This window comes from Agrobacterium sp. DKPNP3, assembly GCF_052686535.1.
The window spans coordinates 1-52,021 of sequence record NZ_JBQYSN010000026.1 but is presented as its reverse complement, the minus strand read 5'-3'; the positions used below and the strand labels follow the sequence as shown (position 1 = coordinate 52,021).

Genomic DNA, 52,021 nt, shown 5'->3' with positions numbered 1-52,021 from the left:
GATTTCGCCGCCTTGATCATGCGGAAAAAGAACGTCCGATCCGCGGCATAATCAGCGATACTCCATGGGATTTGAGCGATATCGAAGCCCGCCGCGCCTATACCGAGAATCGTTTGATCTCTCGAGGCTATCCAGGCCGTCAGCGCCTGCTCCCGAACCGTCTGAGCCAGAGACGACCCCGCGAGAACAAGGACGTCGATGAAGACCGCGGCAAGGCCATTGGACATCCGGACATCCGGACATCCGGTAAATCTGGTCTCGCTTCATAAGTCATACGATTTGCCATGAGGGTGGATGCCCGACGATTTACGGCGAAAATGGGTGTGAGACAGAAAAGAAAGACGCACGGCCTTGGCTTAAGACTTGGTTCTACCGCGAGGCGGAAACCGAGGGAAGCCTTTCCGAAAAGATGTTCAACACTCGCCCGATCTTCAATCCGGTTGATCCGAAGACTTCCTATCAGCCGGCGAAACCCGCATAAAAAAGGAGGCGGTCAAAGACCGCCCCCCCTTAATTGAAGCATCTTTATCCTGGTCCGGTCCGGTCCGATCAGGCGGGCCGCTCCTCCCCCGCATTCGGTCTCCACGTAATCAACTTCTTCTCTGCCACATCGAGAATGAGGTCGATGATGAGAACGAAGACCGCGAGGATGATGATGCCGGCGAAGACGCCGACGGCATCGAAGTTGCCTTCCGAGCGGGCAATCAGGTAGCCGAGGCCGGCGGATGCGCCGAGATATTCACCGATGATCGCGCCAACCACCGCAAAGCCGACGGATGTGCGAAGCGATGACAGGATCCAGCTGGCCGCTGCCGGGAAATAGACGTGGCGCAGCAGATCCGAGCGCTTGGCACCCAGAATACGCGTATTCGAAAGCACGACCGGGTTCACTTCGCGCACACCCTGCATGGCGTTGAAGAAGGTGACGAAGAAAACCAGCGTGACGGCAAGGGCAACTTTCGACCAAAGGCCAAGCCCGAGCCAGAGCACGAAGATCGGGGCTAGAACGACACGGGGAATAGCGTTCACGGCCTTGATGAACGGATCAAGCACACGGGCGACGAAGGGGCTGAGGCCGAGCCAGACGCCAGCACCGACGCCGAGACCGGTGCCGATGACATAGCCAAGCACCGTCTCGCTGAGCGTGATGCCGACGTGTTTATAAAACCCTGTGTCGGCGACCCAGGCGATGACCTGTTTGACGATATCATAGGGCGCCGGGAAGAAGAAGCGATCGATGGCGCCTGACGAAACACCGAGCTGCCATCCGCCCAAGAGAACGACCAGGAGAACAACCTGGATGATACGAACATTAACGGCTTGCATAGCTTTTCTCCACTTCGCCACGCAGGGACGCCCAGATATCGCGGTAGAGCGTCATGAATTTAGGATCGAGTTTGATTTCGGCGACGTTGCGGGGCCGTTCGAGATCGACGGGGAAACTCTCGATAACGCGGCTCTTCGGGCCGGCGGCGAGGACGACGACGCGATCGCCGAGAGCAATTGCCTCTTCCAGATCGTGGGTGATCATCACCACCGCGCGCCGGTCTTCCTGCCAGAGCCGCAGCAATTCGTTCTGCATCAGGTGGCGCGTGTGAATGTCCAGGGCCGAGAAGGGCTCATCCATGAGGATAACCTTTGGCTCGGTGATCAGCGCCTGCGCCATCTGCACGCGTTTGCGCTGGCCGCCTGAGAGCTGGTGCGGGAAACGGTCGCCAAAACCTTTCAGTCCAACCTTTTCGAGCCAGGCCGTTACCTTGGCGCGACGTTCCTCTTCGGCGACGCCCCGGAATAGCAGCCCCAGTTCCACGTTCTGATATGCCGTCTTCCAGGGAAGAAGGGCATCCTGCTGGAACAGGTAGCCGATATTATTCTGCACGCCCTGAACGGCGGCGCCATCGATAGAAACCTTGCCCTGTGCGGGCTTCAGCAGGCCGGCGATGGCGTTGAGGATGGTGGATTTTCCGCAACCCGTTGGACCGACGATGGAGAGAAACTCCCCATCGCCAACCTTGAGATTGACATTCTGGACGGCAACGAAGGCACCAAATGCCATCGTCACGTCATCGATTGCGACCATTGGCTGGGGTTTGAGTTCCGGCACGGGCTCTAGCTTTCTCGCTGGCGAAGACATCGCAGATCCTCAGTTTCCGCCCTTCGAAGCCGCGGCCTCGACGAACTTGTTGGTGTAGGTGGTGTTGAGATCGATGGTCGCCTTGGCAACCGCGTCGTTGAAGCTTTTCAGAACCGCAAGCGGCGTTTCGAGGTCGGCAGGCTCGAACTTTCCGTCTTCGGAGAAGATCGCTTTCGCCGCTTCGACGGCCTTGATGTAGGTCTGCTTGTCGCCGGACACGAAATCATCGGGGAGCTTCGCGACGATTTCTTCCGCCGAATGCTGCTTCATCCAGTGCAGCGCGCGAACCGTCGCGTTGGTGACCTTTTGGATCACCTCGGGATTGGCATCGATATATTCTTGTGTCGCGTAGAGGACCGACGTTGGATAGATGCCGCCATAGACGTCCTTCGCGCCCTGATCGCTGCGGGCATCGATGAGGATCTTGCCAAGTCCGCGCTCCACAACGATGGTCGCGGCAGGGTCGTAGTTGACGAGCAGATCAATCTTGCCCTGCTGCAGTGCCGCCACGGCCGCAGCGCCCGAGCCGACACCGATGATGGAGATATCGTTGTCGCTGAGATTGTGCTGCTTCATGTAGTAGCGAATGAAGAAGTCCGACGAAGAACCGGGCGAAGTGATGCCCACTTTCTTGCCCTTGATCGTTTCAGGCTTGGCCGGGTCGAAATCGGTGTCGTTCTTACCGGCGAGAACCAGACCGGAATTGCGCGCCAGCTGCACGAAGCCAACAACGTGCTTGTTCTGCGACTGCATCTGGATCGTATGGTCATAGAACCCGACGGCGACGTCGGTGGAGCCGGCCACGAGTGCCTGAAGCACCTTGGAGCCGCCCTGGGCGAAGTTCTCGGTGGTGACATCCAGCCCCTCTTCCTTGTAGAAGCCGAGGCTCGCCGCCACCGGGAAAGGCAGGTTATTGAGGTTATAGGAACCTACGCTCATCCTGACGGATTCGGCATTGGCAGATGCTGCCAGCGCACAGAGCGCTGCTGTTGCAAGCAAAAATTTACGCATGAGGGTCTCCTCCCTGTTTCATGTTTTGTCTCAATATGGCTGTATTTAAGCTGCGTCTTCAATTGCAGCGATGGGTTTGGCAAAGGCAAAGCCTTCAAAAAGTCTGCGGGCGGTTCTGACGAGGCCAGCCGTTATTGTGCCATTGCGCATTTCCAGCTGAACATCGAGCCGGCCGGCCGGATGTTCGATACGGACGAGTGCGGGCACGGACAGTCCTCCAGCCACATCATAGGCAACAGACCCTGGCGTCACCGCGGCGGTCGCGATGCCGACAGCGCCTGTCGTCGCAAGCGCGGGATGGCAATCATTCGGCATGAAATATCGGACCGAAAGCGTGCCGCCTTTGCGCGCAGGCGCGATCAGCACCGGCTTTGGAATCACCATGTCCGTCACGTCGCCCATGCCCATCAGCTTACCGGCTTCGACACGAATGCGGCTCATCCGCTCGATAAGATCGCGGTTGTCGGTAAGTGCCTGTGGTTGCTCATAACCGGTGACGCCAAGATCGGCGGCGCGCATAAGCACCATCGGAATGGCGCAATCGATTGCCGTCACCGCCACGCCGTCGATCATGTCGACAGCATTGCCCGTCGGCAGCAACTTACCGGTTTTCGCACCGGCAGCATCCATGAAGGTCAGCGCGATCGGCGCGGCAAGCCCCGGTACGCCATCGATCGAAGCGTCACCGAGATAAATCACCTCGCGGCCGCGCGTCGGGACTTTCGCCTCGATCAGCTTACCGGTGTTCACGTTGTGAATGCGCACCAGCGTGTCGTTGCCCTTGGCCTCGACAAGTCCCGCCTCGATTGCGAAGGGGCCGACAGCTGCCAGCATGTTTCCGCAATTTGGCGAGTAATCGACATATTGCCGATCGGTGCGAACCTGCGCAAAAAGATAATCAATATCGGCGCCTTTGACCGTGGAGGGACCGATGATGGCCACTTTCGACGTTACCGGATTTCCACCGCCAATGCCGTCGATCTGCAGGGGGTGGCCTGAACCCATGATGGAGAGCAGGGCCGCGTCCCGTTGAGCTTGATCACGGGGCAGATCGGAAGCGAGAAAGAACGGTCCACGCGATGTTCCGCCGCGCATCAGCACACAGGGTATCTTGAGCAGATCGTTCATAAGGGTAGCCTCAGTATTGCGTTAGGCGGATCAATGCGCCGAGTTGTTGCAATATGGGGAAAGAAGTGTAATCTGTTAAATGCAATGTTCGGAGGTATTATTGCAAAATGAGCATTAATTGCGAAATTCTCGATTTACGGGCTTTTCAAGCGGTGGTTGAGCTCGAAAGCTTTCACCGGGCGGCCGACGCCTTGCATATTTCGCAGCCGGCGCTGACGCGCCGCATTCAAAAACTTGAGCAGGCAATCGGGGCACCGCTTCTGGAACGTACGACCCGACATGTAGCCCCCACTGCCATGGGACAGGAAGTCATGCCGCTCGTTCGGCGTATGCTCGAGGAATTTGACGGATCGCTTTTTGCGATGAAGGATGGTGCGCAACGGCGCGGCCTTATCACCATGGCCTGCGTTCCTACGGCCGCCTTCTATTTTTTGCCAACGGTTATCAAGACGTTCAGCCAGCAATATCCGCATATCAGGCTGCGGATCAGAGACTTGACGGCGAATGAGGGCCTTCAGGCGGTCGCAAGAGGCGAGGTGGAATTTGGCATCAACCTGATGGGCAACTCCGACCCGGAGCTATCATTCGAACCGCTGATCGATGATCCTTTCGTCCTTGCGATGCGGAAAGATCATCCGTTGGCGGCTTTTGAGACCATTGAGTGGAGCCAACTCGAGCCTCACCCGCTGGTCGTCGTCGACCGCTCCAGCGGCAACAGGACGCTGCTCGACGGAGCCCTTGCGAGACACAATCTAAAGCTGAACTGGTTCTACGAAGTCACGCACCTGAACACGTCGCTCGGGCTCGTCGAAGCCGGGCTCGGGATTTCGGTCCTGCCGCGACTGGCAACGCCACAGGACGATCACCCTTTTTTGATCACGCGACCGATCGTCAACCCAGTAGTCTCGCGCACGATCGGTATCGTCCAAAGACGAAGCGGTGCCCTTTCGCCCGCCGCCGAAAAATTCGTAACGATGCTGCTGGAAACCTGGAAAACGCAGTGATGAGCAGATATCCGGACGGAAACCATACTAATCTGACTGGGCACCGACGCCCGATACCGCCGCGACCGACGCCTTGATCGCCGATGCATGTGCCGGTGTCCCCGCCCTGGAGAAAAACACGATATCGGCAGGCGGCAAAGCCGGCAGCCCCTAACTCCCCGTCCCTATCAGGCAAAACACGGACGCTGATATCGCCGAGAGGGCGACGCCGCTCCCGTTAAAATTCCGTCATGAACCGCCGAACAGCTTCCGGCGGTAAACGCATCGCTGCTCTCTCGTTCAACGAACTATAGCTTGGCGATCAAGGTGATGGACAGCAGCAATTCGGTGGGAAGACGCTGGACGACGCAAATGTGAAGCTCTTGCCTCAACTTCAGTAGCTCTGAAACGGCTAAGAACGGGATGACCCAAGGCTAGCTCAACCGCGTTAGTCGCCTCAAAATGCCTAACGATGACTTTCAATTTCCTCGCCTCAGTCATAAGCAACAAATTGTGACACAAAGACGAAATTCCCCTTGTCAGCCCCGCCATTGATGTTTATGAGGAGCGCGCAACGCAAGCGTTCGCGCATGCGGAGAGGTGGCAGAGTGGTCGAATGCACCGCACTCGAAATGCGGCATACCTGCAAGGGTATCGTGGGTTCGAATCCCACCCTCTCCGCCATAATGCACTGATCCATTATTAAAATGTTAGAATTTTTGGGCGACGGGCGTTGATGCCGTCCAAAGGCAGTATCAACCTTCAGTCCATCGCACGTTCGGCATTCAACTGCCTGACAAAATAGCAAAGTCCCGAGTCGTATTACGGAAAAAGAACGACTAATAAGAAAATAAATCTCCAATTTGACGAAGGAAAGCAATTGGATTTGGATTAGTCTGCCGGGGTTCTTGGGTTCGAATGTCATCAAGAGATCGTAGAGGCCGGCCCGAGAGCCTACGACGGCTCAATGATCGCCGTCGGCCATGACCGTGTCTTTCCGGAGGGGTCGGTATCAGCCGGCAGTTTGATCTGCGCGAACAAAGCCGGACATGAGAATGGCCGCGCTTTTTCAAACGCGGCCGTCTGTGAAATCAACGGTTGAAACGCTCTATCGCGAGAGAGACTTTGCAGCCTCATCTATGACGTTGGCGACCTTCTCCGGCTGAGAGGCGAAAACGGCGTGGCTTGCAGCAATCTGTTTATCGGCGCCATGACCCGAGCTGCTGCAAAGCGGCAGTTGCGTCTTCCCGCGGACACCACCGTCGATGCAGAAGTGGATCTCGGAACGACAGAGGGCGAATTCTTCCTTCAGGCCCGTCTGGAAGTCAGCCTGCCGGGCATGGACCGGGAAACCGCGCGAGCTATCATCCATGACCCACGTCAGATCTGCTCCTTTTCGAAGGCGACGCGGGGGAATATCAATGTCGAACTCCGCGTGATCTAGGAGCATCGACATGCGGTTTCTCTTCGTTCTGCTCACGAGCGCGTCGCTATTTGCAGCCCCATGCGTTTATGACCCGACATCGAGTGAATCTTCGGCTCTCGCCGGGCTTGTCGGCGTGATGACCAAGGGCTGAACGATAGTAAGGGACGGTCTGCTGGCCGTTCCACCTCACTCTTGCATGGCTCTTATAGCGAGCGGTTGGAAGCGCTTGTCGGCAGAGACGTTTTGGTCGCTCAATTATTGAAGGATCGGAGTCGCTGGCGCCTATCCGCGTAGCTATTGATCGCCGTGTTAATTTGCAGTGTCCCGTCGAACCCGCTTGATGATTATCGACGCCTTCGAACTCAAGTTCCTGCAACCGCAGGCCCCGGCGTCTCTACCGCGGGTTCTAAATTTTATTGACTGACCTGTCCATAATTGATGGATCGCTTGCATGGCAAGACCGAGAGAATTCGACCGCGATGCGGCACTCGAAAAAGCGTTGAGGGTGTTCTGGGCGAAAGGTTTCGCGGCGACGTCCACGGATGATCTGCGAGAAGCGATGGGAATAGGCCGCCAGAGTCTCTACGGCGCGTTTGGCGACAAGCGAAAGCTATATCTTGAGGCGCTGGATGCGTACCAGCAGAGAACGACCTCCGCACATCTCAAGCGGCTGTCCGCCGGTAACCCGATAGAAGGAATCAAGAACTTGCTGTCAGGTCTTGTCGCCGAAGAAGATGAAGAGCGAGCGCTTGGATGCATGGGCGTTGGATCGGTTGGCGAGTTTGGCGTGACGGATGCCGAGCTCAATGAACGCAGAAATGTCTTTGGCGAGCTGCTTTCCCGAGAAATCACGGCGAGAATTCGGGAAGGGCAGCAACAGGGAAGTATAGCCCCGAAACTCGATCCAGGCGAGGCCGCAGCATTCGTGCTGATGACGATGAACGGTCTCCAAGTTGCAGCACGCGGCGGAGCATCGAGCACGCACCTCAAAGCGATGGCCCGCTTCGCGACGGAGCGGCTCAAGAACTAAAAGCCTGCCCCACAGGGCGGGATTTTGCTTTTCTAATTATGGACTAATCTGTCAAAAATGGAGATAAACATGACGATAAATTAACGAAAGACCGCACTTGTATTCGGCGGCGCGCGCGGCATTGGCGCGGCGTCTGTACGTAGGTTAGCCAAGGACGGCTTCGACGTTGCGTTCACCTACGTGTCGCGAGCCGACAGTGCCTCCGAGCTGGCTTCGTCGATCCAGGCGCCAGGACGCAAGGTCATCGCAATTCAAGCTGACAGTGCTAATCCCGACGCGATCAGCGAGGCCGTCCGCACCGCGGTGGATGAACTCGGCCCACTTGATGTCGTCGTTGTGAACGCCGGCATCCTGCGCATCAATACGGTGGACGCGGCTGCTCTCGAAGAACTCGACCTCATGATCGACGTCAACATCCGCGGTGTCTTCCTTGCGATCCAAGCCGCGGTTGCACAGATGAAGGATGGCGGCCGAGTGGTCACGATCGGTTCCAATACGGCTGAGAGAACTGGCTTTCAGGGCAGCAGCGTCTATCAGTTCACGAAGGCCGCGGTCGCGGCCATGGTAAAGGGACTGGCGCTCGATCTCGCTCCGAGACGGATCACCGTCAACAACGTTCAGCCCGGACCGACGAATACGGATATGAACACCGGGTCGATCGAATTTCTCACCGACCGCAGTCCGTTGAAAAGAGTCGCCGATCCCGCAGAGATCGCCGAACTTGTGTCATATCTCGCCGGTCCGGGATCTTCCTACATGACCGGGTCAAGCCTGACGATCGATGGAGGATGGGTGCTTTAATCCTTCTCATGTGGACGAGTTCGACACGCATTTTTTTAACGCAGCCGTCATCGTTTGGCGGTTGCAGGGCAAGCCATCGGCAAAAGCGGCGGTGCACCCGATGAAGCCCGATCCGGCGCTTTGGCCCCCGGCCGACTTCGACGCCGATGGCTTTCGCCCACTCTGTGCGTGGTATTTGAACGACGCGGCCAATATCGCCTATGCCCGCCGCGCGCCGAGCGGCGGTCAGATCTTGAAGCCCGTGATGTTGTTGAATGGCGAGTACGACCAGATCAACACCATCAATGGCAATCGCTATGGCGACCCGATGTGCGCGGCCTACACGGACCTGACGATTGTAAACCTGCTTGGAGCACATTGGCTGCCGCTGGAGCGCAAGCGGGAACTTGTCCAGGCAATGCGAACGTGGCCGCAGGACAAGAACCTGTCTGCAACGCGACCGTGAGTTTGGACACGTGAATTTGCCAGAGCATCCAAATCACGGCCACTGATATCGCCGAAGCTGTTTGCTGAATTGTCAGGCGTGGCGCTCATGGTCCGGGGCTTACCTACCTAAGAAAGAGGGATCCTCGCAGGGGACCGCGTCACAGGATTGACGCTTCTAAGGAGAACCTAACTCGGCGGACTGCTTAACGGCGTAAACCTAAAACACCGAGGAATCTGTGCAAAGATGTCGTTCACGATCATCAATTGCGTCACGCCAGGATTTTGCAATGTTGCGCCAATAAGAACAAGGTAGGGCAAACGGTTCATGGCAGAAATTGGCAGAATCCAATCCCCTCACCGAAGGCGATGCGAGGTTTGATCGTTGAGAGTATTAATTGTCGAAGACGAAACAGAATTCGCAAATGCCTTGCGGGTTGCGCTTGAGCGAGAGCGCTTCGTTGTCGATCAGGCGGACTGCATCTCGATGGCGCAGGAGGCAGCCATGTCCGGATCCTATGATCTTGTCTTGCTTGATCGTACTCTCCCGGACGGGGATGGGTTGTCGCTCCTGCCAGTACTGCGGGAAACCCACCCCGGCCTTCCGGTGATCGTGTTAAGCGCACGCGGCGAGGTGACAGACCGCATTGCCGGCCTCGACAACGGCGCTGATGATTATCTTATCAAGCCGTTCGATGTAGACGAGATGTTTGCCCGCATTCGCGCGGTTCGAAGGCGTCCCGCGGATCTTGCGAGCGAGGAAATCCATGTCGGAGCGCTTGTTTTCGACGTCACGAACGATGAGGCCAGCGTCGGGGGTGTGAGGCTGGATCTTACCCGCCGGGAGTTGCGCGTTTTAGCTTCGCTCGTAAGACGTCGTGGTAGAACGGTATTGAGAGAGGCCTTGGAACAGGCCGTTTTCGGTTTCGACGACGAGGTGCAGTCGAATACGCTGGACTCCCACATCTCCCGTCTCCGCCGCAAGCTCGCTGAAGCGAACGCGGGGATCGAAATCCATGCGATCAAGGGTGTCGGCTACCTGTTGAAGGATCTGACATGAAGCGAGGTCAGCCGTCGCTAAAGCGCCCCCTGATCGTCAAGCCGCTGATCTTCCAGCTTGCGACACTGCTCATCGCTTGCACATTCTTCATGGCTCTGGCGCTTCGCATGGACAGCGGCGGGCTCTATACCGACGAGGCGATCACCCCGGTGATCGCGCGCGCAATCGTCCGGGATCAGGGTGGTGGGCTCTCGATCCGCGAAACAGCCGAGCTCGCCGAGCTTCGTGATAAATCTCCCGACCTCTGGTTCGTTGCCGAGGACGATGTCGGCGGGAACGTGACGTTCGGCGACATCCCTTCGCAATATTCATCGCTTCTGGGCCAATTGAAGGATCTGTCCTATGCGCATCTGCGCGATCGCAATCCCCCGTATCGATTGTCAGCAGTCATCCGGCGCGAGATCGCTCCGGCAGGAACGCTGACGATCCTGGGACATGGCAAGCTGACAGGCGTCAGTCTTATCGTTCTGCTCGCGTCGAATGTCATTGTCATTCCCATCTTCCTCGCACTCGCGCTGATCTCGCTGTTCGTGACGCCCTGGATCGTGCGGCAAGCACTTGCAGGCGTATCCAGGATCGCCAGGGAAGCTGAGCAGATCGATGCAAACCGGCGTGGGCGACGCCTGAGCGAGGAGCACGTGCCGAGTGAGATCGCGCCATTGGTGCGCGCGGTGAATGACGCCCTTCGACGGCTTGACGAGGGCTATGAACGGCAGCGGCGTTTCATCGCCTCCGCCGCGCACGAATTGCGCACGCCCATCGCCATCCTGCGCTTGAAAATTGATACGGCGACCGAGTCAGCGACACGCAAGCTAAGCGCCGATGTGGCACGCCTGAGCAATCTTGCCGAGCAAATGCTTGACATACAGCGCTTGGATGCCGAACGGGCCGACGAACGCGTCGATCTAGGAGATCTCGCCCGTCGCGTCGCCGCGGATCTGGCACCGCTATTTATTGCCTCGGTGCGCACGATAGAGGTGCAGATCGAAGGCGCGTCAGTGCTTCGTGGTGACGCGGGTGCGATCGAGCGGGTAATGACGAACCTTGTCCAGAACGCGATCGAGCACGGCGGGCACCATGTCATTTTGCGCGTGACAGGTTCCGGCTTCGAGGTTCAGGACGACGGTCCGGGCATACCCCCTGAGGAGCGCGATCGCGTCTTCGAACCCTTCCACCGCCTGAGACCACGGTCGACGGGAAGCGGCCTCGGCCTGAACCTGGTGCAGCAAATCATTGAGCGACACGATGGCAGAGTTTCGATCCTGAGCGCGCCCGGCGGCGGAACCATTATGCGTGCCGAATTCGGCTTGCAGTGACACATTTTCAACGCTGCATACCAGACGTTATGGAGAACCTATGGACGAGAAGACTTGCACCTTGCCAACGCCCGAGCAACGGGAATTTCTCGAAATCCGCGAAGCTGCAGAGCAAACGATGCTGGAGACCGTTTTCAAAGCAATCGATGAGGCGGCGGCCGAAGTTTCGAAAAGACTCGAACAGTCGGGTCTTCAATTCGAGCCAACCAGCAAAGACTATTTCCTGTTCACGGTTCAGCAAGTTGCCTTCATCCGCCTCTGCGGCGGGGATCCGCGTACGATGCAAGGCGGTGATCCGGAGCTGGGGCAACGGATCGTCAACAATGGCCAGCATATCATCGACCACTACTGGCGAAGCGGCAAGGACTAGAGTCCTCAGCCGGTTGCGGACACTTTAACACTGGCAGATTTGCATGTCTTTGCGCTGACATGAGCTTCTCTGGCGCGTCTAATTCCTCCTGCCCACCCCAACGATCCTGGATTTAGAGGTTTCGGAATTGGATCATTTAGCGCGCGACAGCCACGCTCGGCCGCCAGTGCGGCTGATCGCTGCAGGATCGTACGGTGGGAAGCTTTCCAGCAAGCATTTTATTTCCCGGTCCCATGTTCTCGCAATCTTGCCCTGTTTTTCTACCGCCGTCGCCAATGACGGCGCCGAAAGGAGACCAAGGACATGATAAGACACAGCCCGAGCAGTCGGCATAGAGCTATCTTGATCGCACTCGCCACGCTTCTGAGCGCTGGGATCACGGACACCGCATCCGCTATCGATTGGGGACGCGAAGCGCACCGGGAGGATAGTAGAACCTGCGAAAGTTTCGGCGCGGTTCACGGCAGGGAATACACAAGATGTATGATTGAACAGCAGCGCCGCCGCGACGATGCCTTACTCAATGCTTCCGAGCAGCAGCGCAACAACGCCGAAGCTGCGCGCAACAATGTGGAGACCGTCCGCAGGATGCGCTGCAACCGTGAAGCAGAGCGGGCGCGCCAACGCGGGGAGCGGCCACAATGGTGCCGTTGATCTCCCGGCGACGCTTCGGCAAAGCAATCTGCGCGCTCGCTGTTATGGCGGGCACGCAGAGAACTGGTTCGGCGGCAGAAGACAAGGCGAGCGTTCCTTCGCCGCATCCTGATGCCAAACCGATCGTTTATCCCCAGACAAAGCGCGATACGGTCGTCGAGACGCAGTTCGGTGTGTCGGTGCCTGATCCTTATCGGTGGCTCGAGGGCGAGCCTCGCACCGACGCGGATGTCGCTTCCTGGATCGACACGCAGCGGCGCTTCACGACGCAGCATCTTTCCCACCTTCCTGCACGCGACGTGTTCCGCCGTTCGCTCGTCTCGACCTTTGACTATGAACGCGTCGGCATCCCGCAGAGGAGCGGGGGCCGCTATTTCTTTACGCGGAGAGCCGGGGGCCAGAACCAGCCCCTGCTGGTCATGCGTGATGCTGCCGGCCAAGAGCGCATTCTGCTTGATCCCGCGACATGGTCGACGGATGGCACCGTCGCGTTCGCGGAATGGAGAGCATCGCGGGACGGGAAACGCGTAGCTTATGCCGTTCAGGACGGTGGCAGCGACTGGCGCACCATCCGCGTCCTCGATGTGGCAACCGGCAAGGAGACGAGCGACGTTGTGCAATGGGCTCGCATGACGCAGATCGCATGGGCAAATGACGGATCGGGATTTTATTACTCGCGATACCCGGAGCCAAAGCCCGAAGTTTCGGACACCACCGGCCTTATCAACCATGCGATCTACTTCCATCGGATCGGTACGCCCCAGGCGGACGATACGCTGTTCTTCGCAACGCCGTCGAAACCCGCGAGGGTCAATTCCGCTGGGCTCACCCCCGACGGCCGTTACATGATCATCTATTCGACCGACGACCTGGTCCATGCAGATGTCTCGGTGGTCGACCTGGACCAGAGGGACCAATCACCTCGGACTTTGATTGAAAATTCGCCTGATCGGTGGTCTGTCATCGGCAATGTCGGGACAAAACTTCTGCTGAAGGCCACCAAGGGACCAGAGAGATCGAAGATCGTCAGCGTTGATCTCGCCAGTTCGGAGCCCGTCTTCATCGACGTCGTGCCCGAGCAGGACGCGCACTTGACCGGCGCATACATCGTTGGAGATCGCATACTGGCGATCTATTTCGTCGATGTAAAATTCGAGGTGCGTCGGCTCCGGCTCGATGGAAGTCCCGACGGTGTTGTGAAACTGCCCGGCATGGGTAGCGTGCACGCTGTTTCTGGCGAACCGGGCAATCGAGAAGCCTTCATCCTCTATGGGAGCTTCAACCAGGCCGAGACCGTCTACAAATACGACGTCGAGACCGGACAGCTGGTTGCCTGGGTAGAGCCCGCGATCGGCGCGGATCTGGCGTCGGTCACTGTCGAACAGCGCTTCTTCCATTCAAAGGATGGCACGCGCGTGCCGATGTTCATCGCGCGCCGGAAGGACACGGTCGGCCCGGTCCCGAACCTTCTGACCGGCTACGGCGCATTTGGGCTCATGATGCCACCGGCTTATTCCGCGATGCTGACGCCATGGATATTGCAGGGCGGCGCGGTCGCTTTCCCCAACATACGTGGCGGCGGCGAATACGGCACGACGTGGCACGAGGCAGGACGCGGCCTGAAGAAACAAAACGGCTTTGATGATATGATCGCCGCAGCCGAATATCTGCACGCGAGCAAGATTGCGCCGCCAAATGGGATTGCGATCTACGGCGATTCCGCCGGCGGCTTGATGGTCGGTGCGGTCGTCAACCAGCGTCCGGACCTGTTTGGGGCGGCTCTGCCAAGCGTCGGCGTCATGGATATGCTGCGCTTCGACAGGTTCACCGGCGGCGCGTTATGGCTCGGCGAATACGGCAATCCTGCCCGCGAGGAGGACTTCCGCAATCTGCTGTCGTACTCGCCGTATCACAACGTCAAGCCGGGCAGGCACTATCCGGCGATCCTGGTAACGACGGGTGAAGCAGATAATCGCGTGGTGCCGACCCATAGCTTCAAATATATCGCCGCGCTGCAGGCCCTTGATCTCGGGCCGCGCCCACGGCTACTGCGGGTCGACACCGGGGCGGGCCACGGCATGGGCAAGCCGACGACCAAGGTAATCGAGGAGGCAGCCGACATGCTGGCGTTTGCAGCTCATTGGACGGGTCTCGAAATAAGAAGGTAAGGACTGGCCCTAAGACAGCATTGATGTGTCCGCGCTTCCACGCCCCGGGGTAGAGCAATCAGCTACGGCAGCACGAGGTAGTTGTTCTTTCCTGCATCCTGTGCAAGCTGATCAGAGATCTGCGGTCCCTCGACATTTGCTTCGGGAACACGGCGGCTGACAAATGTCCGCTGAGGGTCCGATACGGCTAGCATCAAAAGTGCGAAGTCTACGTGCCCTCAACTGCTTCCGCCGCTTGCGGACATGCAATTTCAAAGGACGGGATTTTGGCTATCCGATTCTTGCCCCGAAGCGCCCCCAGGCAATCACGCTTGGGGGCTTCCAGATCCTAAATCTGCGCTGCGCCACCGTCAGCAAAGACTTCGCCGCCGGTCATGAAGCTGCTATCTTCTGAAGCAAGAAAGAGGGCGACAGCCGCAATCTCTTCGGGATTTGCAACCCGGCCGAGCGGAATCTGTGCCGCTAGACCTTGAAGCAGCGCAGACTCCTCTGCAGGTGTTACCAGACCCTTCAGACCAGGTGTCTCCGTGGCGCCGGGCGATAGCACATTAACCCGGATACCCGACCCCTTAAGATCTAAGGCCCAGCTGCGGGCAAAGTTGCGGATTGCTGCCTTTGTGGCGCTGTAGACGCTGAACGCTGCAGTTCCCATAGAGCCGGTTGTCGATCCGGTTAAGATGATCGATCCGCCCCTCTGCATAAGCGGAAGTGCTTTCTGCACGGTGAACAACGTCCCTTTGACGTTGACGTTGAATGTCTGATCGAAAGACGCCTCGTCGATCGCTCCGAGCGGGGCGAATGTGCCTAAACCTGCATTCGCGAAGAGGATGTCAATTCGCCCGCTCTTCTCCCGCACCGTTTCGAACAACCGATCGAGATCGTCCAGCCGCGACACATCGCCCTGTACAGCCGTCACTCCACCACCAATAGCTTCAACCGCCCTGTCGAGTTCCTCTTGACGGCGGCCGGTGATGAATACTTCGGCGCCCTCTGCAACGAACCGCTTCGCTGTCGCCAGACCGATCCCACTGTTTCCGCCTGTGATGACGGCAATATTGCCTTGAAGTCTGCCCATCAAAGTTACCTTTCATAATGTCGTATGAAAACAAGATAGACATCCGCTTTCAATGTTGCGAGTATGCACCTTTTGGTAAGTAGGGAATTTCATGATGGTTACGTCCAATTTCGTCTGCGGGCTCGACGCCTCACTCGCTGTCATCGGCGGAAAATGGAAGCCGTTGATCCTGTTTCACCTCGCTCACGAAGCTCGACGTTACGGCGACCTCAGGCGCGCTGTCGGTAACGTCAGCGACAAGATGCTCATCCAGCAGCTTAAAGAACTAGAGGCCGACGGGATTGTTGATCGGCACAACTTCAAGGAAATCCCCCCGAAAGTGGAATACTCACTTACACCGTTCGGCGAGACGCTCGCCGAGGCGCTGAAGCCACTTTGTGCCTGGGGAACGCAGCACATGACGGAGGTTGAGGCACTGATGTGGCGTCGAACCTGAGGTGTTGGAGCTCGGCGACCGATGCGGCGCAGTTTGCGCTTAATGGTTGATCTGGTCGTGGAACAGATCAAACGTGGAATCGATCTACATGGCAACTCAAGGCTTAGAGGCAGAGGATTGGGAGACGCGTCTGCCGCCAACGTTGAAAATCCAATGTGCCCATCGGCGTCAGATGTTGACTCGAAAGTCGTAAAGCTTACCTGATCAGCGTTTGCGTTGTCAGATTGATCGAGAGGCCGTCTTCGCCTTTATCGAGGCGGACAATCCCTTAGCTGCCAGCCGAATTTTCTCCCACGCAAGCGGTTCCGTGGCAGGTTTTTCTTTGTGGCTCCTGTTCGCAATGGAATGCGCAGCAATCCGGAATTCCTCTAAGCCAAATATTCCCGGTTCGATCCAAGGCAGCTTAAGAGCCCTGACAGTTATAGTGACCTACTCGACGAGCGGCACGGTAGCTTGGCTTGCCCAAGGGCCGCCAAGATACCGCCAAAGATCGAGCCCCACGATCTTGATGTCGTGCGGACAAAAACTGTCGGTAAGTTCACGATGAAGCCTGTTTGCTTGGGCAACGGGGGCTTTGTTTTGAACCGTAATATGCGGCCGCCAGGTCCGCATGTCCTGCAACCCCAACCAATGAACAAAATCAGCGCGCAGGGCATTGCGAATCGCGTTCAGGTCAGGACTGTCAATCGCGAAAGCAACACCGGCCCCTAGATGACGGATGCCGCTAATGCGGGCGGAAATCGCGCGCGTCTTCTTCGCAACGGACTGAAGGCTTTCTACGATCGTCTCGACATGTTCGCCCGGCAGCCGATGAAACATCGTCAGATGCGCCCGTAAAAAATTCCTCTCTGGCGGAAAATGTTTCTGGCGAAGCAGATCGAATGGAACAAGGTCATGCTCCGCAATCCGGGCTGTGAGTATCATTGGATGGCATGTCTTCATATCGGCGGCCCGGCCTCGTCAGGAAAAGCGGAATCTGTCAGAAAGGCATCTGCTGGGTGGGGACGGCTGTAGTGGATTGCTCAGTTTCTCCTCTCCGCAAAGCTCCGTCTGGACGCTGAAGCAAATATCCGCGTCGCGGTCGCTCGGCGCAACCGCCTGCGTTCACAGACACCCCCCTTTCCGGGCGTTGATGAAACAACGTGACGTCGCCACTGCGACATCGAAGGCTACTGACGGGTGAGGCTTCCCGCAACCACTTTGGCAGTTGCGGGAAGCAAGCGGCGTTTCACTTGGCGATATTGCGGTCGAGGAAGCTCCGGATCAATGGCGCCATCTCATCCAGTTTGTCTTCAAGCGCAAAATGTCCCGTGTCGATCAGATGGAACTCAGCCTCGGGAAGATCGCGCAGATAGGGATGCGCGCCTTCTTCCGGGAAGATCTGGTCGTTCTTGCCCCAGACGACCAGCGTCGGCGGCTTGCGGTCGCGGAAGAAGGCCTGAATCTGCGGATAAAGAGTCAGGTTGGTGCGGTAGTCGTAGAACAGGTCGAGCTGTATATCCTTGTTGCCAGGCCGATCGAGCAAAGCCTGGTCGTGGACCCAGTTGTCGGGGCTGATGCGGGTCAGGTCCCTGACGCCATCGGTATACTGGAACTTGGTCGTTGCAGGCGCGACAAGCACGTCGAGCGCTTCGCGATCCTTCTTCGCGCCCGACGTCCAGTAGGCGCGGATCGGGTTCCAGAAATCACGAATGCCTTCATCATAGGCATTGCCGTTCTGGACGATCAGGCCGGTGACGCGGTCGGGATACTTGAGCGCCAGCCGGTAGCCGACAGGTGCACCGTAATCCATCACATACATCGAATATTTGGTAGCACCGAGCTTGGTCAGCAGCGTATCGACGATATCGGCATAGTGGCCGAAGGAATATTCGAATTTTGTGTGATCAGGCGCATCGCTCTGGCCGAAGCCCGGATAGTCAGGGGCGATTACGCGGTAGCGATCTGCGAGCAACGGGATCAGGTTGCGAAACATGTGGGACGATGTCGGAAAGCCGTGAAGCAGAACGACGACGGGGCCGTCTGCGGGGCCGGCTTCGCGATAGAAAACGTTGACGCCATCGATCTTCATGGAGCGATTATGGATCGTTGCAGGCGCCTGGTGCGTGGCGGCGGGTGTTTCGACGAAGGCTATCGTGGCTGGAGCGGAAGCAAAGATGCTGGCGGATGCGAGAAGCAGTACGGCGAGAGTACGAGACATTTCGGTTCTCCTCAGGAGTGGTTGCGGGCGGCTTCTTGCCTGCGACCACCATCGCTCTTTCTGCCTGGAGGGAGAATGTCCATATTAGACAAGGGATTATTGCATCTGACGATATGAGTGTGACGGAATGATCGTGCCAAGAGCGACTTGATTGCCCACTATTTGAGCCTTGAAAGCCAAATATCAATTCAAAAGCCGGTTCTCGCGTAGTCTGTTTGCAGCCATATCGACGAAGGCGCGGACCTTTGCTGGAGCATGCCGTCCTTCAGGATGGAGTATATGAATTGGCAAAGCGGGTTCCTCGAACTCGCTGAGAACGATCTGCAGTTCTCCAGCGACGAGGGCTGGACCGATCTGATAGTTGAGAACCCTGGTCAGACCCCATCCCTCACGCGCGGACTGTATCGCTGCTTCGTTGGTATTGCATTGCAGAGCCGCATCCACGGATACGCGCAGATCGTTGCCAAACTTCCATTCCGGTGAGGCCCAGGCGGCGGTTGATGCAGCGATGCGGTGGTCTTTGAGATCGTCTGGCGATTTCGGAACGCCGTAGCGCTCGAAATATTTCGGCGAACCGCACATGACGCGACGCACACTGCCTACCTTGACGGCAGAGAGATTTGAATCCGGGAGATGGCCGATACGCACAGCGACATCGATCCCTTCCTCCACGATGTTGACCGGTCGATCGATGAACAGCGTCTTTGCTTTCATCGTCGAATAGGTGTCGAGGTACTCCGTCACGATCGGAAGGACGAACATTTGTCCGAAGAGCGCTGACGCGGTTATAAATAGAGTTCCTGCCGGCGTCGCGTAGGAACCGCCAGCAGCCGCCTCTGCTTCGGCGATATCGGCAAGGATCCGGCGGCAGTCTTCAAAATAACGAACGCCAGCTTCGGTCATCTTCACCGAGCGGGTGGTTCGCACCAGGAGGCGCGCGCCAATCAGGTCTTCGAGCGAGGCAACGGCACGTGTGACAGCCGGTGCGCTCATGAACATCTGGCGTGCGGTATCCGCGAAACTTTCGGTTTCGGCGACCTTTACAAAGATCCTCATTGCCTGCCACCGATCCATCCGCGTCCCCAATCACGTTTGTTTCCAGCACCTTAAGTGCTCGGGACCGAAGCCTCAAGAGGCAACTGAGGTTCAGGCGGTCTGCGCACGAAGAGAAAGTGCGAGGCATTCTATTTCCTCGCAGGTTTCCTCGGAAATGCCAGCGCGTATTGCGCGCTGGCGCGTTTCGCGACAGGCATCCAGAGCAAGTGACACAGCGATCGACGTATGGAAGTCGAAGCTTGAACCGCGCCTTGCCACGTCCATCTCGGCGCCGGTCATGCCAAGGGCACGGCCGGCTTCTTCCTGTTTTGCGAGCAGAGGCCTGCTCGCATTGTACCCCGTGTGGGCCAGCTCTATCGAAAGCCTTACGCGAGGATCGATTGGCGACCCACCCATTGTTTCATCTCCTCGGGTTAAGGTCTTAGAAGCCGAAGTCGCTGAGGCCCGGATGGTCGTCGGGCCGACGGCCCAGCGGCCAACGAAACTTTCGGTCTGCTTCGGCAATCGGGTGTTCGTTGATGCTGGCATGACGTTCCCGCATCAGGCCATCCTCGGCAAATTCCCAGTTCTCGTTGCCATAGGCGCGGAACCACTGGCCGCTGTCATCGCGATATTCATAGGCATACCGGACGGCGATACGATTGCCGGTGAAAGCCCAGAGTTCCTTGATGAGGCGATAGTCGAGCTCCTTGTTCCACTTGCGGGTCAGGAAGGCCTCCGCCTCGGCGCGGTTCTTTGCGAACTCGGCGCGGTTGCGCCAGCGCGTATCGAGCGTGTAGGCAAGTGCTACCTTTGCAGCATCGCGACTATTCCAGCCATCTTCGGCAAGGCGGACCTTTTCGATGGCGCTCTCTCTGGTGAATGGGGGAAGCGGGGGACGGGACATGAAAAGTTCCTCTGAGGTTGATGGTCGTGGGGCGAGAGGCGGTACGTCCAGCACCGCCTCCAGGCCAAGCATTACGCAGCTGCGCGATCGATGCGGGGAAAGTCGATCTCTGTGTCGAGGGCCTCATTCACATAGTTCGTGAAGGTGTTGAGTGCGACATGGGCGATGATCTCGACGATTTCCGCGTCGCTGTTGCCGGCATCGCGAACCTTGGCGATTTCCGCTGGCGCGACGGAACCACGAGCCACCGTCAGTGCCCGGGTAAATTCCACTGCGGCGGCTGCCTTGGGATCGTTCGAGGTGCCGCGGCGGTTGGCGGCAATCTCGCTTGCGTCGAGCTTGGCGAGTTTCGTGCCGGTGAAGGTGTGGGCGGACAGGCAGTAGTCACAGCCGTTGGCTTCAGCCATCGCAAGCGCGATGCGTTCGCGCGTGGCAGGCTGGAGCTTGCCCTTACCGAGTGCGCCCTGAAGCGAGGTCAAGCCCGTCAATGCGGCAGGACTGTTGGAAACCAGCCGAAAAATGTTCGGAACGGATCCGATCTGCTTCTGGATGGTCTCGAGGATCGGGCGAGAGGCTTCCGGAGCGTCTACGATGGTGACCGGGGTAGGAATGCGTGACATTGTATTCTCCTTTTCGGTTGAGAGAGACGTTGCTCTCTTCAGATTGAATATGATCCAGCGGAACTGATCGCTGAAGATCGAAAGGGGACAAGGGACTGTTACGCTGAACGCAGCAATCACCCCCCTAGACAGCGAGCTGCAGGCCGCCTTCCTGTTCGGCTGGAACGGCGCAGCAGAGCAGCACTTCGTCGGCGCCGATCTTCGCGGTGGGCTGCTTGACATAAGCGACGGCACCCTTTTCGAGCTTCGTCCGGCACGTCCCGCAATTGCCCTCGCGGCAACTGAATTCTGGCTCGAGGCCTCGCGCCTCGGCGAACTCCAGGAGAGTGCCGGAACCAAGTGTCCACCGTGCTTCTTTCAGGGAGATGGTGAATATGACCGGCACCGGTTTATCCGACGGCTGCGCGGCGGGAGATATCATGGCTGGTGCAGCAAGCCCCGTGCGGATGAGCGACGACGGACCGAAGGCTTCCGCCTGGATACGATCGTCAGCGATGTTGAAAGCCCGCAACCCGTCATAGAGCTCCTGCGTGAACTGGGCAGGTCCGCAGAGATAGAAATCATAGTCGTTGAAGGGGAGAAACCGCGTCAGCATCGCCATATCGATCCGCCCCGCAGCGTCGTAACCCCTGCCCTCTTTAGCATCCGTGGTGTCGCTGAGCACCCTGACCAAACGCACGCCCCCCTTTGTCGCACCGATAAGGTCCGCTATCTCCTTGTCGAAAGGTCGATCTGCCTTGGAGCGCGCCGCGTAGAACAAGGTGACCGGGCGGACACGCTGCTTGCGGAGCCCCTCATAAACGATATGACGGAGCATCGCGAGCAGCGGCGTGATGCCGACGCCGCCTGCGAGAAGAACCGCCGGACGGGTCGACCGGGCGTCGATGCTGAAGTCTCCGGCCGGCGCGCGCACCTCGAAGACATCGCCAACGGCGATGCGATCATGGAGGAACTGAGATACCCGACCATCGCGCTTCACGCTGATGCGGTAGATCCCATCGGAAGGCGCAACAGAAAGCGTGTAGGTGCGGATGACCGCCTTATCGTCGCCGGGCAAGTTGATACGAATTGGCAGATGCTGACCGGCCACGTGAGGGAGGAGCCCGGCGCCGTCGCCAGGCAGCAGATGGAAAGACTTGATCGTCGAGCTTTCATCGACGATCGCAGTAACGGTCATTGGCCGCCAGCTCGTGGCAAGCTCCGCGGCACGAATTCGGTCGGCCGCTTGGCTCCAGCTCCCTGTCATAAGGGAGCTCGGCGACCAGCCGTCCTTCTGGAAAACCCATCTCAAAGCCAATGCGTTGCGGCGGCGAACAATGCGCGTCGGCTTGAACGTCCAGAACCGCTCGGCGCCCTGGAAAGCGGCGATCTCCGGCGAGTCGAAAATGACTTCGGCTGTCCCGGTCATCTGCAACATGTCGCCCGAGTTGAAGTCCACGAACAGAAGTCCTGCTTTCCCGTTTAGCAGGATGTTGCCGAGCGTTGCGAAGAAGAGGTTTCCATCGAAGTCGGGGATCGTCAGGACGCCATCGTCGCCGATGCGGACAAACCCGGCATTGCCGCCGCGATGGGAAACATCCACCTGACGTCGATCTTCGCGATCCACATAGGACGCAACGAAAAAAGCATCGGCTTCCTGGATGATCGCGCGTGCTTGATCATCGAGCCCAGCCAGTTCTTCCACCTCACCCTGGAACGGTGCTCCCGGCTGACGCTCAAACGCGAAGTCGCGCAGCTGAATGTAGCGCGGACAGTTTCCGAAGCTCTGGTCGACATCGACGCGGAAGCCGCCGTCGATCGTCGAGACAAAACCATTCATGCGGTTGCGACGACGTGTGTGCATCTCGATGCCGAGGAGACCGATCGGCAAGCCGTCCGCCAATCCTTCGCTTGCCGGGTCGCTCGGATCGCGGTGGGAAGCAATGTCGAGCACGACGGGCGAAGGTGACGACATGAACCCCGGCTCACCTTCCACGAACGTGGCCCAGGCGTCTCCGGCCCGGTCGACACTGCCAAGGACGATGAACGGCAGTTGCGTATAAAAATCCCGGTGCTGGTCCGGCATGAAATCGCGAATTACACGCTGACCGACTGAGGCCATGCGTTCCTTTACGCCGAGCTTTTCCTGGATAAAGGTCTCGCCTTCATGCCACGTCGGCAGTTTTGTGAGGGTCATGGACATCTGCGTTCTCCAGGGGAAAGAGGCGAAGGGCGCGCGACGTATCGCACACCCTGTCGAGGTTCAGGCGGCAAGGCCGACCTGCGTTTTGACGAAGTCGACGAAGCCCGGAAGTTGTTCGACCCGACGCAAGAGAGCGTTCACGGACGGATAGGCGCTGAGGTCGACATTGCCTTCCGGGGCGCGCGCGACGTAGCTGTAGATCGCGACATCGGCGATCGTCGGGTGATTGCCCACCAGCCATTTCCGCCCTTCTAGCTGGCTCTCGATCCGGCCAAGGATGGTGTGTGCACGGCCAATGACCTCTTCCGGATTAAACTTGGCGCCGAAGACAGTCACCAGGCGGGCAGCAGCCGGTCCGTAAGCGATCTCGCCTGCCGCAACCGAAAGCCAGCGCTGGACCTCAGCCGCCCCTTTTGCGTCTTCCGGAAGCCATTCCGTCCGGCCTGCCTTCTTGGCGAGGTAGACCAGGATCGCGTTGGAGTCGGAAATGAAGACATCGCCATCCGCAAGCACCGGTACTTGCCCGAAGGGATTCATTTTGAGGAAGTCGGGCTGCTTGTGGGCGCCAGCCTTCAGATCAACCTCGACCAGCTCGTGGGGGAGCCCGATCAGCGAGAGGAAAAGCCGGGCACGGTGCGCGTGGCCTGACAGCGGATGGTGATAAAGTTTCATGTGATCGCTCCTGATTGAAGGTCGGGTCCGTTCCCGATCCCATGCGCAAAGGATGCAACGGGCGATCAGCGTGCTGAATACTCATCTTTGACAGTGCACCGTTACGCTGGACGCAACAGTGTCTGGAGCCGGTCCGCGTGGTGAGCGTGACGGATGGGCCTTAAAGCCTCCTGGTTACCGGAGAGTTGGCGAGAGATGCCTCAGCCCTCAGGCAAGGTCTCAATGTGGCTGCCTCGCCGAACGTCCCTGATGAGATCGACGAACCGCCGCAGTTTGGCGGGGATATTTCGTCTTCCGGGATAATAGAGGCAGAGCCCCGGATAGGGTGGGGTCCAGTCGGCAAGAACCTGCTCCAGCCTTCCAGCAACGACGTCCTCCAATACCTGCCATTCATTCAGATAGGCAAGTCCGGCTCCTTCCCGAGCCGCCCGGAGCATCAGGTCGCTGTCGTCGAGCGTGAGCTTGCCAGGAACGTCGAGCATGAAGCTCTTTCCTCGCTTTTCGAACTCCCAGCGATAGAGCGTGCCGCTCGCCATTCTCGCCCGAATGCACTCGTGGTTCTGAAGATCTGCAGGGACCTGCGGCTTTCCATGCTGACGGAAATATTCGACCGAACCAACGATGGCCGGGCGGACGCTGTCGCCGATTGGGACCACGACCATGTCGGGCGGAACGGCTTCCCGAATCCTGATCCCGGCATCGAAACCTTTGGCATTGACATCGACCAGCGCGCCTTCGGTTACTATCTCCACCGACATCTGCGGGTTTCTCCGCATGTATTCCAGGATCAGCGGCGCCAGGATCATCCGGGTCGCACCCACCGATGTGTTGATGCGCAGGGTACCGGTGGCTTCCGCACGATGCTCGTTGACATTCTCAACGGCGTTGCGAATTGCCTCCAGCGCAGGACCGACGCTCGCCACGAATTGCTCGCCTGCGGCGGAGAGGACCACACTCCGCGTAGAGCGGTTGAACAGTCTGACGCCCATGCGCGCCTCCAGCGTAGCGATCTGCTGGCTGAGCGAGGACGACGAGATCCCAAGCTCGCGCGCTGCAACCCGAAACCCGCCTCTGGAAGACACAGCGAGAACAGCTTCGAGTTCGGCGAGGGAGCCACGCATCATTGTCCGTAATCCCTTATCAGGCTGAGCGATTTTCGCGAGCTTATCAGGACAATGGAGAAATGCCAGATAAGCCTGACAGTCGAAAGGAGTTTCAAATGCGCAACATCGACAAGATCTACATCGAGGGTCGGTTCATCACGCCAAAGGGCACCGAAACGAGCGATCTCCATAATCCGTCCACGGAGGAGAAGATCGGCACGGTCCGGCTCGCCGGCGTAGAAGATGCACAAGAAGCCATTGCCGCTGCGAAGCGCGCCTTTCCCTCGTTCTCACGCACGTCGAAGGCCGAGCGCATCGAGATGCTGAAGCGCTTGAACGCCGTGGTCGGCGCGCGTGTTACCGATCTCACCGAAGCGATGTCGCTCGAATATGGCGCTCCGCAGACCTTCACACGGTTCGCCATTCCCCATGCTGCCTCTAGCTTTCTTACCATGGCGTCCGTTCTGGAGGACTACGAATTCGAGCGCCAGATTGGCCGCGCCCGCGTGGTCATGCAGCCGTCTGGTGTCGCCGCGGCCATCACCCCCTGGAACAGTAATATCGGTTTCATCGCCTCGAAGCTCGCAACCGCGATCGCCGCCGGTTCGACCATCGTCATCAAGCCGAGCGAGATGAGTGCAATCCAGACGCAGATCCTGACGGAATGCCTGCATGAAGCGGGTCTGCCGAAGGGTGTCTTCAACATCGTCAACGGGTATGGCAATGTCGTTGGCGCGGAACTCAGCCGGCATCCAGACATAGCAAAGGTGACCTTCACGGGCTCAAGCGCCGTTGGTAGGGAAATCATGCGAAACGCGGCCGAGAGCTTCAAGCGCGTCACGTTGGAACTTGGCGGCAAGGGGCCGAACATCATCCTCGACGATGCCGATCTTGACGTTGTCATTCCTGCCGTACTGCGGATGGGCTTCATCAACAGCGGTCAGGCCTGCATCGCCGGCACTCGCATTCTGGTTCCGAGCCAGCTGCTCGATGACGTCCTGGTCCGGCTGAAGCAGGAGATCGAGACGCTCAAGGTCGGCGCTCCCAATGATCCCGACGCGATGATCGGGCCGATGGTGAGCCGCAAGCAGTACGATCGCGTCCAGTCCTACATCGAACTGGGAACGCAAGAAGGCGCCCGTGTCCTGACCGGTGGTATTGGGCGACCCGCCGGTCTGGATCGTGGCTGGTTTGCGAGGCCGACGATCTTTTTCGACGTGGACAACCACATGAGGATCGCACGCGAGGAGATCTTTGGTCCGGTCCTCTCGGTCATCGCCTACCGTGACGAAGACGAAGCCGTGTCCATCGCCAATGACACCCCGTACGGCCTCCAGGCCTATCTGCATGGTAACGATCTCGGGCACATGCAGGCGCTTGCGGATCGACTGGACAGCGGGCGGGTGGTCATCAACGGCGCGCCGCATGAGCCGCTCGCGCCCTTTGGCGGATTCAAGCAGTCAGGGATCGGTCGAGAATACGGCGTGTTCGGTCTTGAGGCGTTTCTGGAGCCGAAAGCCGTTATCGTTTGATAAGCTGAGATTGAGCGGACCGCATCACGGAGGGAACTCCGCAGCCCATACGCGCCCAAATTTCGCTTTATCACCTACAGGATTGAGCGGCGAGACACCGCCCGTATCGATGCTCAGGCACTGATGCCGTCGTAGACGAGAATGCCTGAACCGGTGATGTAGGCTGCACCGGGGTCCGCGAGAAAGGCGACGGCCTCTGCGACTTCTCCGGTTTTACCATATCGAGCAATCGACAGGTTTGGCAGACTAGCGGCTGCGAGCGGGCCACCGGCAGGGTTCATGTCAGCATCAAGCGGACCTGGTCGAACCAGATTGTCGGTAAGTTCACGAGAGCCCATTTCACGTGCGAGACCGCGCGTGAAGCTTTCCAGCGCAAACTTGGTGGCGGCATAGACCGCGATCCCCGCGAACGGCACAACCAGACCCGCATTGCTGCCGCTACTGATGATGCGACCTCCGTTAGGGATATATTTCAGCGCTGCATGGGTGATCAGAAAGAAACCCCGAACATTGACCCTCAGCTGCAGATCGATCTCCTCCAGTGGCTGCGTGGAGAAATCACTTGCGAAAAGGACGCCAGCATTATTGACCATAATATCACGGCCGCCGAAGTGGGCGTGCGTTAATAGGGTTGCCGTCGTCATCCAACAGGCGAGACAGCGCCGCTTGCGCTTCTGCACTAATCGAATGGGGTGCACGGATCGACCGTGACGAAATCTTTTTTGAAGCTCTCGCTCTACAGCGACTACGCGATGCGCGTGATGATTCATCTTGCGGCCAAAGATGATGACCTGACGTCAATCAGGCAGGTTGCAGCCATCTACGACATATCCCAGAATCACCTGATGAAAGTCGTCCAGGATCTTGCCAGCGCGGGCTTCATCGAGGCGGTCCGAGGTCGAAAGGGCGGCATTCGACTAGCGCGGCCCGCTGACCAGATCAACCTCGGATCGATCCTCCGCCACACCGAGAAGCTGACAGACCTCTTCGTCTGCGATGGATGCATCATCGCGCCTGCGTGCGGCCTTCCCGTCGTTCTCAAAGAGGCGACGGCGGCGTTTGTAGGCGTATTCGACCGGTACACTTTGGCCGACGTGGCTCGCAGGAAGTCCAAACTTGCCGCGCTGCTTTCGATTATTACGGATGCGGCCCCGGCTGGCTTGTCGACCCGCCGTCAGTAGAAGCGACTAGCGGTCCGCAACCACGACTCGTTCCCTCCTTAGGAACTCATATTCACGATCAATCCCCCAAGTGTAGCGGAAGGCGGAGCCGTCGCTCTCTGTTGCGCGATGGCAGGGGATCGCCACTGGCAGAGGATTGCTTGCGAACACGTTGGCGACCGCTTTCTCCCTTCCTGTTCCCAATTCTATAAGCCAACTCTTGGTAGAAATCCGGAGACTCACCGCTCTAAGTCTCTCAAGGAGTGCCTTTTCGATGGCGAGGCATAAAGTGGAATCTTGATCTCACCTATTGCCAATATCAACGAACTTGATTATGCGATTTGACTGGTAACCAACCAATTTTGGAGAAAAATGTGCATAGTCGGGACGAACATCAATCTCGCAGCCGAGCGCAGTGGATCATCCTGGGAGCGGCACTCCAATGCATCGCCTTCGTTAGCCAGGCAGATAGGGCAAACGCTCAGCCTGTGCCGGAAACAGGCACAACTCTTCTGGAACCTATTACTGTCACCGCGCGCAACATCGAAGAAGAGGCCAAGGACGTGCCATTCTCCGTGTCACCCCGGCGGGGCGAAGCGCTGCGCGAGCAGGATGTCGGCGACACGCAGGCGCTGGCGCGCGGCGTTCCGGGTTTCAACCATGCTGATACCGGTCTGCCCTTCTCTAATCTCGTCAACATTCGCGGGATTGGCTCATCATCGGCGTTGATCTCGCCCTCAGTGAATTACTACATCGACGGCGTTCCCGTGCCTGCTCGCATGTTCGACATGCCTTTCGGCTACGTCGAGCGGATCGAGGTTTTGCGCGGACCACAAGGCACTCATTTCGGGCTGAACTCCCAGGCTGGCGCCGTCAACATCGTCACCGCCGACCCCGCGGACACCTTCGGCGGCAATGCCGGCGTCCTTTACGGATCGAACGGTCGTAAGGAAATCGACGCTACCGTCGAAGGCCCGATCAACGACATGATCTCGGGACGGCTCTCCGGGCGGCTGAGGGATTTCGACGGAGATCTCGCCAATATCCTCTGGTCCGCGCCAGGCATCGTGTCGTCTTCGCAAGACGTCCTGCGCGCCCGAACCTATGGTTCACTTTCCAGTAAGCTTCTCTTCAATTTCGATGATCTGGGAACACTCACGCTTAATGGAACCTTGAGCCGCGACCGGCAAAACCCAAGCACCGGGGTCTGGCTTGATGATCCGGGTTTTCCGCGCAACGCGTTCAACCCGCTTCCCGAACTGGAAGGTCAGACGGCGACCTTCTCGGCCAAATATGAGCGTGACCTGGAAGAGGCGCATTTTACCGTTCTCTCAGGGTACTCGTATTATGATACGCAACTGGACGCCGACATCGTCGACGGTTTTCTGGGAAGCGCCCAAACGGGTGCTCCGGGCTTCATGCTGCAGACGCCGGGCCTGAACGTGCGCCGTATCGATGAACGCAGCAGGCAGTTCAACCAAGAATTCCGGCTGGACGGGGAAACGGATGGCGGCACCCGCTGGGTCGCCGGAGTGAGCGGCCTTTACTCGTATTTCGATTCCACCACGGACATCACCAGCCTTGCCATCGACAATGGCACCTATCAGAGTCAGATCGACACAACCAATCTCGCCGCCTTCGGCGAAGTAACCGTACCCATTACCGAGCGCATGAACTGGATCGGCGGTCTGCGCCTGACCTATGAGCAGAAGACATTTGACGGAGTTTTTCTCGGCCGTAAAGGCGCCCTTGCCCGTTTCGCCGAAGGCGGCAGAGAGGATTACCTCTTCCCGACCGGCCGCACCGGGCTGACCTACGCAGTAATGGACGAAGTCACCGCTTTCGCAACCATCGCGCGCGGGGAGAAGACCGGGGGATATCTGTTCTACAACCAGTTCGCGTCGCTCGGTTTGCCGCTCAGCCCCTTCGACAGTGCCGAAACATGGTCCTATGAAGCGGGCCTCAAGGCTGGCGATCTCGGCGGTTGGCTCGATCTATCAACCTCCGTCTTCTATAACGACACGAAGAACGAACAGCTCTTCACCTTCAACCCCGTGTTCGGCCGCTTCTCCGTGGAGAACGCCGACACGCGCAGTTATGGCGCGGAACTGGAAGCCATAGTCCGGCCCACAGAGGCTGTCAGTCTCGGCGGAAGTGTTTCTCTGCTCAATGCCGAGATAACCGGCGGCAACGCCCTCATCAGGGGCAACGATGTGCCCTATGCTCCCACCTTCACAACCATGCTGCACGCGGAGTATCGCCGTGCGCTGAGCCTGGGCGCGCAGTCTGGAGAGGTGTATCTGCGCAGTGAATGGAGCTACACGGGCAGCCGCGCGATCGACCCCGCCAACAGCCGGGCGCTTGACAGCTACGACATCGCCAATCTGCGCGCCGGCTGGCAGGGCGAGCATTGGCAGATCTCGGCCGCCGTCGAAAACATCTTCGACGAGAAATACGTGACCTCCGCCTTTCAGGCCGGCACAAATACCACTGGCTCGCCTGTTTTCGCAGGCATCGCGGGCGAAGGGCGTACCCTTTCGCTCAGCGCGCGGGTGAAGTTTTGATGAGAACGAAGAAAAGTTTCCGTCTGGAGGTGCTGCCTTTGCTTGCCGCGCTCGCCGCCAATGCCGCGGCGCAAGCCTTTCTGCTCGTCCTCCTACCGTCACTGGGACGGGATCTCGGCTTCGATGCACTCGAAACTGGTTTGCTGCTCAGCAGCGCCGCGCTCTTTCTCGTCCTCTTCGCCCCAGCCTGGGGAAAGATCAGTGAAAGAGCCGGCCGGAAACCCGTTCTGCTGATCGGTCTCGCCGGTGCGGCGCTCGGCCCGCTCCTTATAGCGATCGTTATCTCGTTCAGAATAGACGAAGCGCTTGACCGCATCCCCGCGCTTATCCTTCTGTTTGCTGCGCGGGCAGCCCAGTCGATGCTATCGGCCGGCCTGCTACCCGCGGCGCAGGCGTGGATGGCCGACCGAACTGCGCCCGAAAACCGCGCTGAAGGCATGGGCCTGCTCGGCGCTTCCTACGGTATCGGTGGCATTCTCGGCGCGGGCCTCGCGTTCGTTGTCGGCGGAACTCATCCGCTCGTGGCGCTCGTCAGTTTGGCAACGCTTGTTCTCTTCGGGTTCGGCCTTGTTTTCGCGAAGGTTACCGACCGAACCACGTCGGCGATGGCGCAGTCACTGTCGTATCCGCACCTTGATATGCGGCGTATCGCTCCTGGCCTTGCCATCACCTTGATCGGCGTTTGCGTCTACGCAATCATGCAGCACGTCACGGCGCTGAGACTTGAGGACAGCATGGACCTGTCGCGGCCAGATGCGATCTCGAGTGGCGGCGCAGCCCTTATGGGTGCGGCCATCGTCATGGCGCTGACCCAGACCTTCGGCATTGGCAAGTTGAGGCGGCCGCCGCATCATCTGATCCGGATCGGGGCTGCAGCCGGCGTTCTGTCGTTGGCAGGCGTAACGTTGGCAACCACCCCGGCCGCGCTATTCGCGTCGCTGCTCGTCCTGGGCGGCGCACTTGGCATTCTTCTTCCGGGCAATCTAGCCCTCATCAGCATCAAGGCAGGTATGAATGCGCAAGGTCGTGCAGCGGGCGTCAACGCCGTCGCGCAGGGACTCGCCATGGCGGCTGGCCCGGTAGCGGGCGCAGCACTTCATCGATTGTCGCCGCTGGCGCCGGGTGCAGCGTCTGTCATCCTTATGCTTGCCGCACTCATCATCGGCCTCGGAGTAAGGGAGAAATCATGACCGTCTTTCCCGACCACGCTGCTGTCGACTACGACGAACGCATCGAAAACCTCGTTCCAGGCTACGCGCTGGCACTTGCTCTTTTCGGCTGCACGCTCTTCGGACGCATCGATCCGCAAGGTACGATCCTTGTGCCCGGTTGCGGCACCGGCTCTGAAATCCTGGCGCTGGCAAGCGTTTTTCCGCAGGCCTGCTTTACGGCTGTCGAACCTTCTGCCGCCATGCTGGCGAAGGCACGCCGGCGTCTGCAACACGCCGGCATCGACCACCGTACCGAATTCATCCATGGCTTCCTTAAGGATGCGCCTCAAGTCAGGCATGACGCAGCCACGGCCTCTCTGGTGCTGCATTTCCTGCCGGATGATGGTGCAAAGGCGTCCTTTCTTGGCGGAATAGCACGACGTCTCATCCCCGGTGCCCCACTTCTTCTTCTCGATCCCTCGCCCGAGGCTGACGACCGCGTACTGCGCCGCTGGCTGGAGGGCCGCGGACATGCCTCAGAGGGTGTGGATGCCATCTGCCAGCGGATGGACAAGGAATGGCATCGCATTCCTCGCAAGAGGCTGGCCGACCTACTTGCCCATACCGGCTTCACGTGTGGCGAAACGTTTTTTCAGGCGGCCAGCTATACCGGTGTCGTTGCAGAACGACGACGCGACGACTAGAACAACGGCTGAACCGCCGGGCCGGAGAGACATTGTGGACGCTTCTCACAAAGACAAAAGAGAACTCATTCTCAACACGTCGCTCGACATCATCGAGAGCGACGGGATGAAGGCCCTCACTCAGCCGAGAATCGCAAAGATCGCCGGGTTGAGACAGTCGCATCTCACCTATTATTTCCCGCGAAAGGCTGATCTCTACGTCGCTCTTCTGGAAGCTTCACACGCGCGGGCCGCGGAGCGCAACGGCGGCACTGAGCCTACTCTGGGCGCCATGCTGTCCTCACTGTTCTTCGCGCCGGAGCGGATGCGCTTCTTCCTATCAATCGTGCTGGAGGTTGATGAGGAGAGTGACCTGAAGCGTGCTGTCGCCGCCCATGCAGCCGGCCTCTGTCGCGAAGTGGCAGCCCGGCTCGGAATGCCTCCAGACGACGCACGCGTCGGGGCCTTCATCGACGAGTTGCGCGGCGCGGGCATCCGCTTCTTGCTTGGGCATGGCGTAAGCGAGCCGCCGGCGGCCGTGATCCCGGATGTTGCTCGCCGCCACGGCCTTGATCCGCTGGCCTTCGATTAGGCCTTGCCAGACGCGTATGGCTTTTTCCGATGACGACGCGGCGGACCGTGGGCAGAATCACTTGCCCGTGCGAGCCTTGAACCCGGCTGGACCGCCGAACTTTTCCCAAAGTACCAACGCAGACGCCAACGCTCAGACTGTAGAATGGGTAAAAGAACGCAGATCAAGAACACATCGTTTTCGCTTGGCCTAGCCATGTCGCTCGACTTCGCGATCCCGGTCTACCTGCTGACCGAACCACGGCCGAAGAAACACGGATTTTAACGTGCCAGCAAAGAGGACCGTGCTGCCTGTGACCTTAAACTGCATGCTTGCGCTAACATGCTTTGGCCATAGCCGCGGAACTTCATGCTGGGTGACCTCTGAAGCGAAGCCATCGTTGAGTGTGAACTGAGGTGGGCTTCGAAGACGTTGCTTTGAGAGGCATCTTACGCCCCTTGCAGCTTGGCCTGTGCTTCGAGACAAAAATCCTGATTTCCGAGCGAAGCCTGCGACCTGCTCTCGCTTGAGATGCGAATGATAAGATCTGCCTTAATGCAACATGTAAATTCGTTAAATAGATAGTGAATGGTGGATCGGGTACGTTGCCTTCACTTGGAAGGATCGAAGACCATGAGCAAAACCGACCCCATTAGCTCGATTCCCACCCCGGCCCTTATTCTGGACGAAGCCCGTATGTTGCGGAACGTCGCCCGCTTAGGACGCCATCTTGACAGTCTCGATGTCCCGATACGGCCCCACCTCAAAACGGTAAAATCCATCGATGCCGCCCGGCGCATTCTGCCGGGGGGAAACGGTCCCGCAACTGTTTCGACCTTGAAAGAAGCAGAGATCTTCGCGGCTGCAGGCGTCAGCGATATTCTCTACGCCGTGGGTATTGTGGCCCAGAAGATGGATCGGGTGCTAGCGATCCGCGCCGGTGGTTGCGACCTGTCCGTGGTGCTGGATACGCCCGAACAGGCACGGGACGTCGTTAAAGCATGCCAACAGGCCAACGATGTCATCCCAGTGCTGATCGAAATCGATGCGGATGGGCATCGCTCTGGCCTAAGGCCCGATGATCCGGCATTGATCACCACCGGCCGCATCCTGCACGAAGGTGGTGCGGAGTTACGCGGGGTCGTCACCCACGCAGGCGAAAGCTATGGCGCGGTGGGTGCCGAGGCATTAGCGGCCTTCGCCGAGGTTGAACGACTGGCTGCCGTCACCGCAGCGGAGGCATTGCGAGCTGCGGGGCTGCCGTGCCGAACGGTGAGTGTTGGGTCAACGCCGACAGCCCATTTCGCGCGTGACCTGACGGGCGTTACGGAAGTCCGGGCCGGTGTCTATGCCTTCTTCGATCTCGTCATGGCTGGCATCGGGGTGTGCACATTGGACGACATTGCACTTTCTGTGCTGACCACCGTGATAGGACATCAGAAGGAGCGCGGCTGGATCATCGTGGATGCCGGCTGGATGGCGCTATCGCGTGACCGGGGCACTGCGAGCCAAGTGGTGGATCAGGGATATGGTGTCGTTTGCGATATTCAGGGGCGCGTGCTCGACGACCTCATCGTCAAGGCGGCGAACCAGGAGCACGGCATCGTGGGTTTAAGGCCTGGCAGTTTTGCTCGTTTGCCCGATCTTGCGCTTGGGAGCCAGCTTCGCATTTTACCCAATCATGCCTGCGCCACCGGTGCACAATTCTCGGGCTATGAAGTGTTGCCGGTCGACAGTGCCGCACCGCTTGCCCATTGGCCGCGCTTCAGCGGATGGTGAGGGAGAAAACCATGCTGCTAGTCTCCGAAATGGAATCCGCAAATCTCGTCACACATGATTTGGCTTTTGATGCCGCAAAAGAAGCCCTTATCGCCGCCTGTGAGGAAGGCACCGTGACTTTTCCGGTTGTTCTCGGCCACGGGTCTTCGCCCCAGAACCGATTTTCGGTCAAGGCATCGGCAACCTCCGAATTGGCCGGGTTGAAAGTCGGCTCTTACTGGCCCGGCAACAGAGACAATGGTCTTGCGCGGCACAATTCGCTCATCCTGTTGTTCGACCAGAACACCGGACGGATCGAGGTGGCGATGGAGGCAGGCACAGTGAACGCTTACCGCACCGCGGCCGCCGATGCTGTTGCTGCCGATTTGCTGGCGCGGCCGAATGCAGAAACACTTGCGATCTTCGGCGCGGGCCATCAAGCGCGCTATGAATGCAGGGCATTGGCACGAGTACGATCGCTCCGTCGTGTCATAATCGCTGCACGAAACAACGAACAAGCTGAAGATATGCGAACCACGTTGCGTCAAGAGGGCCTGAACGCCGAGATCGCCTCTCCTCAAAAGGCCTGTGAGGCAGCAGATATTATTGTCACCGCGACCCCGTCTCGGACACCGCTGTTCGAGGCAGATTGGGTCCGTCCGGGAACACATATCTCCAGCATGGGATCGGATGCCCGCGGCAAACAGGAGTTGCCGCCCGCGCTGCTCGCGCGTAGCGCCATGTTCTGCGATCTGCCGGAACAGGCTCGGAGCGTTGGTGAGTTTCAGCATGCCGCTCCAGGTCTGGACATCACGGCGCTGGGTGATGTCCTCCTCGGCCGACGCCCAGGGCGCGCTTCGGCAGATGCGATCACCATTTTCGACAGTTCCGGCTTGTCGTTGCAGGACCTCTACATCGCGCGTCACCTGCTCGCAAAACGGGGCGGAGACACGCATGCCTCCCGGTCTCCAGAAAGGAATACGCCGTGAACTCACCTCTAGCCCACCTGAAACAATCCGGACGGCTGCACGAGTTCTACATCGACGGGAGATGGATCGATCCCCGTGGCCGAGACAGGGCATCCATCGTCAATCCCGCGACAGAACGTGAGTTCGCCGACATCCCACTTGGTAACGAGGAGGACGTCGAACACGCAGTGTCAGCGGCGAGACGTGCCTTTCCGGGTTGGGCGCGGACCAGCCCGGCAGACCGGGCGACGCTTCTGGACAACCTCTACGTCCTGATCCATCAGCGATTAGACTTGATAGCGCATGCGTTGACGATGGAGATGGGCGCCGCGATCAATTACGCGCGAAACACGCAGGTGCCGCTTGCCGCTGAACATATCCGCGTGGCCCGCGAAAATGCGAGAACCTACCCGTTTACATCTCAGCGGGGAAGCACGGCGATTGCCCGCGAACCTATCGGGGTCTGTGGCCTGATCACGCCTTGGAACTGGCCGTTGTACCAGATAACAGCCAAGGTCGGCCCGGCCTTGGCAGCGGGATGCACGGTGGTTCTGAAGCCAAGTGAACTGTCTCCGTTGAGTGCCCTGCTGTTTGCGGAAATGATTGAGGATTCGGGTTTCCCGCCTGGCGTCTTTAATCTGGTCAACGGCACTGGCCCCGTCGTTGGCGCCAGTCTGTCGGCACATCGCGACGTCGACATGATTTCCATCACGGGATCGACGCGGGCGGGAGTTCTCGTTGCGCAGGCGGCTGCGCCGACAGTCAAACGGGTGGCGCAGGAACTCGGTGGGAAATCGCCGAACATCATCCTCCCGGACGCCGAGATGCCTCGTGCTGTCGCACTTGGAGTTGCTGCAGCCTTCAGGAACCTGGGACAGTCATGCAGCGCGCCCACACGCATGATCGTGCCGAGGTCACAGCAGGAGCATATCGAAAAACTAGCATCAACGGCAGCTCTTGAAGTTGTTGTTGGCGACCCGATGTCGGAACGGAGCACACATGGTCCCGTCGCCAATCGTCCCCAGTTTGATCGAGTTCAGCACATGATATCCGTCGGCATTGCAGAAGGTGCCAAACTGGTGGCAGGAGGGACTGGGCGGCCCGATGGGTTAGAAGTCGGCTATTATGTCCGACCCACGATTTTTTCGGATGTGAATCCTGAAATGGAGATAGCCCAACAGGAAATTTTCGGGCCGGTCCTGTCCATCATTCCTTACGACACGATTGATGAGGCGATCGAAATTGCGAACAACACCGTTTATGGCCTCGGAGCCCATGTACAAGGATCGGATCCCGATACCGTGCGAACTGTGGCGGCCCAAATCCGATCCGGGCAGGTGCACCTCAACTATCCGGCATGGGATCCCAACGCGCCGTTCGGCGGGTACAAACAATCCGGGAACGGTCGGGAGTATGGCATAGAAGGCATGGAAGATTATCTGGAGATCAAGTCGATCCTGGGTTTTTATCCGTAGAGGCTCTCAGTCATTTACTGAGAGATGGGGATCGCATACAGGAACGCCGGGTGCGCGCAGTTGAACTCAGCAATGGCGCTCACCCCTGCTTTTCCACGAACCCCGTCACTGCCATCACCGCGGCGTCCGTCTTCGGCAGCGCCGCCAGTTCCTTCAGAGCTACAGGCTTAACAGGAGCCCGCAGCCTGTAGTAACCCACATCGGCCGGAGAAATTCCGTGCTCCTCGGCAAGGATTTCCGTAACAGTCAAACCACAGAGACGGCCCTGACAGGGTCCCATTCCGCAGCGCAGGAACGCCTTCATCTGATTGGGGCCTACCACGCCCAAAGATGCAGCGTCACGGATACCGCCGGCCGTGACTTCTTCGCACCGACACACGATTGTGTCAGAATGCACAGGAATGCGAAAAGCTTTGGCGGGCCTGAAAAGCGTGTCGATGAACGCACGGCCGCGAAGTGCATTCTTAAGCCTTGCTCTTACAGGCACTGCAAGTGCATCACGCTGTGCCTCTGTGAGGCGGCCCATGCGCGTAGCGACCGACAGCCCCGCTATTTCACCCTGTGACGCCGAGGCCACGGCACCAACAATCCCGCCTGCATCCCCGGCAATGAAAACTCCCGGAATCGATGTCATGCGCCATTCGTCAATATCCGGGGTAAACGTCGCCGGCGTTTCATCCCAGCCATAATTGCAGCCTGTCGCCAGCGACAGATTGAGATTGGGAACAACGCCTTGGTGCAACAGGAGAAGATCAACCGCAAGGCGTTCCGTCCCTCCTGGATGAGTGATCACCACCTCATCCAGACGGTCGCGTCCCCGCGCCGCGAGTGTATGCGCGCCATGAATGACACGAACATGTCGATGAACCTTTGAGAAAAGCCTCAAGCCCTTCATGCCATAGGGTGATCTCGCGAAATCGATGACATATGAAAGGGCACGTCTGCGATTGCCTGCCGGCGTGGTATCGATCAACGTGGCAATGGGTGCCCCTGCATCGATCAACTGGGAAGCAAGAAGATAAAGAAGCGGACCCGTTCCGGCGAGGATGGTCCGTCCGTTTGGCACAAGCCCTGAGGTTTTGAGCGCGATCTGAGCCGCGCCCGCTGTCATAACGCCAGGCAGCGTCCAGCCCGGAATCGGAAACGGACGTTCAAGAGCCCCGGTCGCCAGAATAACATTTTGGACCATGATGAGGCGAGCGGCGCCATCAAGCGATATGCCAACCTCCAGACCATTTCCTTCTCTTGCACCGGCCCCGAGCGGGAGCACGCTCCAGACTGCTGTCCGCGGGGCATAGGAGGAGGAAGACCCGAGGAAACGGGCGACTAGTTTTGCGCCTGCAGCATAATCCCGACCGAGACGGGCCTTCTGTGCCGAACTTGCTTCCGTGACGCCGCGGTAAATCTGACCGCCAGGGCTGGCATTTTCATCGCATAGCAGCACTTTGAGACCGAGTTCAGAGGCGGTAATGGCTGCGCTCAATCCCGCCGGTCCAGCGCCGACGATCAGGAGATCATAGACCTCCTCAAAACTTCCAACACGGGTCAAATGGCACACGCTCATGTATCTTTCCTTTCCGGATACACAGCTTTTCCCCGTTGCGTTTCGACACGCATGCCTTCCTCAACCGTGACCAGGCAGGCCTGTCGGTTGCTTCTGCCATTGATACTCACCAGGCATTCGAAGCAAACGCCCATCATGCAGTACGGTCCGCGCTCTACTCCCGAAACGGGCGTGGTCCGAAAGTGCGCGATGTCGGATGCGACGAGAGCTGCAGCGAGGCTGTCGCCACGCAGCGCGGTCAGCGGTCGTCCATCGAAGGTGAAGGCGACAGCTTCGCCTTCCTGATCAGGCAGTCGCCGAAACATCGAAGCGCTCCGAGGAAAAAAGGGAGAGTGCGGAGGGAAATGCGCCAAGCGCAATGTGGCCCGCGATGGTATAGGCGTGTCCGGCGGCGAGTGTTACGCCGGAATGACATGACACCGCAAAGGCGCCGGGATATCGGCTCGACTGTTCATAGATCGGGAAACCGTCTGATGTGATAACCCTGAATGCTGCCCATACTCTCACGACATCAAGTTCGCCGAGTATGGGAAACATCCTCGTCGCTCTTTCCGCCAGCACGGCGCTGATGGCAGTGCGGGGCTGTAAATGATCCATGGTCGCTTCCTTGCTTTCGCCGATGATCACACCGCCTTCATCGGTTTGGCGGATATTGGCGACCGGATAGTGGAGAAACGGAATGGTTTTCTCTGTCACGATGATCTGGCCGCGGCTTGGTACAAGCGGGACGCTAAGGGCGACCATGGGCGCCAGGCGGGTGTTGCCAAGGCCGGCAGCAAGAACGACGCGCCCTGCGCTTATTGATCCCCAGGGACCGACGACCGTGAATGCATTTTTCTCGCAGATGATCCGATCAACGTGACAATTGGGCAGATACGTCCCACCGAGATTGCGAAAAGCTGTGTGCAGGGCACGATAAAGGCGAAGTGGATTGGTATGGCCATCCAGAGAGCAATAGCTTGACCCCACCACATCGCCCCCAATGCCGGGCAGTTGAGCCTCTGTTTGTCGATGATCCAGTATCTCGTAGGGATAGAGCTCGATACCCGGCTGTTCCTGTAGCATCGTCATTGCATTGACCCGACGCTGCAATTCGGTTTGCGACAGGCAAAGGTAAAAGCCTCCTGGCCGGGTAAAGCCCGGATCCACGCCCGTTTCGCGCTTCAATTCGTCAGAGAGTTCCGGCCATAGTAGAGCCGAGGCTTGGGTCCAGTTTGAATATTCCGGCTTGCCGATGCCTTTGCCGTGAACCCAGACATGGCCGAAGTTTGCCCGTGCTGCGCGAAAGGCAATATCGCCCTCATCCAGAACCGTGACACGCAAGCCCTTCCTGGCCAGACCCCACGCGATACACGCCCCTACAAGACCGCCCCCAACGACTAAGACATCCGGCTCACGCATTTTCTGATCCAGGCTACGACAAGGCTTGGAAGCTCCCACTCCAGAGTCATAACGTCAACGCTCGAATCAACATGCATTTATGACAAGGTATTATATTTCTCCGGTCCAAATTCGGGGCTTAGGAGCCCCATCGACGGGCATGTGCTAAAAACTCCGCATGGAAGGCGCTGGCGAGGGCGGACATCGGACGTTGTCGTGAACGGACCGAGATGAAGCCGGCCTCAATGCGGGGTGTAAACGTCTTCGCAACAAGGCCACGGCCGAGAAACTCCTCTGCAGCATAAGGACTGACAACGCTGAGCCCGACCCCCTCGCTGACCAGCAGACAGGCGATCTGGGATAGCGACGCCTCGACGACAATTCGATGCGGGACATTGGCGAGAGCGGCATCAACCCATGACCGATAAAGAGTGTGCATGCCCGTGCCGACGATGGGCTCGCCGGCAAGATCGACTGCGTCAACCACGGTCCGGCTGGCCAGCCGGTGGTGCGCTGGCATAATCACGACCGCCCCGACCTTCATGATTTCGATATCAAAACCGGGCTGATCAAACGGACCCTCTGCATAGCCGAGATCGGCCTGTCCGGAAGTTACTGCTTCAAGCACAAGATGTGACGGCGGACCTGCAAGCGAAATGTGAAGGTTTGGCCTGTCGCGCATGAAGCCGGCCACGAAACGCGGCAGAGCGCCGCTCATCAGCACGGGCATGGCGGCTATACGTAGAGTGCCGGCCAAATTCGCTTTTATGGCCCGGGCCATATCCGAAATGCGCGCTAGACCGACAAATGACCGCTTGACCTCTTCAAACAGGGTGATGGCATCTGGCGTCGGGACGGACTGATATCCTTTTCTTTCAAAGAGACGCAACGCTAACTGGACTTCAAAATCCCGGATCAGGCGGCTTATGGCCGGCTGCGTGATGCCGAGCATCTCGGCTGCAGCGGTCATGCTGCCCGTTAGCATGACGGCGCGAAACGCCTCGACCTGTCGTGATTGTATAGCCATTCCAGATTTTCCCGGTCCGTCGCTCGGTCACGGCAGCAACTCTTCAACCCGTCGCGCACGCGCACACGCCTCATGATGCCATCATTAAGTACCTTAATTGAAAAGCTCCAGCCAAACCGAAGCGCAATCATCCAGATCAGGCTTAATGCAAGGTGCAACCCTGCTAAATAGCGACTTAATGACGGACGAGATAGTTTGAAGTCTCTCGATTACTCATCGAGACATTATTGCCAGACGCAATCCATTTTCTGCCCTGCCGCAGGGACATTCCGGATCAGAGATCTGCAAGTGCAGCTCCGGCCATTTTCGTACGCACGCGTGAATTCACCAGCATAATGAAAAAAGGGAACGAAATAATGAGAACTCGAAACAAGTACATCAATATCTTGGCCATCGCCCTTTTTGGAGCGACAACATTGGGCGGAACCGCGAACAGCGCCGATCCCAATACAATCCGTATCGTCGATTACTGGAATGTCCGAACGGACTGGCTGATGTCCTCCGACGATTCCAATCTTGGCACGCGCGCAGGTTGCTTTGAGGGGCTGACCAGTACAGACTATGAAAACAAGTTGCAGCCATCGCTTTCGACATCCTGGGCGCAGACGACCCCCACATCCTGGGATTTTACGTTGCGAGCGAACGTGAAATTTCAGGACGGCCAGCCGCTCAATGCTGCGAACGTGGCCAACGCTCTCAACAATCTCTTGACCGCCTCCGTTCCCGCTCGCGCGTTTTCGCCCAAGCAGATCAAATCGGTAGAACCGGTCAGTGACAATGTCGTTCGCGTGACAACGCACGAACCGTCAGTGATGGTTCCCTTGCAAATGGCAAGCGCGGCGACATCGATCCTTTCGCCGGCCGGTTACAAAGACGGCAAAGTAAATCCGATGGGAACTTGCACCGGTCCCTTTATCATCACCGAGGTCGATCCGAGGCAGGGAATGGTCGTCAAGCGCAACGATGACTACTGGGGCGGAAAACCCAAACTCGATGGTGCAGAAATCAAGTTCATCCCCGATGCAAACAGTCGCGCACTACAAATCAGAACCGGTGAGGCAGACCTTATCCGTCTTGTCCCACCGCTTGTTGTCGGCAGCCTGAAGGATACGCCCGGCATCAAGATCGAAGCGTTGAACGCACCGCGCATTACCATGATGTTGATGAACAACAAGAGGGCTCCCTTCGACAACCTCAAGGTCCGTCAGGCAATCCAGGCAGCCATCGATACGGCGGGCATCGCTGACGCCATTTACGAAGGTGCTGTGAAACCCGCCATCGGACCGTTCGTGCCAAGCGACCCCTGGGCGTTGAAAGAAACCAGTCTTCCTTACGACCTGGAAAAAGCCAAGGCGCTTTTTGAAGAGGCCGGCGTCAAACCTGAGACACTCAAGCTCGAACTCATCGCCTACACCAGCCGTACCGAGTTCAAGGATGTCGCGGCAGTCATTCAGGAGCAACTGGGCGCTCTTGGAATTCAGATCAGAATAAAGGCCGCCGAATATAACGCGGTCGAGCGCGATGTACTTTCCGGCAATTACGATATGATGCTCCTGTCCCGCGGTTACCTTGTCGATGCAGCGGAACCGGCGAGTTACCTGAACGCAGACTACAGCTGTGACGGCAGCTACAACATGTCTCACTATTGCTCGCCTGCGACGGATGCCAAATTGAAAGAAATGTACAAATTGGCAGATCCATCTGCGCGTGCGGCGCTCTACCGCGAGGTCGCACAGACCATTCAAGACGAGGCCGTAACGGTTTTCCTTGTCAACGAGACCGCCTACGATGCCTACAATCCGAAGATTAAAAACTATAGAACCCACCCGCTGAACTACTACACGCTCACCCCCACCCTGTCGGTTGATTGATTGGCCGCATAATTTGCGCCGACGCCTTTGAAATCAGGTCAATCACTGTCAGACACCGCGCGGTACTTCCGCCGCGCGGTGTCTGACGTTTCGCCTCAGCGCATTGACGCGTCGGGTCGTTTTTCTTCACTTGGCAAGTTGGCGGGCGCGCCGTTATGCGAAGTCCGCCAGGGCACAGGTTGAAACTGCTGCTTCAAAATTTCCAGGAACCGGGCCGTGCGCGCGACCCGCCCGTCACGGCTATCGAGCAGGGCGACGACATCGGCATCGGGCAACTGCCAGTCCGTCAGGAGCGGAACGAGACGGCCGGCGCGCAAATCTTCGGCGACGTCCCATTCTGAACGGATGATGATTCCAAGCCCGGCCAGACCCCAGTGCTTGATAACCGCGCCGTCATTACTGCTCATCGCCGGCTGAATACGCAGGGTCAGGGGCGGTTGGTCTCGATGGCTGAAGCGCCACAAGGTGACGTCGGCGTGGTCCTCCCGAATGACGGCGCATGCATGGTTGCTCAATGCTTCAGGCCGCTCGGGCACTCCATTACGTTCGAGATAGGATGGCGCGGCACAAAGGATACGGCGGTTCGGGGCAAGTCGATGAACGATAAGGCTGGAGTCCGTTAGAGGGCCCACATGAATTAGCACATTCCAGGCATCGCTGCGCAGGCTTACCGGATCTTCGAACAGCGACAGGGTGAGCTTTACCTCAGGATGCTGCTGCCGTAGCGCCGCCATCGCGGGTGCAATATAGAGCCTGCCAAACCCGAAGGGCGCGGCCACCCGCAAATTCCCCGTTACAACCTGTCGGCGCTCCAGCAGCTCCTCCGTCATCATCTCTATGTTAGTCAGGATTTCAACGCCGCGTCGCGCAAGGAGTTGACCTTCTGCGGTGAGGTGCAGCCGGCGACTGGTGCGCTCCAGCAGCCGAACGCCCAGCCGCTGTTCGAGTTGTTGTAATCGCTGCGTTACCGCAGACGGCGTCACGTCAAGCGCCCTGGCCGCTGCTGCCAGTGACGGTGCGGTACTGACGATGCAAAAAAATTCGAGGTCGGTTGATGTAATCATGAAGTAGCAACTTAACGCAATATACAAAGCCGTTAAATAGCATCTGAACACCAATCCGGCTAGTGTAGGAAGATGAAAGCCGTAACCGACGCTCAAATCCCTGCCCTGTTTCCTTCAGTATCTGGTGGCTGCAATCCGGCCTCACACCTTTGTTGAACTACTTTCGCCTGTCCTGTCGGAACGGAGTGTCAGGGGACGCTGCGACAGCGAGACGGAGAATGAAATGGCGCCACTGCCACCGAGACCCGTGCCGAGGCTAGAGACCTCAATGTCGCCTGACCTGAGAATGAGTTGGAGAATTCAACCATGAGCCCCATCGTCCATCGGATCCAGAGTGACGAAAAGCTTCCCGAAAAGGTCGATATCGTCGTGATTGGCGGCGGTATTGTCGGGAGTGCAGCCGCCTACTTCCTGTCCAAACGGAACTACAGGATTGCGCTGGTCGAAAAAGGCTGGATCGGTGGTGAACAGTCCGGCCGCAACTGGGGCTGGTGCAGACAACAGAACCGCGACGCTCGTGAGCTTCCGCTTGCGATGAAAGGGATGCAGCTTTGGGACCGTCTTGGTGAAGAGATTGGCGAGGATCTGGGCTTTCGGCGCAACGGGCTGATCTATGCGTCAACCCGATCTGCCGACGTTGAGCAATGGGAGCGATGGAGGAACGTGGCGCGCCAGTTCGACTTCGAAACCCATATGCTTACAGCGAAACAGGCAAAAGAAATGACCCCCGGCAGTACCAGGGATTGGATTGGCGGCGTTTATTCGCCGACCGATGGCAAAGCGGAGCCCTCCCGCGCCGCCCCGATCCTGGCACACGGCGCTCGCAAGAACGGCGCGGTTATCCTTCAAGACTGCGCCGCACGTGGCCTTGATATCAGCGGCGGGAGGGTATCGGGGGTTATTACGGAAAAAGGTCTGATCCGCGCCGACATGGTCCTGTGTGCCGGTGGCGCCTGGGCTTCAATGTTCTGCCGGCGGCACGGCATAGACCTGCCCCAGGCTGGCGTCCGCCAGACGACGCTTCGAACCAAACCCACCGCGGACGTCGTCGAGGGCGGCTTTTACAACCCCGAAGTCACCCTGACACGCCGCTTGGATGGAAGTTACACCATGGCGCTCAGCGGACGCGGAACGGTTGAAATCACGCCGCAGGGCCTCCGCTATGCAACGCAGTTTGTTCCCATGTTCCGAAAACATATGAAAGCCCTTCGTGTTCGGCTGGGCCGTTCATTCTTTGAGGGCCCGGAAGCGCTGATGCGCTGGGGCTTTGATTCAATCTCCCCGTTCGAACGTGTACGCGTGTTGGACCCTGCCCCCAACAAAAAGATGGTCGGTTTGACCCTTGAAAAAGCAAAGTCGATTTATCCAGCTCTTGAGAATGTCGAAATCGCGCAGGCTTGGGGAGCCTGGATCGACACGATGCCAGATGCGATGCCCGTGATTTCTCAAGCGCCCTCCTTGCCTGGTTTCTTCATAGCGGCTGGTCTGAGTGGGCATGGTTTCGGTCTCGGGCCCGCGGCTGGCCACTTGGCGGCCGACATCATCACGGGCGATTTGCCGATCTCCGATCCCAATCCTTACCGATATTCGCGCTTTTTCGACGGATCGCGTATTCAGGCTCCCGGAGGGATATGACGTCGACGCCGTTAGGCTTTCGCTGACCCGAGTCTTTGACATCGTACGTTCTTATTCGAGGCAAAGTAGTACCCCATGGATGCGCGGCCACCGGCTATGACGAGACACGGCTTCACACGAGCTGAAATCCGTGAGCGAGTAGATCGCGATCATCAACGAGGATAGTGTTGTGACCGGTGACACGGGCCCAGCCGCCTATACTCGGAAGGATGCCTCGGAAAGGTCCCACATCGACCTCTGCTTCAACCCGGCCTTCAAAAATCGTCCCGATCAGGCTTTCGTGCCGGTAGGCGGCGCCCGCAGCGAGGCGGCCTTTTCCGTAGAGTTGAGCCATGCGCGCGGAGGTGCCGGTCCCTCCCGGCGAGCGGTCGATTGCCTTTTCCCCATAAAAGACGGCGCAGCGGCCATCGGAATGGTCGTTGACAGGATGGTCGCACCAGATGGCATGGTGGACGCCGCGAATTCCTGGATTGTCTGGGTGGACGGGATCACAGACCTTGCCGAGTGCCGACCTCAGGGCCCGACTGCAGGTGACGATGTCGGATGCGTTCATCTGGTCGAGACCGGCCCAGCCTTGTTGTGGCTCGATCACGGCATAGAAGTTTCGGCCAAAGGAGATGTCAACCTTGAGGCTCCCCATACCGGGGACGTCAACCACGACGTCGGCCTCGTGGAGATAGCTCGGAACGTTATGCAGTCGCACCGAATCCACGTAGCCGTTGCACTCCTGATAGGTAACATCGACGCGCCCGGCAGGCGTTTCAATCGCAACCCGGCCAGGGACGCGCGGCGTGATCAGCCCCTCCTCGACCGCCGATGTCACGACGCCGATCATCCCAGCGCCGCACATTGGCAGGCAGCCGCTGACCTCGATGAACAGGACGGCAAAATCGCAATCGTCACGGAACGCCGGATAGATGATGGCTCCGGACATGATGTCATGGCCACGCGGCTCGAACATCAATGCTCGGCGGACCCAATCATGGTCCCGCACGAAGATTTCCCGCCTTTCTTCGATCAGGAGATGGGGAAGAAGCGGGGCGCCGCTGGCGACAAGGCGAACAGGGTTGCCACAAGTATGTGCGTCAATACAGTAGAAGCTGTTTCTCATCTGCCTGTCCTAGTGGGCAACGCCAGTCAGCCGGCCATCGCGGTCGAGAAGGCGGCGGCTCAAACGGTCCAGCAGCACCGCGACGGCAACGATGGCGAGGCCGGCGCGGAGGCCGAGCCCCATCTCCATCCGCGTGAGACCGCGTGTCACTTCGGCACCGAGGCCGCCTGCTCCGACGAGACCGGCCAGAACGACCATGGCAAGCGACAAAAGGATGCACTGGTTGAGGCAGATGAGAAGCGTCTGCTCTGCCAGGGGGATCTCTATTTTCCACAAAATCGAGCGGGCATCGGCGCCGATTGCGCTTCCAAGTTCCCGAAACTCGTTCGGAACCTGGTTGAAGGCCAATGTCGTCAGCCTCAGCCTATTGTAACGGCAACGGCGCCTGTTTCGATTTCGACGAGACGTGCCCGATGTGCCCCTCCTACAAGGCAACGCGCGACCGGCGATATTCGCCGAAAGGCCGCGCCATGCTGATGCGGGAATGGCTGCGGCTGCTAGCCGACCGGCGTATTGATCCCCGTAAGGAAGCGGAACGTCTGCGGAGCGGCAACTCGTTTGCCCGTCTTCCAGCGCGCCTTTTTAACAGCCTCAATCCTAAAAACCGCATCGACTTCTCCCATGAGGTGCGCGAGGCGATGGACAGCTGCCTCGCCTGCAAGGCCTGCGCCGGACAATGTCCCGTGAAGGTGAGCGTCCCGGCGTTCCGGTCCAAGTTCCTTGAGCTCAACTATGGCCGCTACCTACGGCCGCTGAAGGACCCACTCGTCTCGGCGATCGAGACCACTCTGCCGTGGATGAGAAGGATAAGGCCGCTCTACAATCTCCTCGCCGGGACAGCACTAGGCAAGCGCCTGATGCGGGTTGCAGGCCTGACATCGCTTCCGCTGCTGCCTAAAACCTCGTTGCAGACGGCGGCAGGCCGTCTCGGCATCGCCACTGCGGATCCCCGGGCCCTTGCCAAGCTCTCCGTCGCGGAGCGGCAGGCCATCGTCGTCTTCGTGCCGGATGCCTTCACGGCGTCTTTCGAGCCTGACGTGGTGATCGCCGCGATCAAGCTGGCGCAGAAGATGGGGCTTTCGCCGCTGCTTGCCGCATCGCATGTCAACGGCAAGGCGTTGCATGTTCACGGCTATATCGGCCGGTTCGAGAAGGCTGCCCTCAGAACGACGAACTCTATCCAGCGGCTTACCGAGACCGGCGTGACCCTTGTCGGCATCGATCCGTCCATGACGCTTGCCTTTCGCAGCGAATACAAGGCTTTCTCCCGCTCTGCATTATCCGCACCGGTACTAATGCCGCAGGAATGGCTGGCCTCCAATCTTGAGCGGCTGGCGAAGATCGTCATGCTTCCCTCCGGCAAGCGGTTTCAGCTGCTGCCGCATTGCACGGAACGCAGCAACGCTCCGGCCTCGACAGCGCAATGGAAAACCGTCTTCGACGCTATCCAAATCAAGCTTGAAACCATCCAGGCCGGGTGCTGCGGCATGGCAGGAACTTTCGGCCACGAGACCCGCAACCGCGCCGTCTCGGAACAGCTCTATGCGATGAGCTGGGCCGGCCCGATCGCCGCCTCGTCGGATGACACTGTCGTCATGGCGACCGGATATTCTTGCCGCTCGCAAGCCGAGGCGATCGACGCGATCCGCCCGCCTCATCCACTTGAAGTTCTGAACGAGTTACTTGGTCAATGACGGCGACTTCATTTGGCAGAAGGACCAGCCGTTTAAGGCGACGCCGCTGGTGGATGAGATCAAGTCGATCATCGAAACATGCCAACCTACCTACGGATATCGCCGGGTCCACGCGCCCTGCACCGTAAAGCCAGCAGCGAAAAACGTCCATGGCCAAATGCGAAGCGCGTCTACCGGATGAGAAAGGTCCGCGGCATGCTTCTTCAGCGCCATACGGGCACAAGCGACATCCGTGGCCACGACGGCCGTGTCGCTGTCGGGCAATCCAATCTGCGTTGGTGTTCAAACGGGTTTGAAATCGGCTGCGAAAAAAAGGAGAAGGTGCGCGTTGCCTTTACCTCGACTGCTGTGACCGCGAGGCTATCGCCCATGTCGCGACCACCGAGGGCATCAAGAGGGAGGGCGGCCAAGACCTTGTCATTACGGCTGCGAGAACCGTTTCGGTCTCATTGATACCCTTCCAAAGCCAATGGATTGGCTGACGGACAACGGTTCCTGCTTCATCGCAAAGGACACCAGATCGCTGCTCATCGATATCGGCCTGGAGCCTTGCCCTAAGCCCTTCCCTGCAACACGCTTCACCGGTATTGCTCGCCTCGTGAGTTCTAAACCGTCGAACAGAAACCTGATCGTGTCCGTTTTTTACGGGGCGACTCCACCTCAACTGCCCCCCAATTTCGACCGGGCAAGTCGTTATAAGCAGAATGCTTGGGTATAGGCTGATGTCTAACGAGTATCGACACGTTAACTTGCTTATGGGCGATGTGCGCCGGAGGCGCTGCTCAACCGAGCAACAGCTGGCAATGATTGAGCAGCGTTTTGAACCAGACGAGACGGTACCGTCAACCGCTCGCCGGCAGGGCGTCGCAACCAATCTGTTTTATCGGTGGCGCAGGCTCTTGAGCGAGGGTTGAGTCAGTAGTGGCAAACAACGGGCCTCGCCGTCGTGGCGATAGCTTCAGAGATCGCTCCCGCGTATCGGCCGTTGGGCCAACGGTGTTCTCGAGCGCGCTTACTTTTTGCCACAAATATTTCGATAAAAGATTGAAATGCCTTTTCCAGCGACCTTTAATGGTCGCAGGCATCGCTCGCTTTGATATCTGTTAATACCTCGGAGGGGACTTTTGTTGAGAAAACTGGCTTTCGTTTCGGCGCTGATTGCTGCAGGGGCCGCCCACGCCGCAGATCAGACCTACACTGTGACAGGTGGACAGGTAAGCGTCCCTGTTGGTCTTACTGTGCAGGTCAAAACCGTCATTGTCAGCGACGTCTCAACGAAGGTGCGGTTACTTGCAAGTTTCGACAGTCATCAGACGCTCTCTGTCAACATGAACGACGGCGAAAACGCTTATCTTTCGTGGGGTGAAGGGGAGCAGGATCGGCTGCATATGCGTCAGATTACCGATAACAAGTGGATGCGCATTTCCAATGGAAAGACCATGGAAGGTGACCTTGTCTTTCCCGGCGTTATTCCTCCCGATGTGAAGAAGGTATCGCTCGTCTTCAATCCTGGCAAATCCGGTGATGATACGAGTGCACCTGGCGTTACGGTGCCCTTGGAACTCAGACAATGAGCCGGGCAATTATCCTGTCGATTCTACTCACAAGTCCGGCTGCCGCATCGCAATATTCCATCACAGCGACCAATTCCCCTTCAACTGAGCAGCTTTCGATTTTCCGCGAGGTTGACTTCGCGGCCTCTACCTTCAACGAGCGTGTCGAGCAAAGCGGTGCCTCCTTCTCGTCTGAGACATCATCCTTTGGCTTGAAGGACATGGACGACCCTACGCGAATGAAGACGGAGAACACGCTTGTCGAACTCGGTGCAAAGCAGGTGAATGGCCGCATTTTGGTGAGCCTGCCGAGCGATGTTTTGTTCGACTTTGACAAATCCAACATCCGACCAGACGCTGAAGCCACACTCTCCCAACTGTCGGAGGTGTTGATCACAATGCACGACAGTCGCGTCGAAATTACGGGTCACACGGATTCAGAAGGTAGCGATGAATACAACGACGAGCTTTCAATCCGTAGAGCAAATTCGGTCAAGACCTGGCTCGAAAAAAATGGCGTCACCTCGAAGATGACCACCGCGGGCAAGGGTGAGCGGTCCCCCGTCGCCCCCAACCAAACGGCGTCGGGCGCAGACGATCCTAATGGGCGGCAGAAAAACCGTCGTGTTGAATTCGTAATCGGAGGGAATTGATATGGCGCTTATTGTTTGTCCGGAATGCGAGGGCCGGGTATCAGACAAGGCGTTTGCCTGCCCTGCATGCGGTTATCCAGTGCGCAGTCAGAGTGGCAAAAGCGGGTGGCCTGGCGTTATCGGAGGTGTTGCTGGCACTTATATTTCAGCGCAAGCGCTCATCACGATCATCGTCGGCTGCTTTATGTTTTTATCTTTCGCCGCAATCATGATAGCGGCGATACTCAGTTGATCGAGCGAGATCCATGCTGACTGGGTGCTGTGACAGGCTGAACTGAACGTGAGATACCATCGGGCACTTCCGGATGTCACCGATTATGCCGAGCTGATTACTGGTTTCAGCAGGGAGTTTCTACGGCGAAGCGGTGAGCATTCATAATGCGTCTAATGCTGCGTCCACCGCAACATGTCGACATCGTACCCGAGCGCCTTGGCCCTCTCGACGAGCATGTTGCGGGTTTTTTTGGGGGGTTTGGGCGCCCGCGTCAAAATCCACAAGTATCGGCCGGAAGGTTCGCCAACTATCGACCAAGAATAATCCGCGGCGTGGTCAAGGATCCAGTAATCACCGTAGAACGGGCCGAAGAAAGACACCTTTAACTTGGCGTTGCCGCTGCCCGGCACAGTTTTTGCTCTGCCTTCGGATTCTTTGCGCTTACCCGTTATTCCGCCTTCCCGGCAGGTGTTAAGCACGCGGACCATACCGTCTTTGCGAAGTGAGTAGTCAGCAGCAACCACCTCGCAATCGCGCTCAAACTGGTTTTCATAGCGCGCCAACTCGAACCAGTGACCTAGATATCTGTCGATTTCGACCAATTTGACTGGCTGAGGTACAGACGGATTGCCCGAAGGCCCCACTAGGCTGCACGCAGCCAACACGGCGCCTGAGATCGTTATGATTGCGATATTGAGTTTCATGCCGTCAAAATACGTCGGGTGACCGAAAGTTCCGGCCGCTCGCTCGCTTTAAAAGGTGCGCCCATCCCCGGCTAGACGTAAAATCGTACTATTGGAGCCGATCAATAAACAGTGCCGCATCCGCCGAAGGTTCGCAAGGGGCATGCAAACGACTTTCACCGCCTTGAAGGGGTTTGAACATTCGACCTACTATTTGCTTTGCCCGCGTCTTAAAGATCTCTGTCTGCTGCGGCCAGCAAACTCCAATGCGAACCTTTATGGGCAGCAAATGTCATTGCGGATAGAGCGCGCAGGTCTGAAGTCTGCTGGACGAAGGACGAGAATTAGGCATGCCCCAAACAATAAGAAAGGTGTCGCGCATCATGCGGTTGCCGCAGACTGGATTGAGCGCCGACGCAAGGCGCTCAACGATTTATCGATCTCGTGGCTTCAATCGGGCAGATCTACCCAGCGGTCAGGGCTGCTTCTCCGTGATCGTCGCAAGCGGGGCGGCTTCCCTTTCAAGGGCCAGGCGCGCTCTCGGCCAAGCGCCTTCGTCCGCGCCGAGCGCACTGTGAAGCCAGGCGAGCGTCAGACGCCGTGTCGCCTCCAGCACGTCCGGTGCTTCGATCTCTGTTTCCTTCGCGTCGAGCGCTGCGATCCCACCAAGACCATGCCCGACTCCATGCATCATTACCATTGCAGAAGCACCCGGCGCGTCGTGGAACGCATCCGCGTGCCATTGCGGCCCGCGAGTTGTGAAGTGCGGATCGTCCATGTCACCGCAAACGACCAAGCTGCGTGTCGAAAGCGTCGAGAAGTCTACATCGAAGAACGGAAACCGCGCAGCACTCTCAGGCGTCATGTCCTTGCCGCCGCGGCCCGGCGTTGTCAGGAGAACGCCTGTCGAGATACGAGGATCGAAAAAATTCTCGCCGTTCACCTGCGCGCCGAGCAGGAGTCCTACGGTGTGGCC

General features: G+C 58.4%; 48 protein-coding genes, 1 tRNA gene and 8 pseudogenes. 31 read left to right on the top strand and 26 right to left on the bottom strand.

Annotated elements, in window-relative coordinates; translation table 11 throughout:
* The coding region (locus ACUTJJ_RS09990) for a hypothetical protein (protein WP_445542020.1) at window positions 1-269 on the top strand (269 nt) is incomplete at its 5' end.
* 280 nt (window positions 270-549) lie between these two features.
* Here ACUTJJ_RS09990 and ACUTJJ_RS09985 read toward each other — a convergent pair.
* The 4 genes from ACUTJJ_RS09985 to ACUTJJ_RS09970 are packed head-to-tail and all read right to left on the bottom strand — an operon-like array spanning window position 550 to window position 4,273.
* Complete coding sequence (locus ACUTJJ_RS09985; RefSeq protein ID WP_063947060.1) at window positions 550-1,326, bottom strand: ABC transporter permease; 777 nt, start codon at window positions 1,324-1,326, stop codon at window positions 550-552.
* Window positions 1,313-2,134 (bottom strand): ABC transporter ATP-binding protein, encoded by an 822-nt coding sequence (locus ACUTJJ_RS09980; protein WP_209090369.1) that lies wholly within the window; start codon window positions 2,132-2,134, stop codon window positions 1,313-1,315. The genes ACUTJJ_RS09985 and ACUTJJ_RS09980 overlap by 14 nt, the downstream gene beginning before the upstream one ends.
* A gap of 9 nt (window positions 2,135-2,143) precedes the next feature.
* Window positions 2,144-3,145: an ABC transporter substrate-binding protein gene (locus ACUTJJ_RS09975; RefSeq protein ID WP_063947058.1), complete on the bottom strand. Its 1,002-nt coding sequence runs from the start codon at window positions 3,143-3,145 to the stop codon at window positions 2,144-2,146.
* 45 nt (window positions 3,146-3,190) lie between these two features.
* Complete coding sequence (locus tag ACUTJJ_RS09970) at window positions 3,191-4,273, bottom strand: 4-oxalomesaconate tautomerase (protein WP_063947057.1); 1,083 nt, start codon at window positions 4,271-4,273, stop codon at window positions 3,191-3,193.
* 107 nt (window positions 4,274-4,380) lie between these two features.
* Here ACUTJJ_RS09970 and ACUTJJ_RS09965 point away from each other — a divergent pair, with 107 nt between their 5' ends.
* The gene (locus ACUTJJ_RS09965) at window positions 4,381-5,277 is read left to right on the top strand and encodes a LysR family transcriptional regulator (RefSeq protein WP_063947056.1); all 897 of its coding nucleotides are present in this window, start codon (window positions 4,381-4,383) and stop codon (window positions 5,275-5,277) included.
* 573 nt (window positions 5,278-5,850) lie between these two features.
* A tRNA-Ser gene (locus ACUTJJ_RS09960) sits at window positions 5,851-5,940 on the top strand.
* Between the two features lie 424 nt (window positions 5,941-6,364).
* Here the strand turns inward: ACUTJJ_RS09960 and ACUTJJ_RS09955 are convergent.
* Window positions 6,365-6,454, bottom strand: a pseudogene (locus ACUTJJ_RS09955) (alpha/beta hydrolase); the annotation flags it as partial.
* On the opposite strand from ACUTJJ_RS09955, the pseudogene ACUTJJ_RS09950 reads away from it, so the two are divergent.
* The 10 genes and pseudogenes from ACUTJJ_RS09950 to ACUTJJ_RS09905 all read left to right on the top strand — a co-directional run.
* A pseudogene (locus ACUTJJ_RS09950) lies at window positions 6,446-6,700 on the top strand (peroxiredoxin); the annotation flags it as partial. The pseudogenes ACUTJJ_RS09955 and ACUTJJ_RS09950 sit on opposite strands and share 9 nt — an antisense overlap.
* Window positions 6,701-6,710: 10 nt before the next feature.
* Complete coding sequence (locus ACUTJJ_RS09945) at window positions 6,711-6,833, top strand: hypothetical protein (protein WP_445542019.1); 123 nt, start codon at window positions 6,711-6,713, stop codon at window positions 6,831-6,833.
* Window positions 6,834-7,133: 300 nt separating this feature from the next.
* The gene (locus ACUTJJ_RS09940; RefSeq protein WP_209090371.1) at window positions 7,134-7,712 is read left to right on the top strand and encodes a TetR/AcrR family transcriptional regulator; all 579 of its coding nucleotides are present in this window, start codon (window positions 7,134-7,136) and stop codon (window positions 7,710-7,712) included.
* Between the two features lie 84 nt (window positions 7,713-7,796).
* A pseudogene (locus ACUTJJ_RS09935) lies at window positions 7,797-8,513 on the top strand (SDR family NAD(P)-dependent oxidoreductase); the annotation flags it as partial.
* Window positions 8,514-8,523: 10 nt separating this feature from the next.
* Window positions 8,524-8,958 (top strand): hypothetical protein, encoded by a 435-nt coding sequence (locus ACUTJJ_RS09930; RefSeq protein WP_063947461.1) that lies wholly within the window; start codon window positions 8,524-8,526, stop codon window positions 8,956-8,958.
* A 363-nt stretch (window positions 8,959-9,321) separates the two neighbouring features.
* Window positions 9,322-9,996, top strand: coding sequence for a response regulator (locus ACUTJJ_RS09925; RefSeq protein ID WP_209090373.1), 675 nt, complete (start codon window positions 9,322-9,324; stop codon window positions 9,994-9,996).
* The gene (locus ACUTJJ_RS09920) at window positions 9,993-11,312 is read left to right on the top strand and encodes a sensor histidine kinase (protein ID WP_445542018.1); all 1,320 of its coding nucleotides are present in this window, start codon (window positions 9,993-9,995) and stop codon (window positions 11,310-11,312) included. Before ACUTJJ_RS09925 ends, ACUTJJ_RS09920 begins: the two co-directional genes overlap by 4 nt.
* Window positions 11,313-11,352: 40 nt before the next feature.
* Window positions 11,353-11,682: a hypothetical protein gene (locus ACUTJJ_RS09915; RefSeq protein ID WP_209090377.1), complete on the top strand. Its 330-nt coding sequence runs from the start codon at window positions 11,353-11,355 to the stop codon at window positions 11,680-11,682.
* Between the two features lie 342 nt (window positions 11,683-12,024).
* A complete protein-coding gene (locus ACUTJJ_RS09910; RefSeq protein ID WP_144578624.1) occupies window positions 12,025-12,336 on the top strand; it encodes a hypothetical protein in 312 nt (103 codons plus the stop codon).
* Complete coding sequence (locus tag ACUTJJ_RS09905; RefSeq protein WP_445542017.1) at window positions 12,324-14,504, top strand: prolyl oligopeptidase family serine peptidase; 2,181 nt, start codon at window positions 12,324-12,326, stop codon at window positions 14,502-14,504. The genes ACUTJJ_RS09910 and ACUTJJ_RS09905 overlap by 13 nt, the downstream gene beginning before the upstream one ends.
* Before the next feature lie 328 nt (window positions 14,505-14,832).
* Here ACUTJJ_RS09905 and ACUTJJ_RS09900 read toward each other — a convergent pair whose 3' ends face one another.
* A complete protein-coding gene (locus ACUTJJ_RS09900) occupies window positions 14,833-15,582 on the bottom strand; it encodes an SDR family NAD(P)-dependent oxidoreductase (protein WP_209090381.1) in 750 nt (249 codons plus the stop codon).
* An 88-nt stretch (window positions 15,583-15,670) separates the two neighbouring features.
* Between ACUTJJ_RS09900 and ACUTJJ_RS09895 the strand changes: the two genes are divergently transcribed.
* A complete protein-coding gene (locus ACUTJJ_RS09895; protein WP_419188607.1) occupies window positions 15,671-16,015 on the top strand; it encodes a winged helix-turn-helix transcriptional regulator in 345 nt (114 codons plus the stop codon).
* 429 nt (window positions 16,016-16,444) lie between these two features.
* Here the strand turns inward: ACUTJJ_RS09895 and ACUTJJ_RS09890 are convergent, their stop codons facing one another.
* The 9 genes from ACUTJJ_RS09890 to ACUTJJ_RS09850 form a co-directional block, all read right to left on the bottom strand.
* Window positions 16,445-16,939, bottom strand: a complete 495-nt coding sequence (locus tag ACUTJJ_RS09890) for a 2'-5' RNA ligase family protein (RefSeq protein ID WP_077224591.1) — start codon at window positions 16,937-16,939, stop codon at window positions 16,445-16,447.
* A 304-nt stretch (window positions 16,940-17,243) separates the two neighbouring features.
* A complete protein-coding gene (locus ACUTJJ_RS09885; protein ID WP_209090383.1) occupies window positions 17,244-18,215 on the bottom strand; it encodes an alpha/beta fold hydrolase in 972 nt (323 codons plus the stop codon).
* Between the two features lie 183 nt (window positions 18,216-18,398).
* Window positions 18,399-19,289, bottom strand: a complete 891-nt coding sequence (locus ACUTJJ_RS09880) for a LysR family transcriptional regulator (protein ID WP_063947472.1) — start codon at window positions 19,287-19,289, stop codon at window positions 18,399-18,401.
* 72 nt (window positions 19,290-19,361) lie between these two features.
* The gene (locus tag ACUTJJ_RS09875) at window positions 19,362-19,667 is read right to left on the bottom strand and encodes a hypothetical protein (RefSeq protein WP_063947474.1); all 306 of its coding nucleotides are present in this window, start codon (window positions 19,665-19,667) and stop codon (window positions 19,362-19,364) included.
* A gap of 25 nt (window positions 19,668-19,692) precedes the next feature.
* Entirely contained in the window at window positions 19,693-20,157 is a 465-nt protein-coding gene (locus ACUTJJ_RS09870; protein ID WP_063947477.1) for a nuclear transport factor 2 family protein, read from the bottom strand.
* Window positions 20,158-20,228: 71 nt separating this feature from the next.
* Window positions 20,229-20,777 (bottom strand): carboxymuconolactone decarboxylase family protein, encoded by a 549-nt coding sequence (locus tag ACUTJJ_RS09865; RefSeq protein ID WP_209090385.1) that lies wholly within the window; start codon window positions 20,775-20,777, stop codon window positions 20,229-20,231.
* Between the two features lie 124 nt (window positions 20,778-20,901).
* On the bottom strand, window positions 20,902-22,959 hold the full coding sequence (locus ACUTJJ_RS09860) for a 2Fe-2S iron-sulfur cluster-binding protein (protein ID WP_445542016.1): 2,058 nt from the start codon (window positions 22,957-22,959) through the stop codon (window positions 20,902-20,904).
* Between the two features lie 60 nt (window positions 22,960-23,019).
* On the bottom strand, window positions 23,020-23,631 hold the full coding sequence (locus ACUTJJ_RS09855) for a glutathione S-transferase family protein (RefSeq protein WP_445542015.1): 612 nt from the start codon (window positions 23,629-23,631) through the stop codon (window positions 23,020-23,022).
* Window positions 23,632-23,831: 200 nt separating this feature from the next.
* Window positions 23,832-24,752 carry a LysR substrate-binding domain-containing protein gene (locus ACUTJJ_RS09850; RefSeq protein ID WP_445542021.1) on the bottom strand — a complete coding sequence of 307 codons (921 nt, stop codon included), beginning with the start codon at window positions 24,750-24,752 and terminating at the stop codon, window positions 23,832-23,834.
* A 98-nt stretch (window positions 24,753-24,850) separates the two neighbouring features.
* On the opposite strand from ACUTJJ_RS09850, the gene ACUTJJ_RS09845 reads away from it, so the two are divergent.
* The gene (locus ACUTJJ_RS09845) at window positions 24,851-26,266 is read left to right on the top strand and encodes an aldehyde dehydrogenase family protein (RefSeq protein ID WP_209090389.1); all 1,416 of its coding nucleotides are present in this window, start codon (window positions 24,851-24,853) and stop codon (window positions 26,264-26,266) included.
* A 113-nt stretch (window positions 26,267-26,379) separates the two neighbouring features.
* Here the strand turns inward: ACUTJJ_RS09845 and ACUTJJ_RS09840 are convergent, their stop codons facing one another.
* Window positions 26,380-26,910: an SDR family oxidoreductase gene (locus ACUTJJ_RS09840; protein ID WP_233282519.1), complete on the bottom strand. Its 531-nt coding sequence runs from the start codon at window positions 26,908-26,910 to the stop codon at window positions 26,380-26,382.
* A 78-nt stretch (window positions 26,911-26,988) separates the two neighbouring features.
* Between ACUTJJ_RS09840 and ACUTJJ_RS09835 the strand changes: the two genes are divergently transcribed.
* Window positions 26,989-27,447, top strand: coding sequence for an RrF2 family transcriptional regulator (locus ACUTJJ_RS09835; RefSeq protein ID WP_063947488.1), 459 nt, complete (start codon window positions 26,989-26,991; stop codon window positions 27,445-27,447).
* 6 nt (window positions 27,448-27,453) lie between these two features.
* Here ACUTJJ_RS09835 and ACUTJJ_RS09830 read toward each other — a convergent pair whose 3' ends face one another.
* Window positions 27,454-27,669 (bottom strand): MGMT family protein, encoded by a 216-nt coding sequence (locus ACUTJJ_RS09830; protein ID WP_209090391.1) that lies wholly within the window; start codon window positions 27,667-27,669, stop codon window positions 27,454-27,456.
* 131 nt (window positions 27,670-27,800) lie between these two features.
* Between ACUTJJ_RS09830 and ACUTJJ_RS09825 the strand changes: the two genes are divergently transcribed.
* The 7 genes from ACUTJJ_RS09825 to ACUTJJ_RS09795 all read left to right on the top strand — a co-directional run bounded on the left by ACUTJJ_RS09825 (window position 27,801) and on the right by ACUTJJ_RS09795 (window position 36,596).
* On the top strand, window positions 27,801-29,990 hold the full coding sequence (locus tag ACUTJJ_RS09825) for a TonB-dependent receptor (protein ID WP_445542014.1): 2,190 nt from the start codon (window positions 27,801-27,803) through the stop codon (window positions 29,988-29,990).
* Complete coding sequence (locus ACUTJJ_RS09820) at window positions 29,990-31,180, top strand: MFS transporter (protein ID WP_445542013.1); 1,191 nt, start codon at window positions 29,990-29,992, stop codon at window positions 31,178-31,180. The genes ACUTJJ_RS09825 and ACUTJJ_RS09820 overlap by 1 nt, the downstream gene beginning before the upstream one ends.
* Window positions 31,177-31,845 (top strand): class I SAM-dependent methyltransferase, encoded by a 669-nt coding sequence (locus ACUTJJ_RS09815; protein WP_063947493.1) that lies wholly within the window; start codon window positions 31,177-31,179, stop codon window positions 31,843-31,845. Before ACUTJJ_RS09820 ends, ACUTJJ_RS09815 begins: the two co-directional genes overlap by 4 nt.
* Window positions 31,846-31,879: 34 nt before the next feature.
* Window positions 31,880-32,416, top strand: coding sequence for a TetR family transcriptional regulator (locus ACUTJJ_RS09810; protein ID WP_063947495.1), 537 nt, complete (start codon window positions 31,880-31,882; stop codon window positions 32,414-32,416).
* A gap of 612 nt (window positions 32,417-33,028) precedes the next feature.
* Window positions 33,029-34,174, top strand: a complete 1,146-nt coding sequence (locus ACUTJJ_RS09805) for a DSD1 family PLP-dependent enzyme (RefSeq protein WP_209090396.1) — start codon at window positions 33,029-33,031, stop codon at window positions 34,172-34,174.
* Window positions 34,175-34,185: 11 nt separating this feature from the next.
* Window positions 34,186-35,142 carry an ornithine cyclodeaminase family protein gene (locus ACUTJJ_RS09800; RefSeq protein ID WP_063947499.1) on the top strand — a complete coding sequence of 319 codons (957 nt, stop codon included), beginning with the start codon at window positions 34,186-34,188 and terminating at the stop codon, window positions 35,140-35,142.
* The gene (locus ACUTJJ_RS09795) at window positions 35,139-36,596 is read left to right on the top strand and encodes an aldehyde dehydrogenase family protein (RefSeq protein WP_063947501.1); all 1,458 of its coding nucleotides are present in this window, start codon (window positions 35,139-35,141) and stop codon (window positions 36,594-36,596) included. Before ACUTJJ_RS09800 ends, ACUTJJ_RS09795 begins: the two co-directional genes overlap by 4 nt.
* A 79-nt stretch (window positions 36,597-36,675) precedes the next feature.
* On the opposite strand, the gene ACUTJJ_RS09790 is transcribed toward ACUTJJ_RS09795, so the two are convergent.
* The 4 genes from ACUTJJ_RS09790 to ACUTJJ_RS09775 form a co-directional block, all read right to left on the bottom strand.
* Window positions 36,676-38,160 (bottom strand): NAD(P)/FAD-dependent oxidoreductase, encoded by a 1,485-nt coding sequence (locus ACUTJJ_RS09790; RefSeq protein WP_209090397.1) that lies wholly within the window; start codon window positions 38,158-38,160, stop codon window positions 36,676-36,678.
* Entirely contained in the window at window positions 38,157-38,465 is a 309-nt protein-coding gene (locus tag ACUTJJ_RS09785) for a (2Fe-2S)-binding protein (RefSeq protein ID WP_063947505.1), read from the bottom strand. Before ACUTJJ_RS09785 ends, ACUTJJ_RS09790 begins: the two co-directional genes overlap by 4 nt.
* Window positions 38,446-39,561 carry an NAD(P)/FAD-dependent oxidoreductase gene (locus ACUTJJ_RS09780; RefSeq protein ID WP_063947507.1) on the bottom strand — a complete coding sequence of 372 codons (1,116 nt, stop codon included), beginning with the start codon at window positions 39,559-39,561 and terminating at the stop codon, window positions 38,446-38,448. Before ACUTJJ_RS09780 ends, ACUTJJ_RS09785 begins: the two co-directional genes overlap by 20 nt.
* Window positions 39,562-39,679: 118 nt before the next feature.
* Entirely contained in the window at window positions 39,680-40,567 is an 888-nt protein-coding gene (locus tag ACUTJJ_RS09775) for a LysR family transcriptional regulator (RefSeq protein WP_273545425.1), read from the bottom strand.
* Window positions 40,568-40,923: 356 nt separating this feature from the next.
* Here ACUTJJ_RS09775 and ACUTJJ_RS09770 point away from each other — a divergent pair, with 356 nt between their 5' ends.
* Window positions 40,924-42,438, top strand: a complete 1,515-nt coding sequence (locus ACUTJJ_RS09770) for an ABC transporter substrate-binding protein (RefSeq protein WP_209090399.1) — start codon at window positions 40,924-40,926, stop codon at window positions 42,436-42,438.
* 95 nt (window positions 42,439-42,533) lie between these two features.
* Here the strand turns inward: ACUTJJ_RS09770 and ACUTJJ_RS09765 are convergent, their stop codons facing one another.
* On the bottom strand, window positions 42,534-43,502 hold the full coding sequence (locus ACUTJJ_RS09765; RefSeq protein ID WP_063947654.1) for a LysR family transcriptional regulator: 969 nt from the start codon (window positions 43,500-43,502) through the stop codon (window positions 42,534-42,536).
* Window positions 43,503-43,808: 306 nt separating this feature from the next.
* Between ACUTJJ_RS09765 and ACUTJJ_RS09760 the strand changes: the two genes are divergently transcribed.
* Window positions 43,809-45,137, top strand: coding sequence for an NAD(P)/FAD-dependent oxidoreductase (locus ACUTJJ_RS09760; protein ID WP_445542012.1), 1,329 nt, complete (start codon window positions 43,809-43,811; stop codon window positions 45,135-45,137).
* Between the two features lie 112 nt (window positions 45,138-45,249).
* Here ACUTJJ_RS09760 and ACUTJJ_RS09755 read toward each other — a convergent pair whose 3' ends face one another.
* Window positions 45,250-46,248 carry a 4-hydroxyproline epimerase gene (locus tag ACUTJJ_RS09755; RefSeq protein ID WP_445542011.1) on the bottom strand — a complete coding sequence of 333 codons (999 nt, stop codon included), beginning with the start codon at window positions 46,246-46,248 and terminating at the stop codon, window positions 45,250-45,252.
* Between the two features lie 9 nt (window positions 46,249-46,257).
* Window positions 46,258-46,611 (bottom strand): annotated as a pseudogene (locus tag ACUTJJ_RS09750) (ABC transporter permease subunit); the annotation flags it as partial.
* Here ACUTJJ_RS09750 and ACUTJJ_RS09745 point away from each other — a divergent pair.
* From ACUTJJ_RS09745 to ACUTJJ_RS09720, 6 genes and pseudogenes are all read left to right on the top strand, one after another.
* Window positions 46,608-47,942 (top strand): annotated as a pseudogene (locus ACUTJJ_RS09745) ((Fe-S)-binding protein); the annotation flags it as partial. The pseudogenes ACUTJJ_RS09750 and ACUTJJ_RS09745 overlap by 4 nt on opposite strands.
* Before the next feature lie 28 nt (window positions 47,943-47,970).
* A pseudogene (locus ACUTJJ_RS09740) lies at window positions 47,971-48,534 on the top strand (DDE-type integrase/transposase/recombinase); the annotation flags it as partial.
* A gap of 130 nt (window positions 48,535-48,664) precedes the next feature.
* Window positions 48,665-48,853 (top strand): annotated as a pseudogene (locus ACUTJJ_RS09735) (transposase); the annotation flags it as partial.
* 216 nt (window positions 48,854-49,069) lie between these two features.
* Window positions 49,070-49,516, top strand: coding sequence for a hypothetical protein (locus ACUTJJ_RS09730; protein ID WP_445542010.1), 447 nt, complete (start codon window positions 49,070-49,072; stop codon window positions 49,514-49,516).
* Complete coding sequence (locus tag ACUTJJ_RS09725) at window positions 49,513-50,148, top strand: OmpA family protein (protein ID WP_445542009.1); 636 nt, start codon at window positions 49,513-49,515, stop codon at window positions 50,146-50,148. Before ACUTJJ_RS09730 ends, ACUTJJ_RS09725 begins: the two co-directional genes overlap by 4 nt.
* A 1-nt stretch (window position 50,149) precedes the next feature.
* Entirely contained in the window at window positions 50,150-50,380 is a 231-nt protein-coding gene (locus ACUTJJ_RS09720) for a hypothetical protein (protein ID WP_209090404.1), read from the top strand.
* A 152-nt stretch (window positions 50,381-50,532) separates the two neighbouring features.
* On the opposite strand, the gene ACUTJJ_RS09715 is transcribed toward ACUTJJ_RS09720, so the two are convergent.
* A complete protein-coding gene (locus tag ACUTJJ_RS09715; protein WP_445542008.1) occupies window positions 50,533-51,066 on the bottom strand; it encodes a lipocalin family protein in 534 nt (177 codons plus the stop codon).
* A 454-nt stretch (window positions 51,067-51,520) separates the two neighbouring features.
* Window positions 51,521-52,021 (bottom strand): annotated as a pseudogene (locus tag ACUTJJ_RS09710) (alpha/beta hydrolase family protein); the annotation flags it as partial.

Coding starts and splice junctions, on each gene's coding strand:
- ACUTJJ_RS09985 (WP_063947060.1), bottom strand. CDS start 1,326: ATGCAAGCCGTTAATGTTCGTATCATCCAGGTTGTTCTCCTGGTCGTT.
- ACUTJJ_RS09980 (WP_209090369.1), bottom strand. CDS start 2,134: ATGTCTTCGCCAGCGAGAAAGCTAGAGCCCGTGCCGGAACTCAAACCC.
- ACUTJJ_RS09975 (WP_063947058.1), bottom strand. CDS start 3,145: ATGCGTAAATTTTTGCTTGCAACAGCAGCGCTCTGTGCGCTGGCAGCA.
- ACUTJJ_RS09970 (WP_063947057.1), bottom strand. CDS start 4,273: ATGAACGATCTGCTCAAGATACCCTGTGTGCTGATGCGCGGCGGAACA.
- ACUTJJ_RS09965 (WP_063947056.1), top strand. CDS start 4,381: ATGAGCATTAATTGCGAAATTCTCGATTTACGGGCTTTTCAAGCGGTG.
- ACUTJJ_RS09945 (WP_445542019.1), top strand. CDS start 6,711: ATGCGGTTTCTCTTCGTTCTGCTCACGAGCGCGTCGCTATTTGCAGCC.
- ACUTJJ_RS09940 (WP_209090371.1), top strand. CDS start 7,134: ATGGCAAGACCGAGAGAATTCGACCGCGATGCGGCACTCGAAAAAGCG.
- ACUTJJ_RS09920 (WP_445542018.1), top strand. CDS start 9,993: ATGAAGCGAGGTCAGCCGTCGCTAAAGCGCCCCCTGATCGTCAAGCCG.
- ACUTJJ_RS09915 (WP_209090377.1), top strand. CDS start 11,353: ATGGACGAGAAGACTTGCACCTTGCCAACGCCCGAGCAACGGGAATTT.
- ACUTJJ_RS09905 (WP_445542017.1), top strand. CDS start 12,324: ATGGTGCCGTTGATCTCCCGGCGACGCTTCGGCAAAGCAATCTGCGCG.
- ACUTJJ_RS09895 (WP_419188607.1), top strand. CDS start 15,671: ATGATGGTTACGTCCAATTTCGTCTGCGGGCTCGACGCCTCACTCGCT.
- ACUTJJ_RS09890 (WP_077224591.1), bottom strand. CDS start 16,939: ATGATACTCACAGCCCGGATTGCGGAGCATGACCTTGTTCCATTCGAT.
- ACUTJJ_RS09885 (WP_209090383.1), bottom strand. CDS start 18,215: ATGTCTCGTACTCTCGCCGTACTGCTTCTCGCATCCGCCAGCATCTTT.
- ACUTJJ_RS09880 (WP_063947472.1), bottom strand. CDS start 19,289: ATGGATCGGTGGCAGGCAATGAGGATCTTTGTAAAGGTCGCCGAAACC.
- ACUTJJ_RS09875 (WP_063947474.1), bottom strand. CDS start 19,667: ATGGGTGGGTCGCCAATCGATCCTCGCGTAAGGCTTTCGATAGAGCTG.
- ACUTJJ_RS09870 (WP_063947477.1), bottom strand. CDS start 20,157: ATGTCCCGTCCCCCGCTTCCCCCATTCACCAGAGAGAGCGCCATCGAA.
- ACUTJJ_RS09865 (WP_209090385.1), bottom strand. CDS start 20,777: ATGTCACGCATTCCTACCCCGGTCACCATCGTAGACGCTCCGGAAGCC.
- ACUTJJ_RS09860 (WP_445542016.1), bottom strand. CDS start 22,959: ATGTCCATGACCCTCACAAAACTGCCGACGTGGCATGAAGGCGAGACC.
- ACUTJJ_RS09855 (WP_445542015.1), bottom strand. CDS start 23,631: ATGAAACTTTATCACCATCCGCTGTCAGGCCACGCGCACCGTGCCCGG.
- ACUTJJ_RS09850 (WP_445542021.1), bottom strand. CDS start 24,752: ATGCGTGGCTCCCTCGCCGAACTCGAAGCTGTTCTCGCTGTGTCTTCC.
- ACUTJJ_RS09845 (WP_209090389.1), top strand. CDS start 24,851: ATGCGCAACATCGACAAGATCTACATCGAGGGTCGGTTCATCACGCCA.
- ACUTJJ_RS09840 (WP_233282519.1), bottom strand. CDS start 26,910: ATGACGACGGCAACCCTATTAACGCACGCCCACTTCGGCGGCCGTGAT.
- ACUTJJ_RS09820 (WP_445542013.1), top strand. CDS start 29,990: ATGAGAACGAAGAAAAGTTTCCGTCTGGAGGTGCTGCCTTTGCTTGCC.
- ACUTJJ_RS09815 (WP_063947493.1), top strand. CDS start 31,177: ATGACCGTCTTTCCCGACCACGCTGCTGTCGACTACGACGAACGCATC.
- ACUTJJ_RS09805 (WP_209090396.1), top strand. CDS start 33,029: ATGAGCAAAACCGACCCCATTAGCTCGATTCCCACCCCGGCCCTTATT.
- ACUTJJ_RS09800 (WP_063947499.1), top strand. CDS start 34,186: ATGCTGCTAGTCTCCGAAATGGAATCCGCAAATCTCGTCACACATGAT.
- ACUTJJ_RS09790 (WP_209090397.1), bottom strand. CDS start 38,160: ATGAGCGTGTGCCATTTGACCCGTGTTGGAAGTTTTGAGGAGGTCTAT.
- ACUTJJ_RS09785 (WP_063947505.1), bottom strand. CDS start 38,465: ATGTTTCGGCGACTGCCTGATCAGGAAGGCGAAGCTGTCGCCTTCACC.
- ACUTJJ_RS09780 (WP_063947507.1), bottom strand. CDS start 39,561: ATGCGTGAGCCGGATGTCTTAGTCGTTGGGGGCGGTCTTGTAGGGGCG.
- ACUTJJ_RS09775 (WP_273545425.1), bottom strand. CDS start 40,567: ATGGCTATACAATCACGACAGGTCGAGGCGTTTCGCGCCGTCATGCTA.
- ACUTJJ_RS09770 (WP_209090399.1), top strand. CDS start 40,924: ATGAGAACTCGAAACAAGTACATCAATATCTTGGCCATCGCCCTTTTT.
- ACUTJJ_RS09765 (WP_063947654.1), bottom strand. CDS start 43,502: ATGATTACATCAACCGACCTCGAATTTTTTTGCATCGTCAGTACCGCA.
- ACUTJJ_RS09760 (WP_445542012.1), top strand. CDS start 43,809: ATGAGCCCCATCGTCCATCGGATCCAGAGTGACGAAAAGCTTCCCGAA.
- ACUTJJ_RS09755 (WP_445542011.1), bottom strand. CDS start 46,248: ATGAGAAACAGCTTCTACTGTATTGACGCACATACTTGTGGCAACCCT.
- ACUTJJ_RS09725 (WP_445542009.1), top strand. CDS start 49,513: ATGAGCCGGGCAATTATCCTGTCGATTCTACTCACAAGTCCGGCTGCC.
- ACUTJJ_RS09720 (WP_209090404.1), top strand. CDS start 50,150: ATGGCGCTTATTGTTTGTCCGGAATGCGAGGGCCGGGTATCAGACAAG.
- ACUTJJ_RS09715 (WP_445542008.1), bottom strand. CDS start 51,066: ATGAAACTCAATATCGCAATCATAACGATCTCAGGCGCCGTGTTGGCT.